Annotated in this window: 55 protein-coding genes and 1 pseudogene (2 of these 56 cut by a window edge); 53 read left to right on the forward strand and 3 right to left on the reverse strand. The window is 49.0% G+C overall.

All coding sequences use genetic code 11. The features are described 5' to 3' along the window. The 11 genes from yfmH to ATH33_RS10760 all read left to right on the forward strand — a co-directional run. Positions 1–407: the end of an EF-P 5-aminopentanol modification-associated protein YfmH gene (yfmH, locus tag ATH33_RS10710; protein ID WP_037996473.1), read on the forward strand. 889 nt of this gene lie to the left of the window's left edge; the window shows 407 of its 1,296 coding nt (coding positions 890–1,296); the start codon falls outside the window, past its left edge; it ends in the stop codon at positions 405–407. 68 nt (positions 408–475) lie between these two features. Further along, positions 476–1,225, forward strand: coding sequence for an elongation factor P 5-aminopentanone reductase (gene ymfI, locus ATH33_RS10715; protein WP_037996516.1), 750 nt, complete (start codon positions 476–478; stop codon positions 1,223–1,225). Positions 1,226–1,288: 63 nt separating this feature from the next. Beyond that, entirely contained in the window at positions 1,289–1,543 is a 255-nt protein-coding gene (locus ATH33_RS10720) for a DUF3243 domain-containing protein (protein WP_037996476.1), read from the forward strand. Positions 1,544–1,707: 164 nt separating this feature from the next. Beyond that, on the forward strand, positions 1,708–2,469 hold the full coding sequence (locus ATH33_RS10725; protein WP_037996478.1) for a DUF3388 domain-containing protein: 762 nt from the start codon (positions 1,708–1,710) through the stop codon (positions 2,467–2,469). A 38-nt stretch (positions 2,470–2,507) separates the two neighbouring features. Next, the gene (locus ATH33_RS10730; protein WP_121874396.1) at positions 2,508–3,695 is read left to right on the forward strand and encodes a helix-turn-helix domain-containing protein; all 1,188 of its coding nucleotides are present in this window, start codon (positions 2,508–2,510) and stop codon (positions 3,693–3,695) included. Positions 3,696–3,732: 37 nt separating this feature from the next. Next, positions 3,733–4,320: a helix-turn-helix domain-containing protein gene (locus tag ATH33_RS10735; protein ID WP_249037514.1), complete on the forward strand. Its 588-nt coding sequence runs from the start codon at positions 3,733–3,735 to the stop codon at positions 4,318–4,320. A gap of 503 nt (positions 4,321–4,823) precedes the next feature. Beyond that, positions 4,824–6,227 (forward strand): helix-turn-helix domain-containing protein, encoded by a 1,404-nt coding sequence (locus ATH33_RS10740; protein ID WP_121874398.1) that lies wholly within the window; start codon positions 4,824–4,826, stop codon positions 6,225–6,227. 118 nt (positions 6,228–6,345) lie between these two features. Further along, the gene (locus ATH33_RS10745) at positions 6,346–7,176 is read left to right on the forward strand and encodes a helix-turn-helix domain-containing protein (RefSeq protein WP_121874399.1); all 831 of its coding nucleotides are present in this window, start codon (positions 6,346–6,348) and stop codon (positions 7,174–7,176) included. 381 nt (positions 7,177–7,557) lie between these two features. After that, complete coding sequence (gene pgsA / locus ATH33_RS10750; RefSeq protein ID WP_037996897.1) at positions 7,558–8,142, forward strand: CDP-diacylglycerol--glycerol-3-phosphate 3-phosphatidyltransferase; 585 nt, start codon at positions 7,558–7,560, stop codon at positions 8,140–8,142. A 39-nt stretch (positions 8,143–8,181) separates the two neighbouring features. After that, positions 8,182–9,438 carry a competence/damage-inducible protein A gene (locus tag ATH33_RS10755; RefSeq protein WP_037996896.1) on the forward strand — a complete coding sequence of 419 codons (1,257 nt, stop codon included), beginning with the start codon at positions 8,182–8,184 and terminating at the stop codon, positions 9,436–9,438. After that, positions 9,435–11,018 carry a DEAD/DEAH box helicase gene (locus tag ATH33_RS10760; RefSeq protein ID WP_037996894.1) on the forward strand — a complete coding sequence of 528 codons (1,584 nt, stop codon included), beginning with the start codon at positions 9,435–9,437 and terminating at the stop codon, positions 11,016–11,018. The genes ATH33_RS10755 and ATH33_RS10760 overlap by 4 nt, the downstream gene beginning before the upstream one ends. A 62-nt stretch (positions 11,019–11,080) precedes the next feature. Here the strand turns inward: ATH33_RS10760 and ATH33_RS10765 are convergent, their stop codons facing one another. Next, positions 11,081–11,380 (reverse strand): metal-sulfur cluster assembly factor, encoded by a 300-nt coding sequence (locus tag ATH33_RS10765; RefSeq protein ID WP_037996939.1) that lies wholly within the window; start codon positions 11,378–11,380, stop codon positions 11,081–11,083. Positions 11,381–11,568: 188 nt separating this feature from the next. Here ATH33_RS10765 and recA point away from each other — a divergent pair, with 188 nt between their 5' ends. The 36 genes and pseudogenes from recA (at position 11,569) to ATH33_RS10950 (ending at position 50,083) form a co-directional block, all read left to right on the forward strand. After that, positions 11,569–12,636: a recombinase RecA gene (gene recA, locus ATH33_RS10770; protein WP_037996892.1), complete on the forward strand. Its 1,068-nt coding sequence runs from the start codon at positions 11,569–11,571 to the stop codon at positions 12,634–12,636. Next, complete coding sequence (locus ATH33_RS10775; protein WP_037996890.1) at positions 12,633–13,328, forward strand: RecX family transcriptional regulator; 696 nt, start codon at positions 12,633–12,635, stop codon at positions 13,326–13,328. The genes recA and ATH33_RS10775 overlap by 4 nt, the downstream gene beginning before the upstream one ends. After that, complete coding sequence (locus ATH33_RS10780) at positions 13,325–14,311, forward strand: metallophosphoesterase family protein (protein ID WP_037996886.1); 987 nt, start codon at positions 13,325–13,327, stop codon at positions 14,309–14,311. The genes ATH33_RS10775 and ATH33_RS10780 overlap by 4 nt, the downstream gene beginning before the upstream one ends. Next, a complete protein-coding gene (locus tag ATH33_RS10785; protein ID WP_052186828.1) occupies positions 14,308–15,786 on the forward strand; it encodes an AAA family ATPase in 1,479 nt (492 codons plus the stop codon). The genes ATH33_RS10780 and ATH33_RS10785 overlap by 4 nt, the downstream gene beginning before the upstream one ends. Further along, a complete protein-coding gene (locus ATH33_RS10790) occupies positions 15,761–16,006 on the forward strand; it encodes a hypothetical protein (protein WP_037996885.1) in 246 nt (81 codons plus the stop codon). The genes ATH33_RS10785 and ATH33_RS10790 overlap by 26 nt, the downstream gene beginning before the upstream one ends. Before the next feature lies 1 nt (position 16,007). Then, on the forward strand, positions 16,008–16,682 hold the full coding sequence (locus ATH33_RS10795) for an ATPase (RefSeq protein WP_037996881.1): 675 nt from the start codon (positions 16,008–16,010) through the stop codon (positions 16,680–16,682). A 217-nt stretch (positions 16,683–16,899) separates the two neighbouring features. Continuing rightward, on the forward strand, positions 16,900–18,444 hold the full coding sequence (gene rny, locus ATH33_RS10800; RefSeq protein WP_211330150.1) for a ribonuclease Y: 1,545 nt from the start codon (positions 16,900–16,902) through the stop codon (positions 18,442–18,444). A gap of 63 nt (positions 18,445–18,507) precedes the next feature. Next, the gene (locus ATH33_RS10805) at positions 18,508–19,302 is read left to right on the forward strand and encodes a TIGR00282 family metallophosphoesterase (protein ID WP_037996880.1); all 795 of its coding nucleotides are present in this window, start codon (positions 18,508–18,510) and stop codon (positions 19,300–19,302) included. 118 nt (positions 19,303–19,420) lie between these two features. Further along, positions 19,421–19,681, forward strand: a complete 261-nt coding sequence (locus ATH33_RS10810; protein WP_037996879.1) for a stage V sporulation protein S — start codon at positions 19,421–19,423, stop codon at positions 19,679–19,681. Positions 19,682–19,756: 75 nt separating this feature from the next. Then, on the forward strand, positions 19,757–20,701 hold the full coding sequence (locus ATH33_RS10815; RefSeq protein WP_037996878.1) for a dipeptidase: 945 nt from the start codon (positions 19,757–19,759) through the stop codon (positions 20,699–20,701). A 250-nt stretch (positions 20,702–20,951) separates the two neighbouring features. Further along, complete coding sequence (locus ATH33_RS10820) at positions 20,952–22,712, forward strand: 2-oxoacid:acceptor oxidoreductase subunit alpha (RefSeq protein WP_037996875.1); 1,761 nt, start codon at positions 20,952–20,954, stop codon at positions 22,710–22,712. Next, positions 22,699–23,565, forward strand: a complete 867-nt coding sequence (locus tag ATH33_RS10825) for a 2-oxoacid:ferredoxin oxidoreductase subunit beta (protein ID WP_037996873.1) — start codon at positions 22,699–22,701, stop codon at positions 23,563–23,565. The genes ATH33_RS10820 and ATH33_RS10825 overlap by 14 nt, the downstream gene beginning before the upstream one ends. A 97-nt stretch (positions 23,566–23,662) precedes the next feature. Further along, positions 23,663–24,403, forward strand: a complete 741-nt coding sequence (locus tag ATH33_RS10830; protein WP_170151260.1) for an MBL fold metallo-hydrolase — start codon at positions 23,663–23,665, stop codon at positions 24,401–24,403. A gap of 80 nt (positions 24,404–24,483) precedes the next feature. Beyond that, the gene (locus ATH33_RS10835) at positions 24,484–25,059 is read left to right on the forward strand and encodes a xanthine phosphoribosyltransferase (protein ID WP_037996867.1); all 576 of its coding nucleotides are present in this window, start codon (positions 24,484–24,486) and stop codon (positions 25,057–25,059) included. Positions 25,060–25,336: 277 nt separating this feature from the next. Beyond that, complete coding sequence (gene miaB / locus ATH33_RS10840) at positions 25,337–26,818, forward strand: tRNA (N6-isopentenyl adenosine(37)-C2)-methylthiotransferase MiaB (protein ID WP_037996866.1); 1,482 nt, start codon at positions 25,337–25,339, stop codon at positions 26,816–26,818. Between the two features lies 1 nt (position 26,819). Beyond that, positions 26,820–27,242, forward strand: coding sequence for a YlbF/YmcA family competence regulator (locus tag ATH33_RS10845; protein WP_049720190.1), 423 nt, complete (start codon positions 26,820–26,822; stop codon positions 27,240–27,242). 99 nt (positions 27,243–27,341) lie between these two features. Beyond that, the gene (cotE, locus tag ATH33_RS10850; protein WP_037996865.1) at positions 27,342–27,938 is read left to right on the forward strand and encodes an outer spore coat protein CotE; all 597 of its coding nucleotides are present in this window, start codon (positions 27,342–27,344) and stop codon (positions 27,936–27,938) included. A gap of 155 nt (positions 27,939–28,093) precedes the next feature. After that, positions 28,094–29,485: a putative amidoligase domain-containing protein gene (locus ATH33_RS10855; RefSeq protein ID WP_052186827.1), complete on the forward strand. Its 1,392-nt coding sequence runs from the start codon at positions 28,094–28,096 to the stop codon at positions 29,483–29,485. A gap of 74 nt (positions 29,486–29,559) precedes the next feature. Next, a pseudogene (locus ATH33_RS13975) lies at positions 29,560–29,661 on the forward strand (MutS N-terminal domain-containing protein); the annotation flags it as partial. 568 nt (positions 29,662–30,229) lie between these two features. Next, entirely contained in the window at positions 30,230–31,732 is a 1,503-nt protein-coding gene (locus ATH33_RS10865) for a reverse transcriptase/maturase family protein (RefSeq protein WP_121874401.1), read from the forward strand. Positions 31,733–31,821: 89 nt separating this feature from the next. Beyond that, a complete protein-coding gene (mutS, locus tag ATH33_RS10870; RefSeq protein ID WP_236533590.1) occupies positions 31,822–34,362 on the forward strand; it encodes a DNA mismatch repair protein MutS in 2,541 nt (846 codons plus the stop codon). Between the two features lie 28 nt (positions 34,363–34,390). Further along, positions 34,391–36,361, forward strand: coding sequence for a DNA mismatch repair endonuclease MutL (gene mutL / locus ATH33_RS10875; RefSeq protein ID WP_037996862.1), 1,971 nt, complete (start codon positions 34,391–34,393; stop codon positions 36,359–36,361). A gap of 2 nt (positions 36,362–36,363) precedes the next feature. Further along, positions 36,364–37,146 (forward strand): class I SAM-dependent methyltransferase, encoded by a 783-nt coding sequence (locus ATH33_RS10880; RefSeq protein WP_037996860.1) that lies wholly within the window; start codon positions 36,364–36,366, stop codon positions 37,144–37,146. Further along, positions 37,143–38,072, forward strand: coding sequence for a tRNA (adenosine(37)-N6)-dimethylallyltransferase MiaA (miaA, locus tag ATH33_RS10885; RefSeq protein ID WP_121874402.1), 930 nt, complete (start codon positions 37,143–37,145; stop codon positions 38,070–38,072). The genes ATH33_RS10880 and miaA overlap by 4 nt, the downstream gene beginning before the upstream one ends. Positions 38,073–38,114: 42 nt before the next feature. After that, complete coding sequence (gene hfq / locus ATH33_RS10890) at positions 38,115–38,357, forward strand: RNA chaperone Hfq (RefSeq protein ID WP_037996856.1); 243 nt, start codon at positions 38,115–38,117, stop codon at positions 38,355–38,357. 203 nt (positions 38,358–38,560) lie between these two features. After that, the gene (gene spoVK, locus ATH33_RS10895) at positions 38,561–39,553 is read left to right on the forward strand and encodes a stage V sporulation protein K (RefSeq protein ID WP_037996854.1); all 993 of its coding nucleotides are present in this window, start codon (positions 38,561–38,563) and stop codon (positions 39,551–39,553) included. Between the two features lie 11 nt (positions 39,554–39,564). Further along, complete coding sequence (gene hflX, locus ATH33_RS10900) at positions 39,565–40,833, forward strand: GTPase HflX (protein ID WP_231564629.1); 1,269 nt, start codon at positions 39,565–39,567, stop codon at positions 40,831–40,833. A gap of 22 nt (positions 40,834–40,855) precedes the next feature. Continuing rightward, positions 40,856–42,136, forward strand: a complete 1,281-nt coding sequence (locus ATH33_RS10905; protein ID WP_037996853.1) for a methionine gamma-lyase family protein — start codon at positions 40,856–40,858, stop codon at positions 42,134–42,136. Between the two features lie 16 nt (positions 42,137–42,152). Continuing rightward, on the forward strand, positions 42,153–42,635 hold the full coding sequence (locus tag ATH33_RS10910; protein WP_037996851.1) for a DUF456 domain-containing protein: 483 nt from the start codon (positions 42,153–42,155) through the stop codon (positions 42,633–42,635). 149 nt (positions 42,636–42,784) lie between these two features. Beyond that, positions 42,785–43,189 carry a MerR family transcriptional regulator gene (locus ATH33_RS10915; RefSeq protein WP_121874403.1) on the forward strand — a complete coding sequence of 135 codons (405 nt, stop codon included), beginning with the start codon at positions 42,785–42,787 and terminating at the stop codon, positions 43,187–43,189. Between the two features lie 27 nt (positions 43,190–43,216). Then, positions 43,217–44,557, forward strand: coding sequence for a type I glutamate--ammonia ligase (gene glnA / locus ATH33_RS10920; protein ID WP_049720184.1), 1,341 nt, complete (start codon positions 43,217–43,219; stop codon positions 44,555–44,557). Positions 44,558–44,658: 101 nt separating this feature from the next. After that, on the forward strand, positions 44,659–44,946 hold the full coding sequence (locus ATH33_RS10925; protein ID WP_121874404.1) for a hypothetical protein: 288 nt from the start codon (positions 44,659–44,661) through the stop codon (positions 44,944–44,946). A 126-nt stretch (positions 44,947–45,072) separates the two neighbouring features. Further along, the gene (locus ATH33_RS10930; protein ID WP_121874405.1) at positions 45,073–45,837 is read left to right on the forward strand and encodes a MurR/RpiR family transcriptional regulator; all 765 of its coding nucleotides are present in this window, start codon (positions 45,073–45,075) and stop codon (positions 45,835–45,837) included. A gap of 112 nt (positions 45,838–45,949) precedes the next feature. Continuing rightward, a complete protein-coding gene (locus tag ATH33_RS10935) occupies positions 45,950–47,551 on the forward strand; it encodes a PTS transporter subunit EIIC (protein ID WP_121874406.1) in 1,602 nt (533 codons plus the stop codon). A 17-nt stretch (positions 47,552–47,568) separates the two neighbouring features. Then, a complete protein-coding gene (locus ATH33_RS10940) occupies positions 47,569–48,900 on the forward strand; it encodes a 6-phospho-alpha-glucosidase (protein ID WP_206760039.1) in 1,332 nt (443 codons plus the stop codon). Positions 48,901–49,216: 316 nt separating this feature from the next. Beyond that, entirely contained in the window at positions 49,217–50,083 is an 867-nt protein-coding gene (locus ATH33_RS10950) for an HAD family hydrolase (protein WP_037996830.1), read from the forward strand. A 115-nt stretch (positions 50,084–50,198) separates the two neighbouring features. Here the strand turns inward: ATH33_RS10950 and ATH33_RS10955 are convergent, their stop codons facing one another. Together ATH33_RS10955 and ATH33_RS10960 are read right to left on the reverse strand one after the other, a co-directional pair. Then, positions 50,199–50,519 carry a cupin domain-containing protein gene (locus tag ATH33_RS10955; RefSeq protein WP_049720180.1) on the reverse strand — a complete coding sequence of 107 codons (321 nt, stop codon included), beginning with the start codon at positions 50,517–50,519 and terminating at the stop codon, positions 50,199–50,201. A gap of 83 nt (positions 50,520–50,602) precedes the next feature. Further along, entirely contained in the window at positions 50,603–51,286 is a 684-nt protein-coding gene (locus ATH33_RS10960; protein WP_121874409.1) for a Crp/Fnr family transcriptional regulator, read from the reverse strand. 292 nt (positions 51,287–51,578) lie between these two features. Here ATH33_RS10960 and hmpA point away from each other — a divergent pair, with 292 nt between their 5' ends. From hmpA to ATH33_RS10990, 6 genes are all read left to right on the forward strand, one after another. Continuing rightward, entirely contained in the window at positions 51,579–52,805 is a 1,227-nt protein-coding gene (gene hmpA, locus ATH33_RS10965; RefSeq protein ID WP_121874410.1) for an NO-inducible flavohemoprotein, read from the forward strand. A gap of 332 nt (positions 52,806–53,137) precedes the next feature. Then, entirely contained in the window at positions 53,138–54,040 is a 903-nt protein-coding gene (locus ATH33_RS10970; protein ID WP_037996822.1) for a ubiquinol oxidase subunit II, read from the forward strand. 62 nt (positions 54,041–54,102) lie between these two features. After that, positions 54,103–56,007: a cbb3-type cytochrome c oxidase subunit I gene (locus ATH33_RS10975; protein WP_049720204.1), complete on the forward strand. Its 1,905-nt coding sequence runs from the start codon at positions 54,103–54,105 to the stop codon at positions 56,005–56,007. Then, the gene (locus ATH33_RS10980) at positions 56,008–56,628 is read left to right on the forward strand and encodes a cytochrome (ubi)quinol oxidase subunit III (RefSeq protein WP_049720179.1); all 621 of its coding nucleotides are present in this window, start codon (positions 56,008–56,010) and stop codon (positions 56,626–56,628) included. It abuts the gene before it with no gap. Further along, a complete protein-coding gene (locus ATH33_RS10985) occupies positions 56,625–56,918 on the forward strand; it encodes a cytochrome C oxidase subunit IV family protein (RefSeq protein WP_037996817.1) in 294 nt (97 codons plus the stop codon). The genes ATH33_RS10980 and ATH33_RS10985 overlap by 4 nt, the downstream gene beginning before the upstream one ends. Before the next feature lie 15 nt (positions 56,919–56,933). After that, positions 56,934–57,671, forward strand: partial view of a heme o synthase gene (locus ATH33_RS10990; RefSeq protein ID WP_082240728.1) — the 5' portion only. Its footprint extends 183 nt past the window's final position; 738 of the gene's 921 nt are visible here — the first part of the coding sequence; its start codon is at positions 56,934–56,936; the stop codon falls past the right edge of the window.

The raw sequence follows: 57,671 nt of genomic DNA on the forward strand, positions 1-57,671 counted from the left end.
ACTTGTATCAATCCCTGTATGACGACGGATTGATTGATGACGGGTTCGGGACGGATTATACCCTAGACAGGGGATTCGGGTTGTCCATCATCGGAGGGGATACGCCGGATCCCGATCAGTTGCTTGAGCGGATCAAAAAGGAATTGCCACCCTTGATTGAAAAGGGATTGGACCAGGAAACTTTTGAACGGATTCGCAAAAAGAAGATCGGTGCGAATTTGCGCTATTTGAATTCTCCGGAATGGATTGCCAACCAATTTACCGGTTACCGGTTTCATGATGCCGATTTATTTAATCTGGTTCCGTGTTTGGAGGCTTTGACGTTAGAAGAGGTGAACCGCCGCATGCAGGAACACATGCAGTGGGACCGGTTTGCCGTTTCCATCGTGCGGCCGTCCCAAGATTAAAGTTACAAATCATAACCGTGAAAGCGTCCTTTTTCAAAAGGGCGCTTTTGTTTGAAAGGATGGAAAACATGCAAGCGTTAAAAGGAAAAACCGCCTGGATCATTGGAGGCAGCGGGGGAATCGGGCGGGACATTTGCATCGAACTGGCCGGATTGGGTGCAAACATTGCCGCCGGTTATCATTCCCGGCGGGAGGAAGTGCAAAAAGTTGTCATGGAATGCAAAGAAAAAGGGGTTCCGGCTTTTGCCTTTCCGGTGGATTTAAGGACCCGTTCTTCTGTCGATGAGGCTTACCGGCAAATTTGCATGTATTTGTCTCCGCCGGATATCGTGATTCATGCGGCGGGTACGTCCAAATGGGGATTGATTCAGGATTTTTCGGATCATGACTATGAATTGCTGATGGATGTTCATGTGCGGGGTGCTTTTTATCTGGCACAAATCGCGCTTCCCCGCATGATCCGCAAAAAAGATGGACGGATTATTTTGGTCTCTTCCATATGGGGGCAGACCGGCGGTGCGGGGGAAGTGTTGTATTCCGCCGCCAAGGGAGCGCAAATCAGCATGGCCAAGGCCCTGGCGAAAGAAGTGGCGCCAAGCGGCATTACGGTGAATGCTATTGCGCCCGGAGCCATTGACACTCCTTTGTTGGATCGGCAATTGCCCGGGGAAGAGAAGCATTCGTTGGCGGAGGACATTCCGGCCGGCCGTTTGGGAAGTCCGGAGGAAGTGGCATCGCTGGCCGCTTTTTTATGTCTTCCCCAAGCTTCCTATATCACCGGGCAAGTCTTTGCTGTTAATGGCGGTTGGTATACATAAAATGAAATCATTCGATTCATATTAGAAGTAGATCCATGTATCAGATAAAAGGAGGAAAAAGAAATGTCTGTTTTAGACAATTTTCAGGACTGGAAAGAGTTTTTGCATAACCGTGTGGACCAAGCCCGCCAGCTGGGGATGAGTGACCAGGATATCAAAGAATTGGCCCATCAACTCGGGGATTATCTGGCCAAGGATGTGGATCCGCAAAACACCCAGGAACGTGTTTTAAAAGATCTTTGGAGTGTGGCGGATGAAAACGAGCAACAAACGATCGCCAATTTAATGTTCAAAATGGTGAACGATGGAAACAGATGAATGTTTGTTTTTATTTTAAAACACCCAAAAACGGGTGTTTTATTTTTTTGATAAATTCAATTCTCAATGTAATACTTTTTTGGCACTTTGCGGTTATGCTATACTAATTAACATATTAATCTTTTGAGTTTGGCGTTTGAAACGGGAGAGGGTGGGGTGCTTTCATGGATCACCAGGAATGGTATCTGGAATATCAGATTCATAAAAATCGCCCTGGTTTAATGGGGGATTTGGCATCCATATTGGGAATGCTTGGCATCAATATCGTCACGATTAACGGGGTGGAGAAAAACCGGCGGGGTTTACTGCTCCGTTCTGATGATAAAGAAAAGATTGAGGCGTTAAGGGGAATTTTGACAAGAGTTGATAACATCACCATTACGGCTTTGCGCCCTCCTCAACTGGTGGACCGGATGGCGGTCAGACACGGCCGTTACCTGGAACGGTGTGTGGCCGATGAAAGAACGTATCGATTCACAAGGGAAGAGCTGGGGCTTTTGGTGGATTTCATGGCACATCTTTTTAAAAAAGAAGGGGCTCAGTTAATCGGTATCCGGGGCATGCCCAGAGTCGGGAAAACGGAGTCCGTGGTGGCTGCCAGTGTTTGTGCCAATAAGCGCTGGACATTTGTTTCGTCCACATTGTTAAAACAGACGGTCCGCAGCCAATTGGCCCAGGATGAACTTTCAGGCCAAAACGTGTATATTATTGACGGGATCGTTTCCACGCTCCGCTCGACCGAACGCCATGACATGCTGGTTCGGGAAATTTTGCGTATGGACGCAACCAAAGTAATTGAACATCCGGATGTGTTTATCAGGGAAACAGAGTATACATTGGATGATTTTGATTATATCATTGAACTCCGGAATCATCCGGATGAAGTGATTTCGTATGATCGATTGGATGAAAATCATGGATTTTAAACGTGGCAAAAGCTTTGCTGCAAGGGGAGGGATCAAAAATGTCGGGGATTGGAGACTATTTGAAACAGGTGCGGCAGCAACGGGGGTATTCTCTGGAAGAAGTAAACAGAATTACGAATATTCACATAAAATATTTGCATGCGCTTGAAAATGACCGTTTTGATCTGCTGCCAAGCCCTTTTTATGCCAAGGCTTTTTTGAGAACTTACGCGAAAAGCCTCGGCGTGGATACGAAACCATTGTTGGACCATTTTGACAAGTTGATGAAAATGCGTCCCAATCAGGAACAGTCCAAAGCCGTCACGCCCCCCAAACCGGCATCCCGGACAAAAATGTTGCCGAAATCAAGCGGGAATTTTCTTCCTCCGAAAGGACAAGCGCAAAGTCCGAGACCAAGCGGGGTGTTGAGCGGGAGTCCGTTCCGCCAGCCAAACAACCCGGAGCCTGAACCGGCCAAAAAATCTTTGTCTTCCGCGCCGAATCCCGGATTGAATTTTCGTCCGGCAAACCAGCAGAATCAGCTTCCGCCGGTTCCGGAAGTAACGAAATCCCCGGAACCACCGGTTGAGCCGCAACCAATGAAACACCCGGAACCGTCAACCCAAACACCCGTACCTCAAACGACGCTGTCTCTGCCTCCGCTTGAAGCCACGCAACAGCATCTGTTAACACCGCGCCGGGTTGCCATGGAATTGAAAAAACAACAAATGAAAGAGAAAAAAGAAAATGTCAAAAAGAAAAAACATACGATGATTGCCATGGTTGTCGGTGCTTTGTTATTGTTAAGCGGAGGAGTGTATGTTTATCTCCATGGTCATCAGACTTCCCAGCCCGAAAAACGCAATGCAGCGGAATATCCTGCCGGAAACGGGCAAATGGTGGATGTCAATGCCGCTTCGCAAAATTTGCCCACTTTGGAGGAAGGGGAAGAATCCTCGGATCCTTATGCCGGACAAGAGTATTTGATCAAAAATGTCGATAAATTAAATGTTGTGTTAAAAGGGAGAAGTGGGGAATCAACGGTTTTGTATGCCCCTACTCCGAAGGATCAGCCCAAAAAATTGACATTGCGTGTGGGGCAAGAAGTCACACTGGATACAGCCGGAAAAAACTATGTTTGGTTCCGATTGGGAACGCCATCTAATGTAGAAATCCTTGTGAATGATCAACAAATTAATACAGATGCGCAAGATGCTGAAAAAAGTTATGTGGTGAAAGTTCAGTAAGCCGTGAAGTTAGTTGGGGGAGGGTGCTTCGTTGTCCGTGGAAATCGGGAGGAGACTGAGAAGGGCGCGTGAGGCGTCGGGCTTGACTTTGGAAGAAGTGGAGAGACGGACCAGAATTTCCAAAAGGGATTTGTTGGCGATGGAACAGGGGCGGTTTCATTTTCACCCCAATCCCGCGTTTGTTCGTTCCTGTGTCCGGGCATATGCAACGGTTGTGGGAGAAAATCCGCAACCGATGTTAAATTTGTTGCAACAGGCACAAGAAAGGACGACGCGCAGGGAACCAACAGTCCGAAGAAATCTTCCGGACGGGCAGGGAAATGGTGGAGAGCTGTCCCGGTCCCGCCGCCGGTCAAACGGATACGGACGTTCTCAATCCCATAAGAAACCGGATTATCCTCAGCAGGATCATCCCCCTCAAAGGCAGGTTTACCGACGATCGGAGAGAGAGGGGATGGAGACGGAATCCGGGGAAGGTGTATACAGCCGCCGGAGCCGCCGGCAGGCTTCCAAAAAGAAAACGTCCGTTTTTGGTAAAATCTACTCGTATTTTTTATTATCGGGTGCAATTTTATTGGTGATTGCAACCATATGTTTTTTATGGTTCCGATGGAGCAATGCCTGATCGGAGAGGCGGTTTCCCGGTTTGGACAGGCCGGGGGACGCCGGTTTTTAAATATAAGAATATACTGAATTTTAACGAGGGGTTTTTCACCGGAAAAATTGACGGTTTTTAAAAAAAAGTTTTAATTTCGGACGGCAACAAGAGGGACTGTAGAAGAAGGCGTTTTTGACACATTTCGGAGACCATGGTATGCTTGAAACAAATTGTTGTTTCTATACAGCGCCGTCAAGATCATTGTTTTTTTATATATATTTACAACAACTCTCAGGCTCTTTTTTGTTTATGGGATGTTGTTTCAAAGAAAAAGAATAGATTTTGATTTCGGTAAAGAGTATGATAGAAGACGGTGTTTCAACTAACGCTAAAAATGTTTACAACCAATCGAAAAGTGCTGGGAAAACAGCAAACACCATGAAAAACCGATAATTTAACGGGTTGCTGAGCAGCATGTCTTTTGTTGTCAAAAGCGTATTGTTCAAACAGCCTTTCAGGAGGTGGCTGGGGTGTCTGTCGAAATTGGCTCATATCTTCGACAAGCCCGAGAAGCGATTGGAATGTCCCTCGAAGAACTGCAAGAAAAAACAAGGATCCAAAAATCATTTTTAATTGCGATCGAAAATGGTGAATTCGATAAATTGCCGAGCCCTTTTTATGTGCGGACATATCTGCGTTCTTATGCCAATTGTGTAAAAATCGAACCGCATCATATTTTGCGTCAATACCGAAAGATGGAACAAGCGGAGAGATTAACCGGGGTACATAAAGCGGTCAATCCGAATGATTTTAATCAAAATCAGCAGACGCAAAAGTTACCGCCGCTTGAAAAATACCAGCAAACGGGCAAAATGCCTGCCGTCAATCCAAGTCCATCGACGCAAAACACAATGCGCATGAGAACGTTGCCGATGAATAACCAGACCAAGGGACGGATCGATGCCCAAACGGCGCTGACGGCTTCCAAGACCATGCCCAACCGGGTGAGCGATCAGGTGAAAGCGCGCCGGGACATGGGTAATCAGCAAGCGGGCATTCTGAATAAGGATAAAGATCAGACGGCTCAGGGAAACGTTGGCGGAATCAATCCGAAAAAAGAATTGTATCCGACGGTTTCACGGAAAAACCAGCACGGACAAACCAGACCGAACCAAAGTTTGTTGCTTTCAAACACCGGGACGGTGCCGCGTGTGTCCGGGCCGTTGAACCGGGTTTCGGATCAGGCAACCCGAAATTCCGGACCGGTGCCCCGGGTTACGGGTGCGATGAAAAAGCTGGATTTAAACAATGTCCCAATTCCATCGGTTTTGCCGGACGACTTGGAAAACGGATCTCAGAAAAAAGAAGGGGAGCGTCAACGGTTGAGTCGCGTTGAACGCTTAAGTCGCAGTGCGTCCAAAAGCCGGAAATCTTTCAAAATATCCGGTTTGAAGCTTAAAAGCCCCATTGCGATGGCGGTTGCCGGTTTAATCTTGTGTGTCCCCCTGGGATGGGCGATTTTGTCGTTTACAGGGGATGATTCCCAACCGGATTCCAACCCGGCTTCACAAACCGCCAATGACCAAACGCTTGAGATTCCGCCTGAGAAAAAAGGAAAACTGCAATTGGCGCAGCAGGATGTGAATGTGGTGCACTATCGTCTCCAGGATACCGATCAAATCGTGGTGATGGTTCATGCTGCCGGTGGAAAATCGCGGGTTGAGCTCAGAACCGATCTTCCTTCCGAGGGCGGAAGTGATCATTTGATTAAAGATGTGACGTTGCCCAAGGACGAAAAATGGAGCTACAAATATACATATGAAGGCAATCGGGACTTTTATGTCGGATTGAGCGCTCCGGAAGATGCGATTGTTTACGTCAACGGACAAGTCGTGAAATCGGCACGGTATATTCACGTCCGCAGAGTCGATTGATTTTTTTTTTTGGAAGCAAGTGCTTGCCCGGCACTTGCTTTTTTGACGTTCATATTCTTCTGGGCTATACTGTAAAAGTTAGAATTGAACAGAACAATCAACGGGAGGGACACGGCAGATGTCCAAGCCTTTTGAAGAATTAAAAAAGGCCAGGGAACAGAAGCAGCTGAGTTTGGAAGAAGCAGCGGAAAAAACCCGGATTGATGAAAAATATCTTGCAGCTTTGGAAAATGCTGAATTTTCCGGGCTTCCGGATCCTCTTTATGTGAGGGGTTTTATCCGCAGGTATTCGAAACTGTTGGGAATCGATGCAAAGCCGATGTTGGATGCATATAAAAAGTGGGAACAAGAAGAGCGTCCCGAAGAGTCCGGGCCGGTCACCACGCTTCCGTCCCGAAGCAGCCGGACACAAGAATCATCCGAACCGAAAAAGAAATGGATTGCCAAGTGGCCGAACGCTCTCTTGGTTTCTTCCATCGCCGTTTTATTGATCGCAGCCGGTGTGGTTACATGGCTGGTTCTGGATCAAGACTCATCCGACGCAGAAACGGTTCAGCTGGAGGAACCGCAAACGGAAACGGCGGATCCGGAGGCCAAACCGGAACCCAAAGAACGTCCGCAGGTGGAATTGATTCAACCGGCTGAAAAAGGAGAACAAGGCGATGTGTACGGTGTTTCAAAAGCCGAAAAAGTGACGGTGAAAGTGGTGGCGGACAAATCAACTGAAATCCAGATCCGTTCGGGGGGACCCACGGGGAAAGTGATTGCTTCCAAAGCATTGTCCCCGAACCAGGCGGAAGAATTTTCCGACCCGGAGTGGATTTCTTTGCGGGTCGATCATCCCCATTATGTCAAACTCTATGTCAACGGGGTTTATATTGACACCTCTTCACAGCAGCAAGTTTCATTGTACCAATTCAAAAAGAAAGAAAGCACGGATGATGAATAAAAGCGGTTCAGCAGAGAGGATCCCTCTTCCTCTCTGCTTTTTTTGACACGCGTCAGATGCTTGGTTTATACTTACGAAAGAATTAAACGAGGAAGGTATGGGTTTAATATTAAAGGATGGATGCGTTTATACTAGAAAAATAAAGTTGATTGACAAAAAAACGAAAAACGGCTTTACAAGATGGTGCCAACCAGGGCATCTTCAAAAGCGACGGCATTTCCTTCTTGGAAAATGCGAAACGCCGGAAATGAATGGTGCGGTGTTTCCGCTGCTCCCGTGCGTGCGGGGCTTTGAAAATCCTCTTCCTAAATTCATGATGATTGTGTGAATGCGGATGAAATTTTTACATCAAAATGGTTATTGCCAGGGAGGTTGGATAGGATGAACCTGGCCAACAAGATTACATTGGCTCGTATTTTTTTAGTCCCCATTGTGATGATCTTTTTGTTGTTTCGCTTTGACATCGGAGAAATCCATGTGGGAGCGGCGAAGTTGACCGCGGGCGAATTGATCGCCACGTTTATTTTTATTTTGGCTGCCGTCACGGACGGGGTGGACGGATACATAGCAAGACGGAAAAAAATGGTGACCAATTTGGGGAAATTTCTTGATCCGTTGGCTGATAAACTGTTGGTGACAACAGCCTTGATCTCATTGGTGGAGTTGCAACGACTGGAGGCGTGGATGGCCATTGTGATCATCAGCCGGGAATTTGCCGTGACCGGCCTCCGGATGATTGCGGTCACCGAAGGCCATGTGATTGCAGCCAGTCCATTGGGAAAACTGAAGACCATCATACAAATTGTGGCGATTGTTTCATTGATGCTCAACAATGTTCCGTTCTCAACCATTTCATTTCCGTTTTCCATGATCGCCACCTGGCTGGCCGTGATCATCACGGTCATTTCCGGAGTGGATTACTTTTACAAAAACCGCAAGATCGTTTCATTGACCAATACACAGTAGTGTCGTCCGGGATTTGGCTAAAGAGAAAGGAAAGATAAAATGCAATCAGAAATCATTACGGTTGGTTCTGAGTTGTTGGCGGGAGAAACGGTGGATTTGCATTCTTCTTATTTGTCCCGGGAACTCCATTCATTGGGGATTGATGTTCAATTTCACACATCGGTCGGGGATGATGCACAAAAGCTGCATGACGTGATTTCACTCGCACGCACGCGATCGCAGTTGATTTTCCTCTGTGGCGGGCTGGGGCCCACCATGGATGACTTGACCAAAGAAACCGTTTCGGAAGTGACGGGGGTTCCGTTGGTTGAGGATCCGGAGGTGAAACGCCGTCTGGAGAAGTATTTTGAAGGACGGATGAAGGTGGTCCCCGCAAATAATTACAAGCAGACTTATGTTTTTTCCGGCGGTGTTGTTTTCCAAAACCATCATGGAACGGCTCCCGGTTTGGCTCTGCAGGTCGACGGGATCACTTATGTTCTGTTGCCGGGTCCTCCGGGGGAATTGGTGCCGATGTTTGAAGAGCAGGTGCGTCCTTTCCTCATGCGCGAAGTGATTCAGGAGGGGCAGGTGATTCTTGCGGAATCCCTTTCTTTTTTTGGATTGGGCGAATCGCTTTTGGAGGAGAAGATTGCCGATTTGATCCGGCAACAGGACAATCCCGTTTTGGCCACCTATGCCAAAGAATCGGGGGTTGTTTTGAGAATCACGGCTTGGGCGCCGGGCGAAGCGGAGGCACGTCAGCTGATTGACCGGCAAAAAGCGAAAGTTTTAACCCGGATCGGGGAATATTGTTACAGCGAACAGGGTGAGACGCTGGAAGAAGTGGTGGTGGCCGGGTTGATTCGCCATCAGAAAACAGTGGCGGTGGCGGAAAGTTGCACCGGCGGAAAACTGGCTCATCTTTTGACTTCCGTGTCGGGAAGCAGCCGGGCGTTTAAAGGCGGATGGGTGACCTATACCAATGAAGTCAAAGAAAAAATCGCCTCGGTGCCGGCGGAATGTTTGAATCAATATGGTGCAATCAGTGCACAAACGGCAGAAATCATGGCCCAAAACACGTTGGAGCGTTTTGATTCGGATTTCGCACTCGGGGTCACAGGGGTCGCCGGGCCGGATCCGGCGGAAGCAAAACCGGTGGGAACGGTATTTATCGGATTGGCCGAAAAAGGACAGCCGGTGCGGGTTTATCAGTTCGCTTTGAAAGGATCGCGCAGGCGTATACAACTGTTGGCGGCGAATTATGCCTTATTTGTTCTTGAGCAATGTTTAAAGAAAGGTGAAACAACAAGATGAATCGTTTTGATCAGTTTCAATTAAGCAATGAAATATTAAACGGAATACACGATATCGGATTTGAAGAACCTTCTCCGATACAAGCGGAGTGTATTCCGGCCGTGCTCCGGGGGGAAGATGTGATCGGGCAGGCGCAGACCGGAACCGGAAAAACCGCGGCGTTCGGCATTCCCATTTTGGAGCGGGTGAATCCGAAACAGCCGCATGTCCAAAGCATCATTTTGGCCCCGACCCGTGAGTTGGCGATTCAAGTGTCGGAAGAATTGCGGAAAATCGGGCGCAAAAAACGGGTGAAAACATTGCCGGTGTATGGCGGGCAATCGATCGGGCGCCAAATCAAGGCGCTGCAACAAGGGGTTCATGTGGTGATCGGGACTCCCGGCCGGCTGTTGGACCATTTGAGACGCGGCACGATCGATCCTTCCCATGTTGAAACCGTGGTGTTGGATGAAGCGGATGAAATGCTGGACATGGGATTTATTGATGACATTGAGCAAGTGTTCCGCTTCATGCCGAAACATCATCAATTGTTGCTTTTTTCGGCCACCATGCCTTCGGCCATTCGCCAATTGGCGAAAAAGTACATGCGCAAGCCGAAGTATATCACCGTCAACCGGGGCGAAGTGACGGTGCCGGTGATCCGCCAGATTTATTATCGCGTGTTGGACAGTTACAAGGTGGATGCCCTGTGCCGGATTCTTGACAGTGAAGAAGTGGATTTGGCGATTATTTTTTGCCGTACGAAAAAAGGCGTGGATGAATTGACGGATTCCTTGCAGGGACGAGGCTATCTGGCCGGCGGACTGCACGGGGATCTGGCCCAGCAACAGCGGGATCGCGTGATGCAATCCTTCCGCAGCGGGGAAATTGAACTTTTGGTGGCAACCGATGTGGCCGCCCGCGGCATTGATGTGGGGAGTGTTTCCCATGTGATCAATTACGACATCCCTCAAGACGTGGAAAGTTACGTGCACCGGATTGGAAGAACGGGCAGAGCCGGACGCAAAGGGGTGGCTCTCACGCTGGTCACCCCCAGGGAAATGAAACAGCTTCGCACGATTGAACAGGAAACGGGCACCAAATTGAAGGCCCGGGAACTGCCCACGTTGGAGGAGGTCGCGGCGAAGCAGCAAGAAAGCTGGATAGCGCAGATTGAAAATACCATCCGTTCCGATGTGGACATGACATTGTTTGAGGAAATGACCGGGGAATTGTCGAAGAAATTTTCCATGGAAAAAGTGGTGGCGGCTTCGTTGTATCTCGCTTTTTCCGACCGGTTTGTCAAGAGCATTGACAACACTTACCATTTCGGGGAAACGGGGGCATCGCCAGGAATGGTCCGCTTTTTTATCAATGTGGGGCGAAATGCCAACCTGCATCCGCAGGAGTTGGCCAAAGCGATTTCGGAGAATGCGGGGATCAGCTTGAGGCAAGTGGGGAAAATCAACATCTACGACCGCTTTTCTTTTGTGGAGGTTCCAGAGGATGTTGCGCCTTTTGTTTATGAGGCGTTCCGGCAATCCAAAATCAACGGTTCCCGGGTCAATATGGAGCCGGCCCGTCCCCGCAACCGTTCATAAAGGGCAAAAAACCCAAAAGAGCTCTTACTTTGTGGATCAACCACAAAGTAAGAGCTCTTTTTTCAGTCGGGAATGCCCAAAGCGATTTTGGCATATCGGGACATCCGGCTTTTGTCCCACGGGGGGTTCCAAACGATTTCCACGTCCACTTTATTGACGCCTTCCACATTTTTCAACGCTTGTTCCACTTCCTGCTGGATGATGCCGGCCAAAGGGCAACCCATGGCTGTCAACGTCATGGTGACCTTGACATTTCCTTCATCATCGATATCTATGTCATAGACCAGCCCCAGATTGACAATGTCAATATTTAACTCCGGGTCATTGACTTGTTCCAGTTGTTCCATGATTTGTTCTTTCATCTGTTCCTTTTGCAATGCGCCTCACTCCTTTTTTGCTTCTACCTATAACGTAACACACTTTTTTTTGCATTACACGAGGATTTCCAAAAAAAGAGTCGAATAAATGTTCGTAAATGATCTTGGCAGATGAAGAAAAACACGATATGATGTTCATATGATTTAATGGGGAAAAAGAGGAGGAACGATACATGTCCGATCGACGACAAGCGTTGGAAATGGCATTGAGACAGATAGAAAAGCAGTTTGGCAAAGGCTCGATCATGAAAATGGGAGACCAGGCCACCCGCCAGGTGGAGACCATTTCAAGCGGCGCGCTGGCCCTTGACATTGCTTTGGGAGTGGGCGGATATCCCCGCGGAAGGATCATTGAAATTTACGGGCCGGAATCTTCCGGGAAAACCACGGTGGCTTTGCACGCCATTGCAGAGGTGCAAAAAAAAGGCGGACAAGCCGCGTTTATTGATGCAGAGCATGCACTTGACCCCGTATATGCCGAAAAACTGGGAGTGAACATTTCGGAGTTGTTGTTGTCACAGCCGGATACCGGGGAGCAAGCGTTGGAAATTGCCGAAGCCCTCGTTCGCAGCGGTGCCGTCGATATCATTGTGGTTGACTCGGTGGCGGCACTGGTGCCCAAAGCGGAAATTGAAGGGGAAATGGGAGACTCTCACGTCGGGTTGCAAGCCCGGTTGATGTCTCAGGCACTGCGCAAGCTTTCCGGAGCGATCAATAAATCCAAAACCATTGCCATCTTTATTAACCAAATCCGTGAAAAAGTGGGCGTCATGTTTGGAAACCCGGAAACGACACCGGGCGGACGCGCACTGAAATTCTACTCCAGTGTACGCCTGGAAGTCCGCCGCGCTGAAACCATCAAGCAAGGAAGCGACATGGTCGGAAACCGCACGAGAATCAAAGTGGTGAAAAACAAAGTGGCACCTCCTTTTAAACAGGCGGATGTCGACATCATGTTCGGAGAGGGCATCTCCAAAGAAGGAAGTGTCTTGGACATCGCTTCGGAACTGGACATTGTCAATAAGAGCGGGGCATGGTATTCCTTCGAAGGAGACCGCTTGGGGCAAGGACGCGAAAATGCCAAACAATTTTTGAAAGAGCATGCGGATGTCTGCCTCAATATCGAAAACCGGATCCGGTCCCATTACAACTTGCCCGTCATTCAGGCAAGTGAACCGGAAGAGGCAAAAGACACAAAAAAGAAGAAAAGTAAAGCGGACAAAACGGAAGAACTTGCTTGAAAACCGGTTCTGAAGAATGGATGAGGCAAGTGGGAGAGAGAAAAAAAATCACCCGGATTGAAAAGCCGTATCTTAACAAGCCGCGATATCATATCTATGTGGATGGAGAGTTTCTCCTCTCCATCCATGAAGATATTTTGGTGAAGTACCGGCTTCACAAAGGCATGGAGCTGGATGAAAGCGAAATTCATGAGTGGCTTGAGGCGGAAGAATACAACAAGGTGAAGCAAAAGGCTTTGCATTATTTATCTTACAAGCCCCGTACAACGCATGAAGTCAAAATGTATTTGGGCCGCAAAGGTTTTGAACGCGAAACCGTCGAACAAGTCATTTTGGAGTTGGAAAAAAGCGGATTTTTAAATGACTTGGAATTTGCCAAAGCCTGGGTGAATGAGCGGCAACATCATAAAGGATACGGAAAAAGGCGTTTGAAACAGGAGCTGTTGAACAAAGGAATGGACCCGGCGGTCGTTGATGAGGCATTGATTCATATCGGGGAGGAAGATGAGCGCCAGTTGGCAATATCCATTGCTGAAAGGCGCTATTTGCGTTTATGCCACGAGTCTTGGCCCCGGATCGAACGCCGCCTGGGCAATTACCTCGTCAGGCAGGGATTTTCCATGGGCGTGGTGTATGAGGTGTTGAATCTTTTCCGGGCCCGTCACGAAGAAGAGAAGGGGAATGGTCCATGAAAATATTGTATATGACCGATACACATATCCGTGGGACATCACCACGAAGCCGTACCGACGATTTCCAGCAGGCGATTCGCGAAAAGATTGAAGAAGTGATTGACATTGCCGAAAGAGAGCGGGTCGATCTGGTCTTGCACGGCGGGGATTTGTTTGACCGCCCCAATCTTTCCCCCGCCATTGTCCGGGAATTCGCCGGGCTGTTTCGCCGTTTTCCGGCCCCCATTTTCGCGGTTGCGGGGAATCATGATATTTACGGACATAATCCCGCAACGGTGGAGCGGACGATGCTGGGGTTGCTCGATGCCTTCGGTGCCATCCGGTTGGTGAACGAAGGGGAACGGATCAAATGGGAGAAAGACGGCATCACCGTTCAGATCAGCGCCCAACCTTTCCATTATGATTTGGACAAACGAAAGCGGCATCTCGATTATACAGTGCCAAATGAATGCGGAGCCGAATATTGCGTGCATATGGTTCACGGCATGTTGGTGGACAGGGCTCTTCCGGACAGCATCCCGCACACGGCGGTTCACGAAGTCTGGAGCGATTCCGTCGATGTTCTGTTGACTGGGCATTATCATGCAGGCTTTCCCGTACAGCACCGGAATGGAAAATATATTGTCAATCCCGGCGCGTTGGCCCGTATCAACAACCACCGGTCGGAAATCAAACGGATGCCCCAAGTCGCCCTTCTGGAATTGAACAAAGAGGGCATCGATGTCCGGCTGGTTCCGCTTCAATGCGCCAAGCGGGGGGAAGAAATTTTGGACCGGTCCTACATTGAAAAAGAAGAATTCCGCGAAAAACAGCTGGGCGAATTCATCCGTGAAGTCAAATCGGTGACCGATTTTCAATCCATCAACATCATGGATATCCTCTTTGAAATGTCCAAGTTGCATGACATCGGGGATGTTGTCACTTTGGAAGCCCAGCGGAGGATTGCGATTGAACAAGAAGCAGAAAGGGAGAGCAGCCATTGAATGGTTTTAAAAAGCTCGTGATTGAAAATTTCCAGTCCCATCAGTATACCGAAATTGATTTCACCGACGGGCTCAATGTGTTTGTGGGACCGTCTGACAGCGGGAAAAGCGCGATTTTGCGCGCATTGAAGTGGGTGTTGTTTAACACTCCGCGGGGAACGGATTTTATCCGGACCGGGGCCAAAGAGTGCCGCGTTCGTCTGGTGTTGACGGACGGGACGGCGATCGAGAGAATCCGCAGCCGTTCGGTCAACCGGTATGTGCTCAATACACCGGACGGAAAGGAACAAATCTTTGAAGGATTTGGAAACTCCGTGCCGGAGGAAATCTCCGACGTGCACCGGATCGTTCCGGTTGAGCTGGACCAAAAAGAGTTGCTGTTGAATTTCGGCACACAATTGGAGAGCCCTTTTTTGCTTTTTGAATCGAATCAAAACAAAGCGAAAACCATCGGCCGGATCAGCGGTGCCCATTTAATCGACAAAGCCTTGAAAAAAACGAGCACCGACCGGCTGGCTTTAAGTGGAACGATCCGCCAGCTGGAACAGGAAAAAGAGCGGTTGGATGAAAAATTAAAGCCGTATGAGAACCTGCAGCAGTTGGAAGCCGATTTTCAAGTGGCGGAACGGGCTTTTCTTGACGTGCAAGAAAAAAAGCGGCTGCAAGCGTCTTTGGAAGCAAAACTGGAAAGCTTGATCGAGATACGGCGGGGAAAAGAAGTGTGGCAGGAAAAAGTTGCGGCATTAAAACGGTTGCCGGATGCCGAACAGCAGCTGCTTCACTTGGAGTATCAAAAAGCGATGCTTTCCCGGTTGATTCGTTTAAACGAAAAGTGGATCCGGCTTCAACAGGAAAAAGAGCGCACGCTGGAAACGGTCAAGCTGGGTGAACACATTCCGGAAGCGGAAAGGCGGCTTGCCGGTTTGTCTAGGAGCCAAAAAAGGTTTGAGCAACTGCTCCGGCTCCAAAACAAGCGGAATCAGATCAAAGAGAAAAAAGCCGGGCTTGAAACCTTTGTGCTCAGGCTTAAAAACGTGCCGCAAGGCATGCGGGAGTTAGAGAAACTGGCCGAAAAGCACGAGCGTTTCAAAGTGCTCCAGCCTTTAAAACGACGGAAAGAAAAGAATGCAAGGGAACTTAAGTACTGGCGGCAGGTGCAAAAGCAAAACCAAGAAGCCTTAGAGGTGTTGGAAAAAGTGGTGCCGAACATAGAAGAGAAAGAAGCGCTGATGAAGAAACTGGACGATTTGCACCGAAGCCGGCTGGATTGCCAAAAACGGATTGCCACCGGAAAAAAATACATCCAGGAAAAAGAACAGGAAATTTTGCGTTGCACCCGGGAATGGATCCGGCTGTTAAAAAAGATCGGAAAGTGTCCGACCTGCGGAACGCCCATCGGCCACTCTGTTTTGCAACATATCATGGAAGAGTATCAAGGAGGAATTTCTCGTGCAGCAGCTGGAAGAGAAGATTAAACAACTCAAAGCGCAACTGGAAGATGCCAAAAGCAAATTGACGGTTGCCAAAGCCCGTCTGGAAGATTTGGAAAAGCAGGAAGAGGAGATTGTCAAAGAAGCCAGGGAGCTGGGAGTGGAACCGGAAGATTTGCCCGGGGAGATTGAGCGGCTGGAAAAAGAGATTGAGGAAGGCATTGAAAAGGCATGGAGCTATTTGCCCAAGGAGTTGAGAGAATGAGATGAAAGACACATCACTTGAGGAATTGCAACAGGCTTTGAAAGAAGCAAGAGATGAACTGTTGCGCCGAAAAGCGGAAAAAGAGCTGCATTTGCGTCAGTTGAATGAGACGGAAACCCGGTTGAAAGAAAGCGTGGAGCACCGTGATCTGTTGGACCGGGTGCGTCTTTTGTTCCAACTGTCATCAGACTATGCCCGCCAACAGGCAAAGCAACAATTGGAAACGCTGGTGACCAATGCCTTGAAGTATGTCTTCGGTTCGACGTTTCGTTTTCAAATTGAGCTCTCGGATCATGGCGGAAATCCGACGGCGGAATTTTATGTGGTTTCGAAGTGGGATGAACAGGAAGTGAAAAACCGTCCACAGGATGCCCGCGGCGGCGGTGTCGTCGACATTGTCTCATTGGCGCTCAGGATTGCGCTCATGGAAACGATCAAGCCCCGTGTCCAAGGGCCGATTATTTTGGATGAACCCGGAAAACATGTGAGTGAAGATTATATCGTCCCCATGATTGAGTTTTTAAAATCGGTCGGGGAAACGTTCGGCCGGCAAATCATTCTTGTCACGCACAATACGCATCTGACGGAATCGGCCGATTCGGCCTATTACGTGCGGTTGTCATCCGGTAAGTCGGAAGTGGAGCGCAGCCGGAATCTTGACAACAATACTGTATAAATAATACAATTTAGTTGTATCTTTGCCTTTTTTAACGGTGGAAGATACCTTCTGACGAAGTAAGTTTGGAATAGAAACCTGAAGGAATTTGAAAATGTTTGCTGGTTTTCCAGCCTTGACCTGGTATAGCAAAAAATGAGTGAGGACGAGCGTGAGAAGACCGAGTTCATCGGTCTTATTTTGTAAACAGAAACAGAGGAGGTGAGCGGTGAATCCAATGGTGTTTAACGGATTGGACATCGTTCTGATGTTTGCCTCTCTCGGTGTCGGAAGCGGTGCGGGATATTGGATACGCAAAATGACGGCGGAAGCCCGGATCGGCAGTGCGGAGAAGGAAGCTGCCGAGATTCTGGAAAAGGCGAACAAAGAAGCCGAAGCCAACAAAAAAGAAAAAATCTTTGAAGCCAGGGATGAAATCCATCAATTGCGCACCGAAGCGGAAAAAGAGATTCGTGAGCAGAGGAATGAATTACAGCGGATTGAGCGTCGTCTTGACCAAAAAGAAGAAACACTGGAACGAAAACAATTAAATTTGGAATCGCGTGAGGAAGAACTGGCCAAACGCGAGAAATATATTGATGAACGTCAGCGGGAGATTGACCGGCTATACCAGGAACAGCTCAAAGAGATGGAACGGATTTCCGGACTTACCACGGAAGAAGCGCGTCAGTTGATTCTGGCTAAAGTCGAGAATGAGATGAAACACGAAACGGCTCAAATCATGAAAGAGATGGAACAACAGGCGATTGATGAAGGAGACCGGCGTGCACGGAAAATCTTGTCTTTAGCCATTCAACGTTGCGCGGCGGATCATGTTGCGGAAACGACCGTATCCGTAGTGAATTTACCCAATGATGAGATGAAAGGCCGCATTATCGGGCGTGAAGGCCGGAATATCCGGACGTTGGAAACGTTGACGGGAATTGACCTGATCATTGATGATACGCCGGAAGCCGTGATTTTGTCCGGATTTGACCCCATTCGCCGTGAAGTGGCGCGGGTGGCGTTGGAAAAACTGGTGGCTGACGGAAGGATTCACCCGGCCCGGATTGAAGAGATGGTGGAAAAATCCCGCCGGGATGTGGACGAACGGATTCGTGAATATGGAGAGCAGGCCACCTTTGAAACCGGCGTGCACGGATTGCATCCGGATCTGATTAAGATCATCGGCAGGTTAAAATTCCGTACCAGTTATGGGCAAAACGTTTTGAAGCACTCCATGGAGGTTGCGCATCTGGCTGGTTTGTTGGCCGCGGAATTGGGTGAAGACATTCATCTGGCGAAACGGGCCGGCTTGCTTCATGACATCGGAAAAGCCATTGACCACGAAATCGAGGGTTCCCATGTGGATATTGGCGTCGAATTGGCGAAAAAATATAAAGAACATCCCGTGGTGATCAACAGCATTGCTTCTCATCACGGAGACTGTGAAGCGACGAGTGTGATTGCTGTCTTGGTCAGAGCGGCGGATGCGCTTTCGGCGGCCAGACCCGGAGCCCGGCGGGAAACATTGGAGGCATATATCAAGCGCTTGGAGAAATTGGAAGAGATTTGCGATTCCTTCGACGGCGTGGAAAAATCATATGCAATTCAAGCAGGGCGTGAATGTCGGATCATCGTGAAGCCGGATGAAGTCGATGATGCGGAAGCCGTCCGTTTATCCCGAGAAATTACCAAACAGATCGAAAGTCAATTGGATTACCCCGGCCATATTAAGGTGACGGTGATTCGAGAGACAAGATCGGTCGAATATGCGAAATAAAGTGGCCTTGCGGCCGCTTTATTTTTTCAAGCATCTTAGCGGAGTTGGAGGCTATTTGTACTGATGAGAATTTTAATGATCGGTGATATTGTTGGACAAGTGGGGCGACAAGCGGTCGCCAATTATTTGCCTAAATTAAACCAAATGTACTCGCCCGATGTGATTGTGGCAAACGGGGAAAATGCCGCGGGCAACGGACGGGGAATTCAACGGGACATCCTGAGGGAACTGATGGATCTGGGAATCCATTGTGTCACATTGGGAAATCATGCTTGGGCGCAGTCCGAGGTGTTTGATTTTATCGATGAGGAGCCGTTTTTAATCCGTCCCGCCAATTATCCGCCGGGGACGCCCGGGAAAGGCCATGTTTTACTGACGGTAAAAGGCGTAAAAGTGGTTGTGGTCAATCTGATGGGGAGAGCGTATATGGGACCATTGGATTGTCCGTTCAGAAAAATGGATGAAATTTTGAGCCGGATTTCAGGAACCCCGTATATATTGGTCGATTTTCATGCGGAAACCACGTCGGAAAAACAAGCATTGGCATGTTACCTGGATGGGAAAGTTTCCGCGGTGATCGGGACGCACACGCATGTGCAAACGGCAGATGAACGAATTTTGCCAAAAGGAACGGGTTATTTGACGGATGTGGGGATGGTCGGCCCGTATGACAGCGTGATCGGGATGAAAAAAGAGGAAGTCGTGAAGCGGTTTATCACACAAATGCCTGTTCGCTTTTCTGTTGCAAAAGGAAGAGAACAATTTAATGCTGTATTGATCGATTTGGACAAACAAACCAAAAAAGCCACGAAATTAACGAGGATTCGTATTGATGCGGAGCATCCGCTTATCGGTTGAAATAGAATAAATTTATTTATGATTTTTTACTCCTATCTATGCAAATTGGAAGGAATTTTTACTTGCGAGTCGAATAGGATAGTAGTGGATTCACTCCAACCATCGAGGAGGTACCTACATGGAAGTATTAAAAGTTTCAGCAAAATCTAATCCGAATTCTGTTGCTGGTGCACTCGCCGGAGTCTTGCGTGAACGTGGTCAAGCAGAGATGCAAGCAATTGGCGCAGGGGCGCTGAATCAAGCTGTAAAAGCGGTTGCGATTGCACGAGGATTCGTGGCGCCTAGTGGGATTGATCTGATTTGTATTCCTGCTTTTACCGATATTATGATCGATGGTGAAGAACGGACCGCGATCAAACTGATTGTGGAACCTCGTTAGGGAAATTGGTCGATATATTCAAAAAAACCTGTTTATTTATATAGACAGGTTTTTTTAAATGGAAGGGTGAACAAGATGCAATGGATGGATGGGCATTGCGATGTGTTAAGCAAAATGTGGCGAAATTTGAAAGACCATTCTTTTTATGACCCCCGCTCCCGGTTGGACAGTTCTTATCACCATCTGAAAGAAGCCTTGGTGGCTTTGCAGGTTTTTGCGATATGGGTACCTGATTCGGTACCCAGAGAAAACCGGTTGTCAGTCGCATTGAAACAAGTGGATTTGTTTTATGAACAGATTATCAGGAAAGAAGAAGCGGTTCATTTTGTCGGTTCGAAACAAGCGTTAAAAAAATGTGCCCCGGATCGGATGGGGGCACTGTTGGCGATGGAAGGGGCCGACGCCTTGCATGGAGAACTTGCCTTCCTGCGGCTGTTTTTCCGCCTCGGTGTGCGCCAGTTGGGGTTGACTTGGAACCATGCCAATGAAGTGGCGGACGGCATTGAAGAGGAACGGAACGGAGGATTGACGAACTTCGGAAAAAAAGTGATCACCGAGATGGAAAGGCTGGGCATGATTTTGGATGTTTCCCATTTGTCGGTGCGAGGGTTTTGGGAAGTGATGGAGTCTGATTTGCCGGTGCTTGCTTCTCACTCCAATTGCCGGAAAATCGCCCCTCATCCGCGGAATCTGGAAGATGAACAAATCCAGGCGCTGATCCGAAAAGGCGGATTGATCGGGATCACCTTTGTTCCATCGTTTACATATCCTTGTGAAAAGGAAGCCACCATCGATCATCTTTTGTTACATATCGAACATGTATGCAGCCTGGGAGGCGAACGGAATCTTTGTTTTGGATCGGATTTTGACGGGATCCGTTTGAAAATTAAAAATTTACATAATTACAGGGATATATACTGGTTGAAAGAAGCGCTTTTGCGCCGTTACCCTGAGTCATTGGTGAGGAAATGGGCATGGGAAAATGCCTGTGCTTTTTACTTAAATCATTTACCGTCATAAAGCCGAAAAAAGTTTAGCAAAAATGATCTTTTTTTTACTTAGGTCTTTTTTTGCAACATTAAAAGAAAAATTGGAAAGATAGAGAACTTAAAACGGTTGCTTTTTATACCATACAGGTCTAGAATGATACATGAAAATGCTATCACTCAGCACAAAGTTGGCTTTATTCCTTTCTTTGTGAAGAGTTGATATCTTTCATAGTTATTTTAATATTGTGTAGTGTGTGGCAGTATTAAAGGAGATGAGTTCATTGGTTAAGCAGCTTTCGTGGAAAGTGGGCGGACAACAAGGGGAAGGTATTGACAGTGCAGGAGAGATTTTGTCAACAGCTTTAAATCGAAAAGGGTATTATTTATACGGGTACAGACATTTTTCTTCACGAATTAAAGGTGGTCACTCCAACACCAAGATTCGTATCAGCATAAACCCAATCCGCTCCATTTCCGACGAGCTGGATATACTTGTTGCATTTGACCAAGAATCCATTGACTTGAATGCTCATGAATTGGTTGTGGGCGGGGTCATCTTGGCCGATGCCAAGTTTAATCCAACCGTTCCGGAAGGAGTAAACGCAAACCTTCTTGCGATTCCGTTTACCAAGATTGCCGAAGAAATCGGAATGTCCCAAATGAAAAACATGGTGGCTGTCGGGGCCTCGGCTGCATTGTTGGGCATTCCGGCGGATGCTTTTAAAGAAGTGATTGAAGAAAGGTTCGCACGGAAAGGCCAAAAAGTGGTAGATAGGAATATGGAAGCGATTACAAGAGGGTTCGAGCATGCGGAAGGCGAACTTGGTGATGGAATAACAAGATTTCGCTTGGAACCTTCTGACGGGAAAAAGCGGTTATATATGATCGGAAATGACGCCATTGCACTGGGGGCGATTGCAGCGGGAGCCCGGTTGATGGCTGCATATCCGATTACCCCATCTTCAGAAATCATGGAGTATTTGATCAAAAAACTTCCGAAATTTGGTGGTTCGGTAGTTCAAACAGAAGACGAGCTTGCAGCGATCACCATGGTGATCGGGGCCAACTATGGTGGTGTTCGTGCTCTCACGGCTTCAGCAGGGCCTGGATTGTCACTGATGACCGAAGCGATTGGGCTGGCCGGGATGACCGAAACGCCGGCGGTGATCGTGAACACGCAGCGTGGCGGGCCCAGTACCGGTCTTCCGACCAAACAGGAACAAAGTGACTTATTGTCCATGCTGTTCAGCACCCACGGTGAAATCCCGAAAATTGTCATTGCTCCGAGCACAGCCGAAGAATGCTTCTACGATACCATTCAGGCGTTCAATCTGGCGGAACAGTATCAATGCCCGGTGATTATCCTGTCGGATTTGGCGATGTCGCTCGGGAAACAAACCGTTGAGCCGCTGGAATACGACCGGATTGAAATTAAACGCGGAAAGCTGGTTTCCTGGGATGAAGAGCTTCCGGAGTTGGAGCCTTCCCAATTATTTTTGCGTTATGAACTGACTGAGGATGGCATTTCCAGAAGGGTTCTTCCAGGACAGAAAAACGGATTGCACCATGTGACCGGAGTGGAGCATGACGAAACCGGACGTCCGTCGGAAAAACCGTTAAACCGCAAAAAAATGATGGAAAAACGGCTCATGAAACTGAAAAACGGCATCGATTTTGACACCCCGGTTTACCTGGATGCTCCGCACGATGATGCCGATCTTTTGGTTATCGGATTCAACTCGACCCGCGGCACGATTTCCGAAGCGAAAGAGCGCGCAGAAGCAGAAGGCTTGAAAATCAACCATGCACACATTCGCCAATTGTTGCCGTTCCCGACGGAAATCATCCGGGAGCAAATGAACAGAGCGAAAAAAGTATTGGTTGTTGAAAACAACGCTACCGGACAATTAACCAATGTCATCAAAATGTATGTAGGAATGGCTGAAAAACTGGTTCACTTTGGAAAATATGACGGAAACCCATTCCTGCCTTCTGAAATTTATCATCAATGTAAGGAGCTGTTGGTCCATGGCCACGTTTAAAGATTTTCGCAATAAAGTAAAACCCAACTGGTGTCCCGGTTGCGGTGACTTTTCCGTGTTGGCCGCCATGCAGCGCGCTTTCGCCAATACCGGTTTGGAGCCGCATGAAGTAGCCGTTGTTTCAGGGATTGGTTGTTCCGGACGGATCTCCGGATATATTAATGCGTATGGATTTCACGGTGTCCATGGCCGAGCGCTGCCGATTGCACAAGGGTTGAAACTGGCTAACCGCGATTTAACGGTGGTTGCAGCCGGCGGGGATGGAGACGGATTTGCCATTGGGATGTCGCACACCATCCATGCCATTCGCCGGAATGTGGATATCACCTATATTGTCATGGATAACCAGGTATACGGATTAACCAAAGGCCAAACTTCTCCACGAAGCGAAAAAGGATTTAAAACCAAAAGCACGCCGCAAGGTGCCATTGAAGCACCCATTCATCCAATGGAAATGGCGCTGACAGCAGGAGCCGGTTTTGTGGCTCAATCAGTTTCCAGTGACCTGAAACAATTAACCCGTGTGATCGAAGAAGGGATCAAGCATAAAGGATTTTCCTTTATCAATGTTTACAGCCCTTGTGTAACGTACAACAAAATCAACACGTATGACTTTTTCAAACAAAATCTGGTCAGCTTGGATGATGATCCGGATTATGATTCATCCGACCGACAAATGGCCATGCAAAAACTGATGGAACATCAAGGATTGGTCACAGGAATCATCTACCAAAACAAAGAGCAACCCTCCTATGAATCCGTGATCAGAGGCTTTAAAGAAGAGCCGTTGGCAAAACAAGAGCTGAAAATTTCCGAACAAGACTTCGAAGAATTGGTTGCCGAATTTGCATAAAGTAAAAAAGCTGTGCAGACTAATGTCTGTACAGCTTTTTTTGTGGAATGGACGGAGAGAGTTTGTTGTGATAATGGAATGCGAAGGAGGATGCCTGATGAGATGGACGGTGCTTGGTTGCCATTCCCCTTATCCGGCGCCGGGAGGTGGGACTCCCGGTTATCTGTTGGAGGCGGAAGGGAAAAAAATCCTGATTGATTGCGGCAGCGGCATACTGGCCTGGCTGGTCGAACGGATCGCCATCGAAGCGTTGGATGCCGTTTTGTTGTCGCATTTGCATCATGACCATATCGTTGATTTTTTTGTTTTGCAGTACGCGGTCATGACCGCCCGAAAACAAGGGAAAAGGAAACACCCCCTTGCGGTCTGGTCACCGGAGAAACCGGCCGGTTGGTTTGAAAAGTTGCGTTATAAAACAGAGATTGACCGAAACGGGATCCGGGAAGGGATGAAAATTCATTTGGGCGGGCGGTTGACCGTGCAATTTTTCCGCACCGATCATGCCGTCCCTTGTTTTGCCATGCGGATCCATGACGGTAAACGCACCATCTTGTACGGGGCAGACAGTGGCCCGGAGACAGATTGGGAAAAGATGGGGAAAAGCCCTGACCTGTTTGTTTGTGAAGCAAGCTTTTTACATAAAGATTTGCCGGATCAACCAACAGGGCATCTGTCGGCCAGACAAGCCGGGCTTGCTGCCGGCCGGCTCAAGGCCAAGCAGTTGATCTTGACCCATTTGTATCCCGGGTATGATCCGGATCACCTGAAGGAGGAAGCCATGGCGGTGTTTGACGGTGTTTGCCAAACCGCTTATTCCGGCATGACGGTCGATTTGTAGCTTTTGTTTGGGCCGGTCATCCATTATCATGGAGAGACAAGCACGGTTTTGAATCAGCCGATGGAAAGAGGGGAGAGCGTTTGCAGAAACTGAAGGAGTATATTGTCAAAGAGGGATTGGTGCTGTCCGATGACATCTTAAAGGTGGATGCATTTTTGAATCATCAAATCGATCCTTTTTTGATCAGGGAAGTCGGGGAAGAGTTTGCCAGGCGTTTCCAAGATGAATCCGTCACTAAAATTTTAACCATTGAGTCGTCGGGCATTGCGCCGGCTATCATGACCGGATTGGCATTGCACGTTCCAGTGGTTTTCGCCCGGAAGAAAAAATCGCTGACATTGAAGGATTCCTATTATGAAGCCAAAGTTTTTTCATACACCAAACAAGAGACGACTTCCGTGGTGGTGGCGAAAAAGTTCTTAACCCCAAAGGACCGGGTATTGGTGATTGATGACTTTCTGGCCAATGGACAAGCGGCAGAAGGTTTGATTCAAGTGGTCCGCATGGCAGGGGCCCGGTTGGCCGGATTGGGGGCGGTGATTGAAAAATCTTTTCAGCCCGGCGGCTCCAATCTTCGCAAGCAGGGAATTCGTGTGGAATCGCTGGTGGAAATTGCATCTTTGGCTGATGGAAAAGTTCATTTCAAAGAAAACTGAGGGTCAAGCCGGATTTCTCTTTATGAGGGAGATCCGGCTTGATTGATTGGTGTTTTGAAATAAACAAGTTTGCAACACAAACAATTCGCTAAAATTCATTTTCCCCGGCTGGGAAATTCGCAACAACATGTTATAATGGGGGAGAATCATCCGAGGATCTTTATTGAACACATGTCACTCATCGTGTATAATGAGAAAATTGCAGTATTCGTGTTCAGCCTTCGAAATCATGGATTTATTCATTATAGAAGCAATCTCACCAGAAAGGGTGGATGAAATGGAACGAAAAGAGAAAGATTACAGCCAATATTTTGTTGCACCCGATCTGAAAGCCGCCAAAAGGCGGGGGAAGTCGGGTGTGGAAGTGATACAATTTGATCAGATTCCCGAAAATATGCGTGGTGTCGGCGCAGGAAAGAAATATTTGATTCAAACTTACGGATGCCAAATGAATGTTCATGACAGCGAAACGATCGCCGGAATTCTGGAACAAATGGGCTATGAACGGACAGAACGGGAAGATCGAGCGGATATTATTTTGCTGAATACGTGTGCCATTCGCGAAAATGCAGAAGATAAAGTGTTTGGCGAATTGGGACGCCTCAAACACCTGAAGTTGGAAAACCCGGATTTAATCCTCGGGGTTTGCGGTTGCATGTCCCAGGAAGAAGTGGTCGTCAACCGGATCTTAAAAAGTTATCAGCATGTGGATTTAATCTTTGGCACACACAATATCCACCGTTTGCCGGTCTTGTTGCAAAACGCCTTATTCAGCAAGGAAATGGTTGTGGAAGTATGGTCCAAAGAGGGCGATGTGGTTGAAAACATGCCCAAGAAGCGTGAAGACGGACTGCGTGCCTGGGTCAACATTATGTACGGATGCGACAAATTCTGCACGTACTGTATTGTTCCTTATACACGGGGGAAAGAACGCAGCCGCCGTCCCGAAGACGTGTTAAATGAGATTCGCGAACTGGCGCGCAAAGGCTATCAGGAAGTGACTTTGCTCGGACAAAACGTGAATGCTTACGGAAAAGATTTCACCGATATCAATTACCGGTTTGGCGACTTGATGGATGATGTCCGTAAAATCGGCATTCCGCGTGTCCGGTTTACGACAAGCCACCCGCGCGATTTTGATGACCATCTGATCGAAGTTTTGGCCAAACGCGGAAATCTGGTCGAGCACATTCATCTGCCGGTTCAATCCGGAAGCTCGCAAATTTTGAAATTGATGGCGCGCAAATATACCCGGGAGTCTTACCTTGAATTGGTCCGCAAAATTAAAGAAGCCATCCCGGATGTGGTGTTGACCACGGACATTATTGTGGGATTCCCCGGAGAAACCGAAGAACAATTTGAAGAAACGCTGTCCCTTGTCCGGGAAGTGGAGTTTGATTCGGCGTTTACGTTTATTTACTCACCGCGTGAGGGAACGCCGGCCGCCAAAATGAAAGATGACGTGCCAATGGAAGTGAAAAAAGAACGACTGCAACGTTTGAACGATCTGCAAAACGAAATCAGCCGCCGGAAAAATGAAGCTCTCCGCGGCCAAGTGGTGGAAGTTTTGGTGGAAGGCACAAGCAAGAAAAATCCGGATGTGTTATCGGGACGGACCCGTACCAACAAGCTGGTGAATTTCACGGGACCGAAGCATCTGATCGGGAAATTTGCCCATGTCCGGATCGATGAACCGCAAACCTGGACGTTAAAAGGAGTTTGGGTGGAAGAGGAACCTCTGACGAAAGTGGGAGGGTAAAATGTACACTTCGTTTGAAAACCATCCCGTGTTGGTGCAAGCCCGGCAATTTGCGGACTTGATTTTAAAAAGCGAAGAAATCCAACGGTTTCGTGCCGCGGAAGAGCAGGTGAAAAAAAGCAAGACCGTCCAAAATTATATTGACACCATCAAGCGAAAGCAAAAAGAATTGGTCCATGCCAAGCATTATCAGAAAACCAAATATGCCCGCATCTTGGAAAAAGAACTGGAACAGTTGAATCAGGAACTGGAGAACCTCCCCATCATCCGGGAGTATCAGCAGACGCAAGTGGGTGTGAATGATCTTTTGCAAACCATCCAGCAAGTGATTGGCACCACTGTTTCCAAAAAAGTTTCCGTTGAAACCGGTGGTGAAATCCGGCAGGGATGTGGAAGTGGCGGGCCTTGTGGTTGTTCGCGGTAAAAAAATTTTCCCCCGGGATGATTTCCCGGGGGTTTTTTTGCACCCTAGACAGTTGCCCTGCATACACTTGTTATTGAATGATGCTTGGAGGAGGGAAGTATGGTGTCATATCCAGATAGAGCCATGGAATACCGACAAATTATTACCAAGGCTGTATGCGGAAAAGGACGCAGATTTTTACAGTCCACGCACACAGTGAAGCCGCCGGAAAATATCCATACGATCTTGGGGGCATGGGTGATTAATCATCAGTACGAATGCACAAAAGTAGGAGAAGCCGTGGAAGTCAGCGGCAAGTACGATGTGAATATCTGGTATTCCACCAAAGGGAACACCAAAACCGATGTGATTAAAGAAACCGTTTATTACACCGAGCAAGTCCCGCTTAGCTATTATGACCGCAACACCCGTGACTCCACCGTTACCGTCAGTGCCACGGTGACGCAGGCTCCCAACTGTGTGGAAGCTTCCATCGCTTCACACACGGACGGAATCGCAGATGGCATTGTCGTCCGGGTTGAAAAAGAATTTGCGGTTGAAATGGTTGGGCAAACGAAGATTTGCGTACCGGTCTATCCGTTAGAATATGCAGAAACTGATGAAAAAGATTTGGCGGGAAGCTATGAAGAACATGTGGATGAAGATTCTTTTGATGAACTGGATCCGGATCTGATCATTGATGACCTGGAAGATTGATTAACGGATATTCCTCGGGAACTGCTGGCACCCAGTCAGCAGTTTATTTTTTGTTTTTGGATCCGAAACAACATTTAACCAATTGAGAAGCCGAGACATAACATAGATCATAATGCTCTTGACGGAAAGTGGGATGCACAGAAAGGGGAAAGGTTATGGGAGCCGTCACCCTTCCATATATGGATTTTAACAATCAGCAATCAATCAAAAATCTTTTGATTGAACAACAAGGAAGACTCGCCTCAACCATTCATCTGGAAAAGAGCGGATCGGTGGCCGTGTCTGAGCCGGTTTTGATTTTAAATGATGAAAGACATGTCCAAAGGACAAAAAATCCTTCGGCTTGCCACCGGATCTTAAGGATGCACGGGGTTCCCGTGCATTCCCATCATCATCTGGTCTTGCGGGAGTACATGGTCGCTGTTTTCCAAACCAATGTGTTGGCGGTTTATTGTTCCCGTCAACAGGGGGCTTGGCTGGCGGAGCAAAAGAGGAATTGGAAAAACAGTTTCCGGCGGGTCTCTTTGCAGGATCCGTCGAGGGAAGTGCGGAAAATCAAAGAATGGGCCGTCCGGGCTTTGTATGCGTTGGGATTGGATTACGGACTGGTGCGACTGGCCGTGGGGCCCAACCGGAAATATTTTGTCCGGCAGGTGGTATGTGATCCCAAGTTAAACAAAGAAATGAAACAAAGCTTCGTGAAAGCCGTACAGCAATATGTGAAAGAGTGTGTAAATCTTCCGGCCATTCCTTGGAACCAGGTGGTGCTGGGAGCCGATCCGGAGTTTATCATGGAAGGAAGGTCCGGGGGATTGCTGATGGCATCCCGATATTTCCCGGTGAAAGGGAGGGTCGGGTGCGATGCGATCTGGATGAACCAAAACCGTTCCTTAAAGCCGCTTGTGGAGATCCGGCCGGAGCCGACTCCGGATCCGCGCGCACTGGCCATCAACATCTTTAAAGGGTTGTTGTACGCAGCCAAAAAAACAGGGCGCGCCCCGGCAAAATGGCTGGCCGGCGCATTGCCGCACCATGCTTTCCCGTTGGGAGGGCATATCCACTTCAGCGGTGTTCAACCAAACTTTAAATTGTTGCGGGCTTTGGACAACTATTTGGCGTTATTTTTGGCAATCGTGGAAGATCCGCAGGGGATCGGGCGCCGTCCCAAGTACGGGTTTTTGGGGGATTTCCGATATCAGGACCACGGCGGGTTTGAATACCGGACGTTACCCAGTTGGCTGATTTCCCCCACCCTGACCAAAGGGGTCTTTGTCGTGGCCAAGTTGATTGCCATCCACTACCGGTATTTCAATTATTATCCGCTGGACGAGGAAGACGTCCAAGAAGCGTATTATCAGGGGGATAAAGAGGTGTTGGCCAAGTGGTTGCCCGTGTTGTGGAGCGAATTGAAGAAGTGCCCTTATTATGGGCGGCACAAGGAATATCTGGATAAATTCTACAAATACCTGACTTCGGGATCGACTTGGAATGAATCGCAAGATATTCGAAAAGTGTGGAAACTGCCGCCTTACCAGAAGAAAAAATAATGGAAAAGTGGGACGGTGCCTCGATTCATGTTAAAATATTGCAGTGAAAAATATTGTAACGGAGGCAGAGAACTTTGGCAAAATATACTCCGATGATTCAGCAATACTTGTCGATCAAGGCACAATATCCGGATGCCTTCTTATTTTTTCGTTTAGGTGATTTTTACGAGATGTTTGTGCGCCCATAAGGACTTATAGGGAATCTGCCCTTGGCAAGGCAGTGGGTGAGGGACGCGGAAAACACCCATCATCGACCAACTGATCCGGAGGGGAAACCCGAAGGGGAGTGTAGCATGTTGGTAAAGTCACGAGTCACGAAGCTGCCATCGTGCGACTGAGTGGCGAGATGAAAGGTTGTGAATGAGGATGAAAGCTGGATTGCTTGAATGACAGCCCGAGCCGGTTGATCGTAGCCCATGGCGGAAGGCAGCTGTATACGCCATGCAGCCGTGATGATTCGCAGAAAGACATGGCGGTCATCGGTGCGTCCTGCGGCTGGGCAGCCTCTGTCAGAGGAAAAGGGCGAACGTCACATCCGACATCACAACGTGCCTGTCTCTATAAGTCTAAATGGGGATCACCTGAGTCGGAATGCCTGCCTGTCGGGCTATGGCCGCAAGGGCCTGAATATCCGATATGGTGACGGAGCCCCCGTAGTAGTCTGAGCCGGGGAAAGCCCGGCACACGGCGAAGGGGGGCAGCTTGCTCGGGTTCCATACGACAAAGGAAGAAGCGTGAGGCTTTATGAGAAATCCTGAGTACGTATTGAACAGTCTGGCCGCGAAGTCCGGCGATTCAACCTATTTATTCCAAAGGATTTACCGAAATTTGTATAACCCGCGGTTTTATCAAAAGGCATATCAGGAACTGATCCGCCGGTTCCCTCAGGTAAGACACCGGAAACTCCTTCCCGGACAGCTGGAATCCCTGATGAAGGAATTGAAAAACGAAACCTATCAGCCGGCACCCTTTCCCGGCGCCGGGGAGACGGAACCGCTTCGGGATTGCTTGGTGGCATGGATTGTCCGCATGCTTCTCGAGGCGATCTATGAGGGTTCTTTTTCGGACTTGTCCCATGGTTATCGTTCTCACCGAAGCTGCCATACCGCTTTGTTGCAAGTAAAGAAAAATTTTTCCGGTGTCAAATGGTTGCTGCACGGAAGCCTGCATTCTTTTTTCCCTTCCATTTCTTTTGAAGTGCTGCGTTCCCTTCTGAGAAAAAGGATTGAGGATGAAAAATTCATCCGGCTCATCAACAAGTTTTTGCGGGCAGGATGGTTAGAGGATTGGCAATTCCACCGCACCTGCAGCGGGGCTCCCGTGGGCGGATGGATCAGCCCGGTTTTGGCCAATATTTATTTCCATGCGTTGGACCGGCATGTGGAAACGCTGATCCATGAGTTTTCCAAAGGAAAGAAGCGCAGGAGGAATCCGGCTTACGAGAAGCTTCTTGCCCGTATCAAACAGGTGGAACAAAGAAAAAGGGATGCAGAAAGCGAAGCGGAAAAAGAGAATTTGAACCGGCTGCAACAACAATGGACGGAACGGTTGAAACAAATCCCCCGGGAAGATCCGTGGGATCCGGCTTATAAACGGCTCGTGTATACGCGTTATGCCGGGGAGATCTTATTGGGGGTGATCGGTTCCAAGAAGGAATCCTCAGCCATCGGGGATGAGGTTGTCCGGTTTATAAAACAGGAATTGAATCTTCCTTTTTCCCGCGAAGCACTTATTTTAAAACATGCCAAAAAACATACGCGTTTTCTCGGATACGACATCACCGTCAAAGAACAGTGCAAACTGCTTTTTCCAAAAGATGTCCGGATCAAAAGACTGCATCAATTCGGGGCGGTGAAAGAACAAAACGGCAAGCTGAAGCCGGTACATAAGAAGGAACTGGTTCCTCTTCCCGATGCGGAGATTCTGCGCGTTTATAACCGGGAGATCCGGCGCATGTACCATTATTACCAATTGGCGGAGAATGTCGGCACTTTGTCACGGTATGCCTATTTGCTGAGATACAGCATGTATAAAACATTGGCCATGAAATACAAGTGTTCCGTGCATCAACTCTTGAAGAAGTATATGCATGCGGGGACCTTTCAGGTGCCGGTTGAAACCGGAGACGGGGAAAAAGCGGTTGCCACATTCCATGACGAAGGGTTTAAGCGCAAGGAAGACCCCGTCTTACATAGCGACGTCGACCGGGTGGATGGATCCGGACCGCCGGACCAAGGCCGGATTTGAGCAAGCGGAGAGCCGTATACGCCGAGAGGTGTACGTACGGTTCGGAGAGGGGTTCAGAGAAACCTGCCGTCAGAAGGCGGCAAGGCGCTTTGTTCCTACTCTACTTCGAAGATGCCGAAAAAGCAGCCGAAGAGCTGGAGATTACATTGACCAGCCGGGATGGTGGCAGTGAACGCATTCCCATGTGCGGGGTTCCTTATCATTCGGCTCACACTTATGTGGAAAAATTGATTGATCAGGGATATAAAGTGGCCATCTGTGAGCAGGTGGAAGATCCTTCCGCTGCCAAAGGGGTGGTCAAGCGGGAAGTGGTTCGCGTGATCACGCCCGGGACCATCATGGAAGAAAATATGCTGGTCGACCAGGAAAATAATTTTTTGGTGACGCTGACCGGAAGCGAAAACCAAATGGCATTGGCGGCAGTGGATTTGTCCACGGGAGAGTGCCACATTACGGAGATGAGCGGTTCGCTGGACGCGATTTTGGATGAAATTTCTTCGTATCGGCCGAAAGAAATCGTGTTGGATGAATCCTTGGCAGATCAAGCGGCGGTAAAAGAACAGATTCAATCCCGCTTAAAATGTTTGATCACGCCGCATGGCATGGATGCCGGTTCCGAAAAGAAACTGTCCGAAGAGTTGCCGGCGCAGTTTCCGCAATACCCCGAGCTGTGCGATACCCCGTTTTTGCGAAAAGTGGTCGCCTTGTTATTCTCTTATCTGAAACAAACGCAAAAGCGGGCTCTGCATCATTTGCAGCGGTTGCACCGGTATGACGCCAGGCAGTATATGATGTTGGATGAAGCGGCGAGAAGAAACCTGGAATTGACGGCAACGCTTGGCGAAGGAAAGAAAAAAGGTTCGCTATTGTGGCTGTTGGATCAAACGGCCACCGCAATGGGGAGCCGGTTGTTGAAAAAATGGCTGGACAAGCCGCTTCTGTCACTGGAAGAGATCACCCGGCGCCAAAATATGGTGGAAGCGTTGCTTTCCGACTTTTTGTTGCTGGATGAAGTGCGGGACCGGATGAAACAAGTTTATGATTTGGAGCGGCTGGCGGCGCGCATTTCTTACGGATCGGCCAATGCGCGGGATTTAAACAGTGTGAAAAGATCGCTTTCCATCATTCCCGAACTGAAAGAGAAATTGTTGCAATCCGACTCCCGGCCGCTGAAGGAATTGGCGGAAAAAATGGATGAGTTGGCGGATGTAAAAAGCCTCATCGACGAAGCGTTGGTGGAAGAAGCGCCGGTTTCCGTCAAGGAAGGCGGCATCATCCGCGAAGGCTTCCATGAAGAATTGGACCAATTGCGGAAGATCCAGAAAGACGGGAAAAGCTGGATTGCCGAGCTGGAGCAGAAAGAAAGAGACACGACGGGAATCAAGTCGCTAAAAATCCGTTATAACCGCGTGTTCGGCTATTATATCGAGGTTACCAAGTCCAATCTGCATCTGGTTCCCAAAGATCGGTACCACCGCAAGCAAACGCTTGCCAATTCGGAACGGTATATCACGCCGGAATTAAAAGAACGGGAACAGCTCATCTTAAATGCTTCGGAAAAATCAGTGGAACTGGAATATGAACTGTTTACAAAGGTCCGGGATCAGGTGGCGGACCAGGTTCAACGATTGCAATCTCTGGCCGAACGGGTGGCCGAGTTGGATGTATTGCACGCCTTTGCGCTGATTGCCCAAAAGTATCAATATGTCCGTCCGAAAGTGCATACAGGCAGTCAGCTGAAAATCAAAGCAGGCCGCCATCCGGTCGTCGAAGCCGTTACCAATACGGGGGAATTTGTGGCCAATGATGCGGAGTTGGATCAGGAAGACCGCCAAGTCTTATTGGTGACGGGGCCGAACATGGCCGGAAAAAGCACGTACATGAGACAAGTGGCTTTGATTGTGATTTTAAGCCAGATCGGAAGTTTCGTTCCGGCGGAAGAAGCGGAAATTTCCATTGTGGACCGCGTGTTTACCCGGATCGGGGCGGCGGATGATTTGACCGGCGGGCGGAGCACGTTTATGGTGGAGATGTCTGAAACCTGCCATGCCCTGAAGGAGGCCACCCGGAGGAGCTTGATCCTGCTGGACGAAGTGGGACGAGGAACATCCACTTATGACGGGATGGCTCTCGCGCATGCCATCGTGGAATACATTCATGACCATGTGGGAGCCAAGACGCTGTTTTCCACCCATTATCATGAGTTGACAAAACTGGAGGAATCATTGTCCCGGTTGAAGAATGTGCATGCCCAATGCATTGAGCGGAACGGAAAGGTGGTCTTTTTGCACCGGATTGTCCCGGGAGGGGCGGATCGCAGTTACGGGATTCAGGTGGCCGAGCTGGCCGGGCTGCCGAAAGAAGTGATCACAAGAGCCAAACAGTTGTTGACCGAATTGGAAAAAGGCACACCCGCACCTTCAAACACCGGTGCTTCCCCGGATTCGTCGGGGCAGTTGTCCTTGTTCGATCCGTTGGAAATTCAACCGGCAACCAGGGAGACGGCCGCTTCGTCTTTGACCTCCGAAGAACAAGAAGTTTTGGAGGCCGTCCGCAAGTGGGATTTAATGAATAAGACCCCGTTTGAATGCATGCAGTTTTTGCATGAGATCAAACAAAAATTAAATTAAACAATATGGAAAAGGAGGGGAGTGGATCATGGGCAACATTCAAGTGCTGGATGAACATTTGACGAACCAAATTGCCGCGGGAGAAGTGGTGGAACGGCCGGCGTCGGTTGTCAAAGAGTTGGTGGAAAACTCCATCGATGCCGGCGCCACCCGGGTGCAGGTCATGATAGAAGAAGGCGGGATTTCTTTTATTCAGGTGTCGGATAATGGTTCTGGCATGGACCGGGAAGATGCCGTGTTGGCCTTTTCCCGCCATGCCACCAGCAAAATCAAGCGGGAACGGGATCTGTATTCCATCCGGACACTCGGCTTTCGGGGAGAAGCTTTGCCGAGCATTGCTTCGGTTGCCAGAGTGGAATTGGTGACCACGAAGGACCCTTCACAGCTTGCGACCAAAGTGAAAATCGCCGGAGGCGACATCGAAGCGGTGGAGGAAACTTCCCGTTCCAAGGGAACCGATGTGATGGTCCGGGATTTGTTTTATAACACGCCCGCCCGTTTAAAATATTTGAAAACAGTCAATACCGAAGTCAGCCATGTTGCCGATGTTTTGGGAAGGTTGGCCTTTGCCCATCCGGAAATTTCTTTCTCCCTGACCCATAACCGGAGGAAGTTGTTTCAGACCGCGGGAGACGGGAACTTGAAGCATGTACTCCTTTCCATCTACGGGAAACAGGTGGCCGGACAGGCGGTTTCGATCGAAGGAAGCGACATGGACTTCCGGGTTTACGGATGGATCACCAAACCGGAAATCACCCGCTCCAACCGGTCTTATTTGACCATCATCTTAAACGGGCGCTATGTGCGTTCCCTGCCGATCACCCAAGCCATTTTGCGTGCTTACGGCACCTTGTTGCCGACGGGAAGGTTCCCGGTCGGGGTTTTGCATTTGGAGATGGATGCGCAATTGTTGGATGTCAATGTTCACCCTTCCAAGTTGGAAGCAAGGCTCAGCAAGGAAAAAGAATGTTGCCGGCTGGTTGAAGAAACGGTGCGGCAAGCCTTGCAAAAAGAGCGGTTGGTTGCGACACCCAAAGCGGAATCAGCGGTGAAAAAACCGGAGTATAAGCAGGAAACTTTCCAGTGGAACCAAGCGAAAAGACCTGCCGTGAATCCATATCCGTCCGACCGTCCCGATCCGTCATGGAAACTGCGCGAAAGCCCGATGTCGCTGGTCAAGAAAGAGGAGCCGGTCAAGAAAGAGGAAGAGAAGGAAACGGATCCGGCACCGGTCTTTCCGGATCCTTCCCCGTCCCAAAGCAAACCGGAGCCCAAAGATTCAAAATATCAATCCGCCTTGAGCGCATGGTCGGAACAGAATACGCCCCGGGGAGAAGAAAAGGCGACCCTTTCCGCTCCGCCGGTTTCAGAAGAAGCAGCGGCGGAAGAGCCGGAAGCGGAAGCAAACGGGGAAGACCGATTGCCGTTCATGACTCCGTTGGCACAGGTCCACGGCACTTATATCGTGGCGCAATCGGAAGACGGATTTTTTTTGTTGGATCAGCATGCGGCACATGAGCGCATTTATTACGAGATTTATTCCAAAAAGTTGGGGGAAGCAAATCATCACCAGTATTCCCTTTTGATTCCCATGACGATCGAGTGCACGCCGGCCGAAGCCGAAATATTAAACATGCATTTGGATTATCTGAATCAGTGGGGCCTGGAAATGGAGCCTTTTGGCGGAACCACGTTTGTGATCCGCGCTTACCCCGCGTGGTTTCCGAAAGAAGATCCCCAGCAATTGATTCACGAGATCATTGACTGGCTGAAAGAAAACGGGAAAGTGGAGACTGCTCAACTGAGGGATGCAACTGCCAAAATGATGTCATGCAAAGCGGCGATCAAAGCCAACCGCTATTTGCTGAAAGAGGAGATGGAAGAATTGTTAAACCAGTTGAGCCGTTGTGAAAATCCGTTTACTTGTCCGCACGGACGGCCCATTTTTGTTCATTTTTCAACTTATGAATTGGAAAAAATGTTTAAAAGGGTGATGTAATTTTGTTTGTCACAACATCTTTTCACCCGGGAGACCAGGAAACAAACGAAGCAAAAGAATTGGCCCGTGCATGGAAGGTGCCGTTCGTCCGGCGCGGGCGCCGGTCTCTTCAAGCGCTTTTCGAGCAGACGGCATCGGATCAGGTGGTCATTGTCAGCAAAGAGGGATGGCGCTATGAAGACAAAAAAGGCCATTCCTTCTTTTTTCATCCCAACATGTCGGCCCTTCGCATCAAACATTTGGCTTCCGGGCAGCCGGACAGCATGGTTTCGGTGGCCGGATTGAAAGAAGGGGATTTTGTCCTGGATTGTACCTTGGGGATGGGGGCGGATTCCATCGTGGCCAGTTATGTGGTCGGGGAAAAAGGCCGGGTTGTGGCGCTGGAGAGTGAGCCGGTCATCGCGGCGATCGCCGGACACGGCCTTCAAACATACCGGACCGGGCGCAAAGCGTTGAATGAAGCGATGCGGAGGGTTGAAATTGTTCAGGCCCGCTATCAGACCTACTTAAAACAATTGGAGGATCAATCCTTTGATGTGGTGATGTTTGACCCGATGTTCCGGGAAACGGTGAAACAGTCGTCAGCCATGCAAATGTTAAAACCCCTGGCCAACCCGGAACCCTTGGATCCGGAGTCGGTGCAAGAAGCCGTGCGGGTGGCCAGGAGGGTTGTTTTGTTAAAAGAGCGGCCGAAAAGCGGGGAGTTTGAACGGCTGGGCTTTACGATTGTTAAAGCTTCATCCAATTACGCCTGGGGTGTGATCCGGAAAGGAGGTCACCGGTGAAGGAAAAGCTTGTTGTCATTGTCGGACCGACGGCGGTCGGAAAAACCGGTTTGAGCGTACGGTTGGCCAAACGGGTTCATGGCGAAATTATTTCCGGCGATTCCATGCAGGTTTACCGGGGGATGGACATCGGGACAGCCAAAATCATGCCGGAGGAGATGGAGGGGGTTCCCCATCATCTCATTGACATTCTCCCGCCGGATCAAAATTTCTCGGTTCAGGAATATCAACAGCTGGCACGGGAAAAAATCAGCGAGATCAACCGGCGCGGGCATCTGCCCATGCTGGTGGGGGGAACCGGTTTGTACATCGAAGCGGTGGTCCATGATTATCTGATGCCCCATGTCAAAGAGGATCCAAAGCTGCGCGAAGAATTGCATGCGTTTGCCCGGCGGGAAGGCAACGAAGCGTTGCACCGGCGGTTGGAAGAAGTGGACCCGGTCCAGGCCAAAAAATTGCATCCCAATGATCTCAGACGTATGATTCGGGCTTTGGAAGTTTATCATGTTACTGGAAAGCCGTTTTCCGAGCTGAAAGGAAAAGGAACTTCGCCTTATGACGTGTTGTGGATCGGGCTGACGATGCCGCGGGAACAATTGTACGAGCGGATCAATCGGCGGGTGGACGAGATGATCCAAAAAGGCTTGGTGGATGAAGTGAAAAAACTGTGGGAGCAAGGATACGGGCTTCATTTGACTTCCATGCAGGCAATCGGGTATAAAGAGATTGTAAGTTATTTGAAAAACGAAATCACTTTGGATGAAGCGATTCATCACATCAAGCGCGGATCGCGAAAATACGCGAAACGACAGCTCTCCTGGTTTCGGCGTTTAAAAGAAATTCATTGGTTTGATGTGACAAATTCCCAATCTTTTCGAGAAATTGAAGAACTGGTGGCAGGAAAGTTTCCTTTGGCCAGAGAATAAAGTACAATAACGTTAAATGTAAATACATAGGAGGTACGGGTTTTGAAACAAACAATCAATATTCAAGATACATTCCTCAACCAAATCCGTAAAGAATCAGTACCAGTGACCATTTATTTGGTGAACGGGTTTCAATTGCGCGGCGTGATCCGCGGCTTTGACAATTTCACCATTGTGATTGACAGTGACGGCAAGCAACAAATGGTATATAAGCATGCGATCTCCACGTTCACCCCTGCACGTCCCGTTTCTTTGATGCCCGCCAGTGAAGAAAGAGAAAGCTGAGTTGTTCGTTTGACTTGTTTTGCTGCTGACCAAACCGGCCGGCAGCTTTTTTTATTGCCGCAGGTTTGACAGAGTCCGTAAAGGGGCCGGACGGCTCTTGTCACCATCAAACCCTGAAAATGCCGTATTCAACGCGATTTTTCACCAAAAAATGGGCGGATGCGTATACTGGGATCAGCGAATAAGGACGAAGAGGTGAAACGATGAGCAGAAGGGTGATGACAGTAAACGCCAAGCATCAGATTCATGTTGTTTTTGACCATCCGGAAAGAAAACCCGCGCTTTCGTCGCGGGTGGAGCCGTTGAAACCGGCTTGTCCGGGCGGTGAACCGGGGCCTTTGCAGGAGTGTTTTGAACAATTGGACCGGCTGGTGGGGATGGATAAGATCAAGGAGTTCATCAAAGAGATTTATGCATGGCTGGAAATCGGGAAACAGAGGAGAGCGGCCGGTTTAAGCGCCGAACAACAAGTGTTGCACATGATTTTTTCCGGGAGTCCGGGGACGGGGAAAACCACGGTTGCACGGATTTTAGGCCGGTTATTAAAGGAAATGGGCGTGCTGTCCAAAGGGCATTTGATCGAAGTGGAACGGGCGGATCTGGTGGGCGAGTATATCGGCCATACGGCGCAAAAAACAAGAGAACATGTGCGAAGGGCGTTGGGCGGTGTTTTGTTTATTGACGAAGCTTATTCGCTCGCGCGGGGCGGGGAAAAAGATTTCGGCAAAGAAGCCGTTGATACGATGGTCAAATCAATGGAAGACTATAAAAATGACTTCATATTAATTTTGGCGGGGTATCCCAATGAAATGGACGCATTTTTGCGTTTGAATCCCGGCCTTCCTTCCCGCTTTCCGATTCATCTTCATTTTCCGGATTTCAAATTGGATGAATTGATGAAGATAGCCGGGCAGATGCTTCAAGAGCGGGAGTATTTCTTATCCCGGCCGGCCAAAGATAAATTGCGAAACCACTTGCAAAAACAACTCCACGTTGCCAAGGCCGGTTTTGGAAATGCCCGGTACGTCCGCAATTTAATTGAAAAATCGATCCGGAATCAAGCGGTGCGGCTGATGAAAAAATCGCATGTGACCAGAGAGGAATTAATGACGTTAAGAAGTGAGGATTTGCGGTTTGACGATATGAAAAACGGTTCATGGTATAATGAAAAAATGCCTTATCAGTATTTGGTATAAGAAAGGGTTGAGTGCGTATTCAGGAGTTGGAAGGAAAAGAGAAAGCGATTTTGGTGGGGTGCGGCACGAAAAAACAGGAATGGTCCTTGCGCTCCACCTTGGAAGAGTTAAAGAGTCTGGCGGAAACGGCGCAAGCGGTTCCCGTCAGCCAGGTGCTTCAATTCAGGGACCGGATTGACCCGGCTTGGTATATCGGGCGGGGAAAAGCAGAAGAAATCGCCCGCATGGTGGAAGAAAACGAAGCGGACCTGGTTATCTTTGACCAGGAGCTTTCCCCTGCGCAGCTTCGAAACCTGGAGGGGTTGATGCCTTGCAAAGTGATTGACCGCACGCAATTAATTTTGGATATTTTTGCGCAGCGGGCCCGGACCAAAGAAGGAAAAATCCAAGTGGAACTGGCGCAGTTGAAATATTTGCTGCCCCGCCTGGCCGGAAAAGGGAAAGAAATGTCCCGTCTGGGCGGCGGCATTGGAACCCGCGGTCCCGGTGAAAAGAAACTGGAAACGGATCGCCGTCACATCCGCCGCCAAATCAGTGTTCTGACCAAACAGCTTGAGGAAATTAAAAAACACCGCCGGTTGCATCAGGAACGCCGGAAAAAGAACGGCATCCCGCAGGTGGCGTTGGTGGGATACACCAATGCCGGAAAATCGACATTGTTAAATCAACTGACGGGTGCGGGCGTGCTGTCCGAAAACCGGTTGTTTGCCACATTGGATCCGACATCCCGCCAGCTTGTGCTTCCCTCTGGCAAGGAAGTGATCCTTACCGATACCGTCGGTTTTATCCGGCAACTGCCGCACCATTTGATCGCCGCTTTCCGCTCGACGTTGGAACAGGTGAAAGAAGCGGACTTGTTGTTGCATGTGGTGGATGCTTCCCACCCGGAAGCAGAAGAGCAGGTGGAGGCCGTGGAGCAGGTGTTGGCTGATCTGAATGCGGCGGACATTCCGGTTTTAATGGTCTGGAACAAAGCGGACCGGCTGGAGCGGGAACTGCCCGAAGGATGGGATCCGGATCACCTTATGATCTCTGCGTTCAACGAACAAGATCTGGACCGGTTGAAAGCACGTGTGGAGCAGGCATTGCAACAAGAGATGATCATTGGTCAGGTGGAAATCCCGGTCATGAGGGGTGACTGGATTTCTCTGTTGCATCATAAAGCGGAAATGATAGAATCGAATACGGACGATTTGATGATGGTCATAAAGTTTCGTCTTTCTCCCGCTGATTTTGAACAGTTGCCCGGGGAGTTGAAAAGCCGGATTCAAATCCAATAAACGAGTAACAGGAATGATGACTGTGTTTGAAACTTTGAAACATGGAGCATGGATTGAAGAAAAAGTCCAAACTGCAGAGAAAAAGATTGAACCGGTGCTTAAAAAGATCGGTCAAAATGCCGATTTCATGCAGTGGAAGGTGCTGGAAGCCTTCCGGGAAATGAAAGTAAGTGAAATTCACCTTCATTCTTCAACCGGTTACGGGTATGATGATCTGGGCAGAGAAACGTTCGAAGCGGTATTTGCCCGGGTTTTCGGCGCAGAAAAAGCTTTGGTCCGTCCAAACATCATTTCCGGCACCCATGCCATTGCCGCTTGTTTGTACGGGGTGTTGCGTCCGGGGGATGAGCTGATCTATTTGACGGGCCGTCCTTATGACACGTTGCATCAGGTGATCGGTTCATGCAAAGACGGTTCCGGTTCACTCAGGGATTACGGCATTGAATACCGGGAGATCCCGCTTGCGGAAGGAAACCGGATTGATTGGGCCGCCTTTCGTCAAGCGGTCGGCCCGAAAACCAGGATGGTTGCCATCCAGCGGTCCCGGGGTTATGCCGACCGTCCGTCTTTTTCCATCCGGGAGATTGAAACGATGATCCGGAAAATCCGGGAAATCTGTCCGCAGGCGGTTGTTTTTGTGGACAATTGTTACGGGGAGTTTGTCGAGTCCAAAGAACCGACTGCAGTCGGAGCGGATCTTGTTGCCGGGTCTTTAATCAAAAATCCGGGCGGAGGGATTGCGAAGTCCGGGGGATACATCGCCGGAGCGGAAAAATGGGTGGAAAGAGCCGGATCCCGGCTGGTGGCTCCCGGCATCGGGATCGAAGGGGGAGCAACCCACGGCTATATGCACGATTATTATCAAGGATTGTTTTTGGCTCCACACGTGGTTGCCGAAGCATTGAAAGGAGCTGTTTTTGCCGCGGCATTTCTGGAGGAAGCCGGTTTTCAAACCACGCCGGGATGGGAAGAGCCGCGCACGGATATCATTCAGCAAGTGTATCTGGGAACGCCGGAGTTGCTGGTGGCTTTTTGCCAGGGGATTCAATCGGCATCGCCAGTTGATGCGCATATTTTGCCGGTGCCTTCTCTGATGCCGGGCTATGAGGACGAAGTGGTCATGGCGGCCGGAACGTTTGTGCAAGGCGCCAGCATCGAGTTGTCGGCGGACGGGCCCCTCCGTGCACCGTACATTGCTTACATGCAGGGAGGCCTCACCTATTCGCATGTGAAGATCGGTATGGCAAAAGCCATGGATTTCATGTTGGAAACCGGACAGATGCATGGGAAATTGCAGGTGTGAAGGGAGAGCTTGTTATATGGACATGCTTTGGTGGGCAATTATTATTTTGCTCTTTATTCTTGCTTATGTCGGCCTGGTTGCTCCCGCTTTGCCGGATGCCCCGCTGATGATTGCAGGGTTTGCGGTTTATCACTTTTTGATCGATTCCGAACCGTTGGGGTTCGGGTTTTGGATTACCACGTTGATCCTTGCCATCTTGCTGATTCTGGTTGATTATTTTTCCAGCAGTGTGGCGGTGAAAAAATACGGCGGCAACGCGGCTTCCGTCACCGCCGCGATTGTGGGGGTCGTTCTTTTCCCGTTTATCATGGGGCCGGTCGGCGTGATTGTCGGACCTTTTTTGTGTGTGTTTGTACTCGAATTGCTGCTTAAAAAATCTTTTTCCAAAGCACTTTATATCGCCTATGGGACCTTGGTCGGTTTTTTGGGCGGGATTTTGATGAAATTGATTGTCATGACCGGATTGATTATCTGGTTTTTGGTGTTGGTGTTGTTTTGATGAAAAATCGTTCTTCCTCCGGGGAGAACGATTTTTTTATACCCGCCTGAAATGATGTCAGAAAACCTGACATGTATTGACTAAAAAAGCTGACATGAATAAAATAGGATTATGAGGTAACAATCCCGAAAATGAAGGGAGCGTTTCCCATGGATTTTCGTGATGAAAAAAGACGGAACATGCCGCTTTTTTCGATGGGGATCGTGACGAAACTGACGGAGCTGAGTCCGAGACAAATCCGTTATTACGAACAACAAGGCTTGATCCGTCCCCAGAGAACCAAAGGGAACCAACGATTGTTTTCTTTCAATGATGTTGATCGGTTGCTGAAAATCAAGTCCTATCTGGAAAAAGGGGTCAACATCGCGGGAATCCGGGAACTCTTCAGTCAGTCTGAACGGGTTCAGGAAGCGGAGAAAGAAGAGCGTAAGGCAAGAAAAGAGCTGTCGGAAAAAGAATTGAGACGCCTCTTGAAAAGACAGATCATCCAACCCGGGCGTCCCGGGCGGCTTCCGCTTAATTACGGGGAGTTGAGCCGTTTTTTCCGACACTGAACAATTTTTCAGAAGGGAGAACGAACTGTGGCGAAGCATACCAAAGAAGACATTATGCGAATTGTGGAGAAGGAAAATGTCGCTTACATCCGTCTGATTTTTACCGACTTGCAGGGAACCATTAAAAATGTGGAAATTCCACGGAGCCAATTGGAAAAAGCATTGGACAACAAAATGATGTTTGACGGTTCCTCCATTGAAGGGTTTGTGCGAATCGAGGAGTCGGATATGCTGCTTTATCCGGATTTGGATTCATTCGTGATTTACCCGTGGGGAAATGACGTGAACGGCAGCAAAGTGGCCGGGATTATGTGTGATATCTACAATCCCGACGGAACGCCTTTTGAAGGGGATCCCCGTGGTATCTTAAAACGTGTTCTCAAAGAAGCCGAAGAAATGGGATTCACCTCTTTCAACGTGGGAACCGAACCGGAATTTTTCCTGTTCAAAACCGATGAAAACGGAGAGCCCACACTCAATTTAAATGACAAAGGCGGATACTTTGATTTGGCTCCGGTGGATCTCGGGGAAAACTGCCGTCGCGATATCGTGTTGACGCTGGACAAAATGGGCTTTGAGGTTGAAGCTTCCCACCATGAAGTGGCACCCGGGCAGCATGAAATCGACTTCAAATATGCGGATGCGGTGACAACGGCCGATCATATCCAATCATTTAAGCTGGTGGTCAAAAACGTGGCACGCCGCTATGGATTGCATGCGACCTTTATGCCCAAGCCGCTTTATGGTGTCAGCGGTTCCGGTATGCACTGCCATATGTCGCTGTTCCGCGGCAAGGAGAATGTTTTTTATGATCCTTCCGATGAATTGGGCCTGAGTGAAACCGCCCGGCATTTCCTGGCGGGGATTTTAAAGCATGCCCGTGCATTTACAGCGATCACCAACCCGATTGTCAACTCTTACAAACGGCTGGTTCCGGGTTATGAAGCGCCTTGTTACGTCGCATGGTCGCCGAAAAACCGCAGTCCCTTGGTGCGGATTCCTTCTTCCCGCGGGTTGAGCACACGTATTGAGGTTCGTTCCCCCGACCCTGCGGCCAATCCTTACCTGGCTTTGGCGGTGATGTTAAAAGCCGGATTGGACGGAATCAAAAATCAGCTCCCGCTTCCGGAACAAACGGACCGGAACATTTATGTCATGGATGAACAAGAACGGCGTGAAGCCGGCATCGAAGATCTGCCGTCCAGCTTGAAAGAAGCCTTGATTGAATTGCAAAACAATCCGGTCATGGTGGAAGCATTGGGTGAACACGCGCTTTCGCACTTTTTGGAAGCCAAGGAAATTGAATGGGATATGTTCCGGACCAATGTCCATCCTTGGGAACGCGAACAATATATGCATTTGTATTGACCGAAAGCCCCCGGTGGAACCCGGGGGCATAACATTTTTTTCTTCATTTTCGGAATAGTATATCGGGGATGTATCCGGAAATGAAGGGAGCGAAACGGTGAATGGCTTTTACGTTGTGTCTGGCAGGGGCACCGGTGACGGCAAAAGCATCTGGAAATCAGGCGGGAGCCCTGGCTTGTACGTTTCAAGGGGCTTGGCTGGAAGATGCCAATTGCACTGCCAACCGGTCCACGGTGTATACCGTTGGAAACGGCGCGCTTCGCACAGCCAGCGGTGCCGGAAATTTCACATGGGCCTATCCGGCTTCCAACAGTTTGGACAGGGCGTTCAGAGTTTGTGTTTACGATGAGGATTATCAGTTGGAAACCCAATGTTCCCCTTGGTGGTGATTTTTTCGTTTTCCGGCACCTGTTCCACCCGCGGGCAGGTGCTTTTTTTGTCGGCTCCTTGCCAAGCGGCGGGGCATAAGATTGTGCTATAATGAAAAAAATTGGAATGAAGCGAGCTGAAAGCCCTTGATCGATCTTCGCAAAATGTTTCATGGAAAAAATCTGACGGAATTGGATAAACAAATTTTGCAATACATCATTGAACATATCGACACCGTCTTGCAAATGGGCGTCCGCAAGGTGGCCAAAGCCAATTACACTTCGCCCGCCACAGTCATCCGTTTGGCCAAAAAGTTGGGTTATACCGGGTTTGTCGATATGTATTACCAGCTTCTGCCGCAAGTGAAAAAGATGGAAGTCCGGCCGGGCGGGAGAATGAAAGACTTTCCGGAAATCCGTCCGCAAGATTTTTTTCAGTTCAACACCATGGACGATATTGAACGGTTTATCGATCGGGTGCTTCATTTGCGGAAAAAATTGATTTTTATTTATGCCACCGGATTTTCTGCGATCGCGGCGGAATATTTGTATAAAAAGCTGTTGGTGTTGGGAAAGAAGACGATTATTGCCAGCGGGACGGACTCCGTCGGGGTGTTTGAAAACAATTTGGAAGACATCGGGGCGTTGGTGGCGATTTCCAAATCCGGCGAAACCCAGCTGGTGATTGATAAACTGAAGGCGGCCAGAGAACATCAAATCTTTACCGTGTCGTTCACCAAAGAAACGGAGAACCGGGCAGCCGAACTTTCGGATCTCAATTTTAAAATCGTGGATAATTATGAGCTGGATGACCGGAATATGTTGCCAAACATCTTTTTTCCCCGGTTGCTGATGCTGTTTGAACTGATTTTCAAAGAGTATTTCGACCGGATGTCACCCAAAGGCGGATGAAACGTGTTTCAACTTGTGAAACACGTTTTTTTCGTTTGTCAAAACATATACAAGAAAGCGCTTTCTCTATAAACTGGAGACAAGTCCGAACCACTGAACTGGAGGTGTCACCATGAAGGCAAAGCTGATGGAAGCCATGCAACGGTTTTCCAAAGCGATGTTTATTCCCGTCCTGATTCTGCCGATTGCGGGGATATTGATCGCACTTGGAAATTTGTTGACCAATCCCAAACTCTTGGAAACCGTTCCTTTGATGAATAACCCGGTGACAACCGGATTTGGCTCCATATTGGCCGGATCCCTGGTTTCCATTCTGGGCAATCTGGGGCTTATTTTCTGTGTGGGAATCACGGTCGGCCTGGCCCGGAAAGAAAAGCCGGTCGCAGGATTCACCGCCTTGCTGGGTTATTTGGTCTTTGTTCACGCGATGAATAAGTTTATGGAATTGAGCGGATTGTTGGTGGAGGCGGAATCGCTGCAAGGAACGGGGCAAACCCTGGTTTTGGGCGTGCAAATTCTGGATATGGGCGTTTTTTTGGGAATCATTCTCGGAATTGTAACCGCTTTTATTCATAACCGGTGGATCGATACGGAATTCAAAGGCGCTTTTCAAATTTACGGCGGATCCCGTTTCGTCTTTATCCTCCTGATTCCGGCGGTGGTGTTGCTGGCCGGGGTCTTGATGTACATCTGGCCTTTTTTCCAAAGCGGGATCAACAGCTTGGGGACGCTGATTCAACGGAGCGGGAGTTTTGGGATCTTTTTGTACGGGGCATTGGAACGCTTGCTCATCCCGACCGGATTGCATCACCTGGTATATACCCCGTTTTTGTACACTTCACTGGGGGGAGTGGCCGAAGTCGGCGGACAAATTTATGAAGGAGCCCGGAACATCTATTATGCGGAGATTGCTCATCCGGGGGTTACCCGGCTTTCGGAGAGCGTGATCTGGGATGCGCGCGGGATTTCCAAGATGTTTGGGTTGATCGGGGCGTGCCTGGCGATGTACCACACGGCCAAACCTGAAAACAAAGCCAAGGCCAAAGCGGTGTTGCTTCCGGCGGCGTTTACTTCCTTCATTGCCGGGGTGACCGAACCGATTGAATTTTCCTTTATGTTTGTCGCGCCGTTGTTGTTTGCGGTGCATGCCGTATTCAGCGTGCTCAGCATGGTGGTTCTCAACCTGCTGGATGTGCGCGCCATCGGGCCCAACGGGATGATTGACTTTTTGCTGTACAACCTGCCGCTGGGTATCCAGAAAACCAGTTGGCCAATGTATGTGTTGGTTGGACTGATGTTCTTTGTCATTTATTACGTGGTTTTCCGTTTCCTGATCGTCAAATTCAATTTTCAAACGATCGGCCGGGAAGAAAAAGGACAAGAAGTCCGGCTCTATTCCAAAAAAGATTACCAGGAGAAAAAGAAACAAACCCAAACCGTAGGACAAGCTTCAAAGGAAACATCCGATGTGGCCGGTGTCATTGTCCGCGCGCTCGGCGGGGCGGAAAACATCCAAGCGGTGACCAATTGTTACACACGTCTCCGGCTGACATTGGTTCATCCGGAAAAGGTGGATGAAACGGTTTTGAAAAATGAAACCGGTGCCAGCGGAGTGATTATTCGCGACCAAAACGTGCAGGTGGTTTACGGATTGCAGGTGACAAACATCCGGAAAGCCGTGGACCGGTATTTGGGACGCGCCGGTCAAGAATGACTCACAGAAAGGAAGAGATGGTGATGAAAAAGTTTTCCATTGTGATTGCAGGCGGAGGAAGCACTTATACACCGGGAATCGTCATGATGCTGTTGGATCATTTGGAAACGTTTCCGATCCGGAAATTGAAATTATACGATAACGATGAAAAGCGGCAACACATGATCGGGGAAGCCTTGAAAATCGTGTTGAACGAACGTGCGCCGGAGATCGAGTACACTTACACCACCGATCCGGAAGAAGCATTCACGGACATCGATTTCTGTTTTGCCCACATCCGGGTCGGGAAATATGAAATGCGCGAGCTGGATGAAAAAATTCCGCTCAAACACGGGGTGGTCGGCCAGGAAACGTGCGGTCCCGGAGGCATTGCTTATGGCATGCGTAGCATCGGACCGATGATTGAATTAATCGATTGGATGGAAAAATACTCCCCGGATGCGTGGATGTTAAACTACTCCAATCCGGCCGCCATCGTGGCCGAAGCCTGCCGGATTCTCCGCCCGAATGCCAAAGTGCTGAACATTTGCGACATGCCGGTGGGAACCCTCCGGAGAATGTCCCAGATTATCGGCAAAACGCCGAAAGAGTTGGATGTTCGTTATTTCGGGTTGAATCACTTCGGTTGGTGGACCAGCGTCAAAGACAAGGAAGGCAATGAATACCTGCCGCAAATCCGCGAATATGTGAAAGAAAACGGGTATTTGACCCAGATCGAAGTCGATACCCAGCACATGGATCCCAGCTGGCAGGAAACGCATAAAAAAGCGAAAGATTTGTTGGCGGTCGACCCGCGGTTTTTGCCCAACACGTATTTAAAATATTATTTCTATCCCGATGAAGTGGTTGAAAGTTCCAACCCCAAATACACGCGGGCCAATGAAGTGATGGACGGGAGGGAGAAGAAAGTCTTTTCCACCGCCAGAGAAATCATTGAAAAAGGGACGGCGGCAGGAAGTGAATTTGCCATCGGCAGCCATGCAACCTTCATCGTCGATCTGGCCCGGGCCATTGCATTTAACACCCATGAGCGGATGATTATGATTGTCGAAAATAACGGTGCCATTGCCAACTTTGATGATGATGCCATGGTTGAGGTCCCGTGCATTGTCGGCTCCGACGGCCCGGAACCGCTCAGCCAGGGAAAAATTCCCGAATTCCAAAGAGCTTTGATGCTTCAACAAGTTACCGTGGAAAAAATGGTGGTGCAAGCCTACATCGAAGGCAGTTACCAAAAATTGTGGCAGGCTTTGACCCTGTCCAAAACCGTCCCCAGTGCCAAAGTGGCGAAAAAAGTGCTGGATGACCTGATTGAGGCCAACCGGGGATACTGGCCGGAATTAAAATGACGTTTGGCCCGGATTTTGGATCCAAGCCTGAAAAGGCTTGGATGTTTTTTGTTTTGAAACAAACGCTGATGCGAAAGGGATGGCGATTTTCAAAGAGAGAACGGACGGAAGCAACCGAAGCGGCAACGTCCGTTCTCAAAATGCGTTTCAACTTTCTTGACATCGCAAATAAGTTTGCAACACAAACGAAATTCAAGCAGAATGATTGATGACAAGCGGGGGAAGGTGCCGGGGATGAAGAGGCGGAGTTGAGGAAACCGCCGGGGATGTGTATGATAGCATGTATGTACAAACAGGAATGAGAAAGGGGAGGGCCATGGAAAGAAACCGGGCAGAGATCAAAGCGATTGCACTGGACATGGACGGGACGATGTTAAATGTAAACAGTCAGGTGGAGCCGGAATTGGTTGATCTGTTCAGACAACTCAAGCAAAAGGGGATCCGGATTTTTGTCGCGACCGGACGGACCTTTCCCGAAGTCCGGCGGGTTCTTCCGGAACATCTGGAAATCGACGGGGTGGTGACAGCCAACGGGGCGGTGACTTATATCGGGGACCGGATCATTTCCCGCCGCACTTTGGATCCGTCCGTCGTGAGAGAAGCCGTTTTTCAAGCCGGACAAAAGAACATCTATTATGAAGTTCACACGGCAGAAGGCGTCCGTTTTGCTCTGGCAAAAGAGAAAGAGCGGATGATGGAGGAAGTGTTCCGGGAAAAGCCTGACACATTGTTTGCAAATGAATGGCTCTCCCGGAAAGCCGCTTTAAAAGAAAAAATGGTTTGGCTGGATCATTTGGTGGATGAAGATATCGTCAAAATTTATTTTTTCAGCATGGAACCGGAGAATATCCGGAAATGGCGAAATGAATTGGAGCAGATGAAAAATCGCACGCCGTTTACCCTTTTGTCTTCTTCCAAGCATAATTGTGAAATCATGGCTGACCAGGTTTCGAAGGCATACGGGTTGAACTTGGTGTTAAAAGAATATCAACTTGCGCCTGCCCATTTGATGGCCGTTGGCGACAGCGAAAATGACCTCTCGATGTTTGCATTGGCATCCCGTGCGGTGGCCATGCAAAACGCAGCGGATGAAATCAAAGAGAATGCGGATGAAGTGACGGAACTTCCGTATGACGAGAATGGATTATACCATTTTCTGCGAAAAGAATTTTTCGGTTCGTAAGCGCAGAGGGTTGCCGGCAGGAAAAGCTGCCGGCAACTTTTTGTATGTGGAGCTGTTTTTATGCGGTTTCCGGACAATAAAAAAGGGCGGCTTAAGGGCCGTCCGTTTTTTATGATCATAAACTGCAACGGGGGTTGGAGCCGATTTTAAACACCAGCAGGCTCGCATCCTGAAGCGCTTCAATGTCATGCTTTTCAAAGGGTTTCAAATGCAGCAACGATCCTTCTTTCATATGGTGCCGATTCTCTTCCACACCAAAGAGGACTTCCCCGCTTGCCACATAAACAATCACATCGGTATTGGCATGATGGCGGGGGACGGTTTCCCCGGCTTTGATTTGCAGATTGATCGCCATTCCTTGATCAAAGTCGAGTACTTTGTTGCGAGTGACTCCTTTATCAATCGGTCCTTCTTTTTTGATTTCAACCAAAGACACAGGCGGAGCCTCCTTCTTTCAAAACTTAATTTGAGTATGGCATAGATTCGGGGCATGTGATGTGATATATCTCACAAAAAAGATCACGAGAGTTTGTCTTGCAGGGTTTTCAAGTCCAGAATTTTGATTCCTTTCCGGCTCACATCAATCAAGTTCTCCTTTTTTAACTGGTTTAACCCCCGGTTGACGGATTCCCGCGACAATCCCAGCATATTGGCAAAATCCTGGTGGGTTAAAGGCAGGGAAATGAAGATGCTTTTGTCTTTGGAGACGCCGTATTCATCGACGAGCCTCAGCAAAGTCATGACCACTTTGTGATAAACATCGCCGGAAATGACTTCCTGAAGGCGCCTTTGCAGTTGCAAAATTTTAACGGCCATGATTTTCATGACGGATTTGGCGATTTGGGGATTGGCATCCAGCAGGCGGTCAAAGTCATGGATAGGGATCGCCAGGAGTTTGCTGTTTTGGATGGTTTGTGCTGTTCCGGGGTAGGGGGAGTCGTCAAAAAAACCCACGTGAGGAAACATATCGCCTTTTTGGAGGATCGAAATCACTTGTTCGTTTCCTTGATTGTCCACTTTGGTGACTTTAATGACTCCCGACTCGATGAAGTAAACCGTTGTTCTTGGTTGCGCTTCCATAAAAATGGTGGAATGTTTGGGGTATTCCTTCAAGGAGGTGATTTGTGCGATTTTCTCCAGCTCTTCGATGTTCAGGTCCCGGAAGAGAGGCACCCGTTTCAAGATTTCAACCTTGCGGTTCATAGTTACCGCCTCCAGAAATGAAAATAAATGGTGTTTAATTTCATTCAAAGGGATGCGTTCCCCGTTCGTCAACAACAAAGCGTTTTCGGTTCTGTCAACGTTCTGTGAACACCTGCATTTTTGTGATCCAGATCACATTTTGTTCATATGACAATGTTTATAATGTTTAATAAATCATTTTATATAATTTGTTATTTTTTATGTTGTCGGGATGAAGAAAAACACACGACAAGGAAGCATGAATGGTTGCCTAAAATAAAAGGGGATTTTTGCTGGAGGAGGCTTTTTATAAATGCTGGATGCAAAAACGATGGAAATCATTAAAACAACGGCTCCGGTACTGAAAGAAAACAGTGTAGCGATCGGAAAACGGTTTTATGAATTATTGTTCACCCGTCATCCGGAGTTGCTCCATATTTTTAACCACAGTAACCAAAAACGCGGTTTGCAGCAACGTTCCTTGGCGCATTCCGTCTATGTGAGCGGGGAGCATATCGACCGTTTGGAGGACATCCAACCACTCATCATGAAAATCGCCCATAAACACCGGGCGCTCGGGGTCAAACCGGAACAATATCCTGTGGTGGGCGAAACGCTGATTGAGGCTGTCAAAGATGTGTTGGGGGACGGAGCGACGGATGAGATTATCCAGGCTTGGGTGAAGGCCTATGATTACATCGCCAATCAATTCATCGGAATCGAACAAAAGTTGTATGAACAAACGGAATCGGAAGAAGGCAATTGGGAAGGTTTCCGGGAATTTGTGGTGGTGAAAAAAGTGAAGGAGAGCGAGGTGATCACCTCCTTCTATTTAAAACCCAAAGACAATAAGCCCCTTGCTTCATTCCGTCCCGGACAGTATCTGACCATCCGGGCAAAGATTCCGGGTGAAAAATACATGCATCACCGCCATTACAGTTTGTCCGATGCTCCCGGAAAGGACACCTACCGGATCAGCGTGAAACGGGAAGATGTCCGGGATGGAAATCCTCCCGGCGTGGTTTCCACCTGGTTGCATGAACAGGTGCAGGAAGGGGATGTGCTTGAATTCAGTTCGCCGGCTGGTGATTTTGTTTTGGATACCGAATCCACGAACCCGGTCGTGTTGATCAGCGGAGGTGTCGGGTTCACTCCCCTCATGAGCATGTTGAACACCTTGGTGGAAAAACAGCCGGACCGGGATGTAACCTGCATTCATGCGGCCATAAACGGCAAACACCATGCAATGAAAGAGCATGTGGCCCGTTTGGCGGCAACTTGTGATCGGCTGAAATCTTATGTGATTTATGAATCGCCGACCGAAGAGGACCGAGCGGAAAAATCCTTTGACAAAGAGGGATGGATTGACAAAAAGTGGCTGGAGTCCGTGGTGGACCATACCGGTGCCGATTTTTATTTGTGCGGCCCGGTTCCGTTTATGGAAGTTGTTTATTCGGCGCTCCGAGAGATGAATGTGGATGAAAGCCGCATTCATTATGAAGCTTTTCGCCCGCTTGACACCATGGATGCCGGTTCATGACGGGAAAATGAAAACCACCCGATACGGGTGGTTTTTTTGTTTGCAGAGCTTATAAGCCTTGGCAAAGAAAAGAAATTGACAAAGTGTCAAACATTTTGTCGCCATTTTGTGAACGACATCCGTTATGTGATGTGAATCACAAAAGCGGCGCAACGCCCCGTTTAAAGTGAAGGTGTAACAAAAAAATGAAATACAGGCAGGAGGAATTCATACCAGAGACACAAGGACATGAATCATTTTTATGAACCCTTCATTTGTGATGTTTGTCACAAAATCTGGAGAATTGGACTCATCAGCCAGTGACATTCCAAGTGTTATGGGAGGGAGAATTGTTGAAGAAATTGCGGGCATCCAACAGACTGAGAAAGCTTTTGCCGGTACCGGGATTTGTTCTCATTTTATTGCTGACAGGATGCGATGACCGTTATGTCATGTTTAATCCGTCCGGACCGGTCGCCATGACTCTGTATGATCTGATCAAGTTGTCCGTTCTCATGCTGTCTTTGATTGTGATCCCGGTGATGCTGTTCTTCTTCTATGTGGTTTACCGGTATCGGGACAAACCGGGAAATAAAGCTTCCTACCGTCCGGAGTGGGATGACAGCAAAATCATGGAGATCATCTGGTGGACCATTCCGGTGGTGATTGTCGCCATCTTGAGTGTGGCAACGGTTCGGGACACATATGGATTGACGAAAAAACCTTCACCGAACAAGCCGATCACCATTGAAGTGGTTTCATTGGACTGGAAATGGCTTTTCTTGTATCCGGAACAAAACATTGCCACGGTGAACCATGCACCCGTTCCGGCAGGGGTTCCGGTTCAATTTGTGCTCACTTCAGATGCCCCCATGAACTCCTTCTGGGTTCCGGAATTGGGCGGGCAATTGTACACCATGCCGGGAATGGAGATGCCGCTTTGGTTGCAAGCCGACAAACCCGGTGTGTATGAAGGAAAAGGAGCCAACTTTACCGGAAAAGGCTTTGCCCACATGAATTTTGAAGTGATTGCCAAACCGCAGGCGGAATTCGATGCATGGGCAGAAAGCGTGAAGAAATCCGCACCTGCTTTCACAGGAGAAAAATATGATCAATTGAAACAGCCGGGTTTGGCAAAAGAGCAGTCGTACTCGTCTTATCCGCCCAAACTTTACAAACAAATCGTGGATAAAAACGGAGGAATCTATTGGGACAAACATGATATGGACGTTCGCCATGAACCTGTTCATGAATAACGGAAAGGTGGGATCCAACAGTGATTCAGCAAATCGTTGATTACCTGAAAAACGCCCACCCCATGATTCAAATGTCAGCGGTTGCTTCCTTGGTTGTTCTGCTCGGGATCATCTTTGTGCTGACATATTTTAAAAAGTGGGGCTGGTTGTGGCGCGAATGGCTGACCACGGTGGACCATAAAAAAATCGGGGTGATGTATCTGATCTGCGCCCTGATCATGTTGTTCCGCGGTGGCGTGGATGCGCTGTTGATGCGGATTCAGCTGGCGGCGCCCAATATGCACTTTCTCGATCCGCAACATTATAACGAAATTTTTTCCACACACGGAACGATCATGATCTTGTTTGTGGCCATGCCGATGATCTTTGCCATGATGAACATTGCGGTTCCCCTTCAAATCGGGGCACGCGATGTCGCATTTCCTTTCTTGAACGCACTCAGTTTCTGGTTGTTTTTCTTCGGTGCGATGCTGTTTAATCTTTCCTTTATCCTGGGCGGTGCGCCGGACGCCGGATGGGTGGCTTATCCGCCGTTATCCGAAGTGGATTTCAGTCCGGGCCCCGGAATCAACTACTACCTGATGTCGCTCCAGATCTCAGGAATCGGAAGCATTGCAACCGGTGTCAACTTTATCGTCACGATCCTGAAAATGCGGGCACCCGGCATGACCTTGATGAAAATGCCGCTGTTTCCCTGGTCGGTTCTCGGGTCTTGCATCATCATTATTTTCGCTTTCCCGGCCTTGACCGTGGCTTTGGCGCTTCTCGGGTTGGACCGGATTTTTGATACCCATTTCTTTACGATGGATGGCGGCGGGAACCCGATGATGTATATCAACCTGTTCTGGATTTGGGGTCACCCGGAAGTATACATTGCCATCCTGCCGGTTTACGGAATTTTGTCGGAAGTGATCAGCACCTTCAGCAAGAAACGCATTTTTGGTTACAAATCGATGGTGATGTCGCTGATGCTTATCAGCGTGATCAGTTACTTCGTCTGGGCACACCATTACTTTGTGATGGGGGCCGGCCCCGGAGTCAACAGTTTCTTTGCCGTCGCTTCCATGGCGGTCGGAATTCCGACGGGTGTGAAGGTGTTTAACTGGCTGTTTACGATGTTCAGAGGACGCATCCGGCTGACCCTGCCGATGATGTGGGCACTTGCTTTCATTCCTTGCTTTGTCGTGGGCGGGGCAACCGGAATCATGCTGGCGATGGCACCGGCGGATTATCAGTTCCACAACAGTTATTTCCTCATTGCCCACTTCCATCAAGTCTTGATCGGAGGAGCCGTCTTCGGACTGTTGGCCGGAATGTATTACTGGTGGCCGAAAGTGTTTGGGTTCAAATTAAACGAGAAGCTTGGAAAATGGGGATTCTGGTTCTTTAACATCGGCTTTTATGTCTGCTTCATGCCGCAATACGCTTTGGGATTCATGGGCATGACCCGGCGCGTGTACACTTACCCGGCTGAATCGGGTTGGGGAGATCTCAACTTTGTCTCCACCATCGGTGCCTTTATGATGGGAGCCGGTTTCTTGTTCATCGGTGCTCAAATTGTCTACAGCTTGTTCCATAAAGAGTTGGACACAACCGGAGATCCGTGGGACGGCCGCACCCTCGAATGGTCGATTCCTTCCCCTGCACCGCATTACAACTTTGCCCAAATCCCGGAAGTGGGCAGTTTTGACGCCTGGTGGGAGAAAAAACGGGGCAACCGGGACAGTTTGAAAACCGGTTCAAAACTCAAACCGATCCACATGCCGAAAAATACGCCCATTCCGTTCCTCATGTCGATCGCCTTCTTTATCGGCGGATTCGGATTGGTGTTCAGTCAATTCACCATTGCGGTCATCGGGTTGATCGGGATCATTGCATGTATGTTGTGGCGCTCGTTGGAAAAGGATGAGGGTTATTTCATTCCCGTCGATGAAATCAAAAAAGCGACTGCCAAGGGGGTGTCGTAAATGGGAGCGACGGAACAACAAGCTGTTTTGGATCACCAAGCGCATGACCATGAACATCACGAGGATCAAGACCGTTATGTTCTGGGCTTTTGGGTGTTCCTTGCGTCGGATTTGGTGCTGTTTGCCAGCATCATCGCCACTTATTTTGTCTTGCGTACGCATACCGACGGGGGCCCGTCCGCGGCCGAACTGTTTGAAATTCCGCTGTTCACGCTGGAAACCATCCTGCTTTTGACCAGCAGTTTCACATGTGGTTTGGCGATGCACGCGATGAAAAACCACCGGTTGAATGCCATGATCGGGTGGATCGCCGCCACGATCGCCTTGGGATTGGCGTTTGTCGGGATTGAGGCCAGTGAGTTTGTCAAATACGCTGCCGAAGGGGCCACCATGCAGCGGAGCGCGTTTTTGTCCGGATTTTATACACTGCTTGGAACCCACGGACTTCACGTATGTCTGGGCATGGGTTGGCTTGCCTCTGTGATGGTTCAGCTGAAGCGCCAATCCATCAATCCGGCCACGGCAAGAAAATTCACAAACGCGGGACTCTACTGGCACTTCTTGGATGTGGTGTGGATCCTGATCTTCACGCTGGTTTATCTGGTGGGGGTGATTGAATGAAAAAAACAAGCAGTTTCCCCTGGTCTCATGTGATCGGATTTATCGGATCGATCGTGCTCACGTTTTTGGCCATCGGGGTTGCCGTCCGTTCCCCGCTTTCCATGGTTGGGACCTTGACGGTCTTGCTGGTGTTGGCCGCCTTGCAAATTTTGATTCAGTTGGTTTTCTTTATGCACATCAATGAAAAAAAAGGGCCGGCTTATCATACCATCGCCATTTCGCTGGGATTTGTGTTTACGTTTGCCGTGATAGCCGGATCCATTTGGGTGATGACCTTCAGTTACTTTTAATAAGGGGTGAGGAAAATGCCGGCTCCATCGGTTCATGCGGTTTCATCAGACACCCGGTTGCTTCCTGCGGTGATCAATAAGGTCAAGGCGTATGTGGCCTTGACCAAACCGCGGATTGTACTCCTGATGGTTTTTTCGGCGCTTTGTTCCGCCATCGTTGCCGAGGGGGGATGGCCGGAGGTTTGGACCTTGGTTCATATGTCGGTCGGTTTGGCGTTGTGTGCCGCGGGGGCATCCGCTTTTAACATGTGGTACGACCGTGACATGGATCAACTGATGGAACGCACCATCCATCGACCGCTTCCCACCGGGCGGATCCGTCCGCAATCCGCGCTTTGGTTCGGATTGGGTCTGGGCATGTTGTCCCTGATTTGGTTGGCCGTTTTCGTCAACGGGCTTTCCGCCCTCCTGGCGCTGGCCGGCTACTTGTATTACACCATGATCTACACGGTGTGGCTGAAACGGAGAACACCGCTCAACATTGTCATCGGGGGCGGAGCCGGCGCGCTTCCCCCCATGGTGGGATGTGCTGCGGTGACGGGGGAAATCGGTTGGACAGCCGTGTGGTTGTTTGCCATAATCTTCGTTTGGACGCCGCCTCATTTCTGGCCGCTGGCCATGGTGAGAAATGAGGAGTATCGCTTGGCGCACGTTCCCATGATGCCGGCAGTCCGGGGTTTTCGTGTCACAAAACGGCAATGTTTGGTTTATACGGTGCTTCTTTTGCCTGCCACTTTGGGATTGGCGATGACC

Source organism: Thermoactinomyces vulgaris (genome assembly GCF_003688725.1).
Taxonomy (GTDB): Bacteria; Bacillota; Bacilli; order Thermoactinomycetales; family Thermoactinomycetaceae; genus Thermoactinomyces; species Thermoactinomyces vulgaris.

What these genes read in the sequence shown, in the direction of transcription:
- ymfI (WP_037996516.1), top strand. Translation starts at nt 476, where the DNA reads ATGCAAGCGTTAAAAGGAAAAACCGCCTGGATCATTGGAGGCAGCGGG.
- ATH33_RS10720 (WP_037996476.1), top strand. Translation starts at nt 1,289, where the DNA reads ATGTCTGTTTTAGACAATTTTCAGGACTGGAAAGAGTTTTTGCATAAC.
- ATH33_RS10725 (WP_037996478.1), top strand. Translation starts at nt 1,708, where the DNA reads ATGGATCACCAGGAATGGTATCTGGAATATCAGATTCATAAAAATCGC.
- ATH33_RS10730 (WP_121874396.1), top strand. Translation starts at nt 2,508, where the DNA reads ATGTCGGGGATTGGAGACTATTTGAAACAGGTGCGGCAGCAACGGGGG.
- ATH33_RS10745 (WP_121874399.1), top strand. Translation starts at nt 6,346, where the DNA reads ATGTCCAAGCCTTTTGAAGAATTAAAAAAGGCCAGGGAACAGAAGCAG.
- pgsA (WP_037996897.1), top strand. Translation starts at nt 7,558, where the DNA reads ATGAACCTGGCCAACAAGATTACATTGGCTCGTATTTTTTTAGTCCCC.
- ATH33_RS10755 (WP_037996896.1), top strand. Translation starts at nt 8,182, where the DNA reads ATGCAATCAGAAATCATTACGGTTGGTTCTGAGTTGTTGGCGGGAGAA.
- ATH33_RS10760 (WP_037996894.1), top strand. Translation starts at nt 9,435, where the DNA reads ATGAATCGTTTTGATCAGTTTCAATTAAGCAATGAAATATTAAACGGA.
- ATH33_RS10765 (WP_037996939.1), bottom strand. Translation starts at nt 11,380, where the DNA reads ATGAAAGAACAAATCATGGAACAACTGGAACAAGTCAATGACCCGGAG.
- recA (WP_037996892.1), top strand. Translation starts at nt 11,569, where the DNA reads ATGTCCGATCGACGACAAGCGTTGGAAATGGCATTGAGACAGATAGAA.
- ATH33_RS10780 (WP_037996886.1), top strand. Translation starts at nt 13,325, where the DNA reads ATGAAAATATTGTATATGACCGATACACATATCCGTGGGACATCACCA.
- ATH33_RS10795 (WP_037996881.1), top strand. Translation starts at nt 16,008, where the DNA reads ATGAAAGACACATCACTTGAGGAATTGCAACAGGCTTTGAAAGAAGCA.
- rny (WP_211330150.1), top strand. Translation starts at nt 16,900, where the DNA reads ATGGTGTTTAACGGATTGGACATCGTTCTGATGTTTGCCTCTCTCGGT.
- ATH33_RS10805 (WP_037996880.1), top strand. Translation starts at nt 18,508, where the DNA reads ATGAGAATTTTAATGATCGGTGATATTGTTGGACAAGTGGGGCGACAA.
- ATH33_RS10810 (WP_037996879.1), top strand. Translation starts at nt 19,421, where the DNA reads ATGGAAGTATTAAAAGTTTCAGCAAAATCTAATCCGAATTCTGTTGCT.
- ATH33_RS10815 (WP_037996878.1), top strand. Translation starts at nt 19,757, where the DNA reads ATGCAATGGATGGATGGGCATTGCGATGTGTTAAGCAAAATGTGGCGA.
- ATH33_RS10825 (WP_037996873.1), top strand. Translation starts at nt 22,699, where the DNA reads ATGGCCACGTTTAAAGATTTTCGCAATAAAGTAAAACCCAACTGGTGT.
- ATH33_RS10830 (WP_170151260.1), top strand. Translation starts at nt 23,663, where the DNA reads ATGAGATGGACGGTGCTTGGTTGCCATTCCCCTTATCCGGCGCCGGGA.
- miaB (WP_037996866.1), top strand. Translation starts at nt 25,337, where the DNA reads ATGGAACGAAAAGAGAAAGATTACAGCCAATATTTTGTTGCACCCGAT.
- ATH33_RS10845 (WP_049720190.1), top strand. Translation starts at nt 26,820, where the DNA reads ATGTACACTTCGTTTGAAAACCATCCCGTGTTGGTGCAAGCCCGGCAA.
- cotE (WP_037996865.1), top strand. Translation starts at nt 27,342, where the DNA reads ATGGTGTCATATCCAGATAGAGCCATGGAATACCGACAAATTATTACC.
- ATH33_RS10855 (WP_052186827.1), top strand. Translation starts at nt 28,094, where the DNA reads ATGGGAGCCGTCACCCTTCCATATATGGATTTTAACAATCAGCAATCA.
- ATH33_RS10865 (WP_121874401.1), top strand. Translation starts at nt 30,230, where the DNA reads ATGAGAAATCCTGAGTACGTATTGAACAGTCTGGCCGCGAAGTCCGGC.
- mutL (WP_037996862.1), top strand. Translation starts at nt 34,391, where the DNA reads ATGGGCAACATTCAAGTGCTGGATGAACATTTGACGAACCAAATTGCC.
- spoVK (WP_037996854.1), top strand. Translation starts at nt 38,561, where the DNA reads ATGAGCAGAAGGGTGATGACAGTAAACGCCAAGCATCAGATTCATGTT.
- ATH33_RS10910 (WP_037996851.1), top strand. Translation starts at nt 42,153, where the DNA reads ATGGACATGCTTTGGTGGGCAATTATTATTTTGCTCTTTATTCTTGCT.
- ATH33_RS10915 (WP_121874403.1), top strand. Translation starts at nt 42,785, where the DNA reads ATGGATTTTCGTGATGAAAAAAGACGGAACATGCCGCTTTTTTCGATG.
- ATH33_RS10925 (WP_121874404.1), top strand. Translation starts at nt 44,659, where the DNA reads ATGGCTTTTACGTTGTGTCTGGCAGGGGCACCGGTGACGGCAAAAGCA.
- ATH33_RS10935 (WP_121874406.1), top strand. Translation starts at nt 45,950, where the DNA reads ATGAAGGCAAAGCTGATGGAAGCCATGCAACGGTTTTCCAAAGCGATG.
- ATH33_RS10940 (WP_206760039.1), top strand. Translation starts at nt 47,569, where the DNA reads ATGGTGATGAAAAAGTTTTCCATTGTGATTGCAGGCGGAGGAAGCACT.
- ATH33_RS10950 (WP_037996830.1), top strand. Translation starts at nt 49,217, where the DNA reads ATGGAAAGAAACCGGGCAGAGATCAAAGCGATTGCACTGGACATGGAC.
- ATH33_RS10960 (WP_121874409.1), bottom strand. Translation starts at nt 51,286, where the DNA reads ATGAACCGCAAGGTTGAAATCTTGAAACGGGTGCCTCTCTTCCGGGAC.
- hmpA (WP_121874410.1), top strand. Translation starts at nt 51,579, where the DNA reads ATGCTGGATGCAAAAACGATGGAAATCATTAAAACAACGGCTCCGGTA.
- ATH33_RS10975 (WP_049720204.1), top strand. Translation starts at nt 54,103, where the DNA reads ATGATTCAAATGTCAGCGGTTGCTTCCTTGGTTGTTCTGCTCGGGATC.
- ATH33_RS10980 (WP_049720179.1), top strand. Translation starts at nt 56,008, where the DNA reads ATGGGAGCGACGGAACAACAAGCTGTTTTGGATCACCAAGCGCATGAC.
- ATH33_RS10985 (WP_037996817.1), top strand. Translation starts at nt 56,625, where the DNA reads ATGAAAAAAACAAGCAGTTTCCCCTGGTCTCATGTGATCGGATTTATC.